The 57521-nt window shown below is 67.3% G+C and carries 51 protein-coding genes and 1 tRNA gene (1 of these 52 only partly in view); 24 read left to right on the forward strand and 28 right to left on the reverse strand.

Annotated elements, in window-relative coordinates; genetic code table 11:
* Positions 1-65: 65 nt before the first annotated feature.
* Complete coding sequence (locus H7F53_RS09945) at positions 66-521, reverse strand: universal stress protein (RefSeq protein ID WP_185679331.1); 456 nt, start codon at positions 519-521, stop codon at positions 66-68.
* Between the two features lie 133 nt (positions 522-654).
* On the opposite strand from H7F53_RS09945, the gene H7F53_RS09950 reads away from it, so the two are divergent.
* Both H7F53_RS09950 and lpdA read left to right on the forward strand, forming a co-directional pair.
* Positions 655-1971, forward strand: a complete 1317-nt coding sequence (locus H7F53_RS09950; RefSeq protein WP_185679332.1) for a pyruvate dehydrogenase complex dihydrolipoamide acetyltransferase — start codon at positions 655-657, stop codon at positions 1969-1971.
* A gap of 150 nt (positions 1972-2121) precedes the next feature.
* The gene (lpdA, locus tag H7F53_RS09955; protein ID WP_185679333.1) at positions 2122-3537 is read left to right on the forward strand and encodes a dihydrolipoyl dehydrogenase; all 1416 of its coding nucleotides are present in this window, start codon (positions 2122-2124) and stop codon (positions 3535-3537) included.
* 135 nt (positions 3538-3672) lie between these two features.
* Here lpdA and H7F53_RS09960 read toward each other — a convergent pair whose 3' ends face one another.
* A complete protein-coding gene (locus H7F53_RS09960; protein ID WP_185679334.1) occupies positions 3673-3981 on the reverse strand; it encodes a hypothetical protein in 309 nt (102 codons plus the stop codon).
* Positions 3954-4043, reverse strand: a tRNA-Ser gene (locus H7F53_RS09965). The genes H7F53_RS09960 and H7F53_RS09965 overlap by 28 nt, the downstream gene beginning before the upstream one ends.
* A 132-nt stretch (positions 4044-4175) precedes the next feature.
* Here H7F53_RS09965 and H7F53_RS09970 point away from each other — a divergent pair.
* The 10 genes from H7F53_RS09970 (at position 4176) to mazG (ending at position 13282) form a co-directional block, all read left to right on the forward strand.
* Entirely contained in the window at positions 4176-5264 is a 1089-nt protein-coding gene (locus tag H7F53_RS09970; RefSeq protein WP_379542878.1) for a lytic murein transglycosylase, read from the forward strand.
* 28 nt (positions 5265-5292) lie between these two features.
* On the forward strand, positions 5293-6255 hold the full coding sequence (locus H7F53_RS09975; RefSeq protein WP_185679380.1) for an SPOR domain-containing protein: 963 nt from the start codon (positions 5293-5295) through the stop codon (positions 6253-6255).
* 48 nt (positions 6256-6303) lie between these two features.
* Positions 6304-7509, forward strand: coding sequence for a D-alanyl-D-alanine carboxypeptidase family protein (locus H7F53_RS09980; protein WP_246438796.1), 1206 nt, complete (start codon positions 6304-6306; stop codon positions 7507-7509).
* On the forward strand, positions 7506-8135 hold the full coding sequence (tmk, locus tag H7F53_RS09985) for a dTMP kinase (RefSeq protein ID WP_185679335.1): 630 nt from the start codon (positions 7506-7508) through the stop codon (positions 8133-8135). The genes H7F53_RS09980 and tmk overlap by 4 nt, the downstream gene beginning before the upstream one ends.
* Positions 8132-9088, forward strand: coding sequence for a DNA polymerase III subunit delta' (locus H7F53_RS09990; RefSeq protein WP_185679336.1), 957 nt, complete (start codon positions 8132-8134; stop codon positions 9086-9088). Before tmk ends, H7F53_RS09990 begins: the two co-directional genes overlap by 4 nt.
* Before the next feature lie 20 nt (positions 9089-9108).
* Positions 9109-10674 (forward strand): methionine--tRNA ligase, encoded by a 1566-nt coding sequence (gene metG, locus H7F53_RS09995; RefSeq protein ID WP_185679337.1) that lies wholly within the window; start codon positions 9109-9111, stop codon positions 10672-10674.
* Positions 10674-11459 (forward strand): TatD family hydrolase, encoded by a 786-nt coding sequence (locus H7F53_RS10000; RefSeq protein WP_185679338.1) that lies wholly within the window; start codon positions 10674-10676, stop codon positions 11457-11459. Before metG ends, H7F53_RS10000 begins: the two co-directional genes overlap by 1 nt.
* On the forward strand, positions 11456-12238 hold the full coding sequence (locus H7F53_RS10005) for an MBL fold metallo-hydrolase (RefSeq protein ID WP_185679339.1): 783 nt from the start codon (positions 11456-11458) through the stop codon (positions 12236-12238). The genes H7F53_RS10000 and H7F53_RS10005 overlap by 4 nt, the downstream gene beginning before the upstream one ends.
* Positions 12235-12420, forward strand: coding sequence for a hypothetical protein (locus tag H7F53_RS10010; RefSeq protein ID WP_185679340.1), 186 nt, complete (start codon positions 12235-12237; stop codon positions 12418-12420). The genes H7F53_RS10005 and H7F53_RS10010 overlap by 4 nt, the downstream gene beginning before the upstream one ends.
* A 79-nt stretch (positions 12421-12499) precedes the next feature.
* Positions 12500-13282, forward strand: a complete 783-nt coding sequence (mazG, locus tag H7F53_RS10015) for a nucleoside triphosphate pyrophosphohydrolase (RefSeq protein WP_185679341.1) — start codon at positions 12500-12502, stop codon at positions 13280-13282.
* A gap of 21 nt (positions 13283-13303) precedes the next feature.
* Here mazG and hflX read toward each other — a convergent pair whose 3' ends face one another.
* From hflX to dusB, 7 genes are all read right to left on the reverse strand, one after another.
* Complete coding sequence (gene hflX / locus H7F53_RS10020; protein ID WP_185679342.1) at positions 13304-14560, reverse strand: GTPase HflX; 1257 nt, start codon at positions 14558-14560, stop codon at positions 13304-13306.
* Between the two features lie 65 nt (positions 14561-14625).
* Positions 14626-15195, reverse strand: coding sequence for an RNA chaperone Hfq (hfq, locus tag H7F53_RS10025; RefSeq protein WP_185679343.1), 570 nt, complete (start codon positions 15193-15195; stop codon positions 14626-14628).
* A 193-nt stretch (positions 15196-15388) separates the two neighbouring features.
* Positions 15389-16777: a nitrogen assimilation response regulator NtrX gene (gene ntrX / locus H7F53_RS10030; protein ID WP_185679344.1), complete on the reverse strand. Its 1389-nt coding sequence runs from the start codon at positions 16775-16777 to the stop codon at positions 15389-15391.
* Between the two features lie 49 nt (positions 16778-16826).
* Complete coding sequence (locus H7F53_RS10035) at positions 16827-19085, reverse strand: sensor histidine kinase (RefSeq protein WP_246438797.1); 2259 nt, start codon at positions 19083-19085, stop codon at positions 16827-16829.
* Positions 19086-19198: 113 nt separating this feature from the next.
* Positions 19199-20617, reverse strand: coding sequence for a sigma-54-dependent transcriptional regulator (locus H7F53_RS10040; protein ID WP_185679345.1), 1419 nt, complete (start codon positions 20615-20617; stop codon positions 19199-19201).
* Positions 20614-21732: a two-component system sensor histidine kinase NtrB gene (locus tag H7F53_RS10045; RefSeq protein WP_246438809.1), complete on the reverse strand. Its 1119-nt coding sequence runs from the start codon at positions 21730-21732 to the stop codon at positions 20614-20616. Before H7F53_RS10045 ends, H7F53_RS10040 begins: the two co-directional genes overlap by 4 nt.
* A complete protein-coding gene (gene dusB, locus H7F53_RS10050; protein ID WP_185679346.1) occupies positions 21729-22760 on the reverse strand; it encodes a tRNA dihydrouridine synthase DusB in 1032 nt (343 codons plus the stop codon). Before dusB ends, H7F53_RS10045 begins: the two co-directional genes overlap by 4 nt.
* Positions 22761-22847: 87 nt before the next feature.
* Here dusB and H7F53_RS10055 point away from each other — a divergent pair, with 87 nt between their 5' ends.
* From H7F53_RS10055 to H7F53_RS10065, 3 genes are read left to right on the forward strand one after another with little or no spacing between them, the layout of a single operon-like run.
* Positions 22848-24017, forward strand: a complete 1170-nt coding sequence (locus tag H7F53_RS10055) for a bifunctional 2-C-methyl-D-erythritol 4-phosphate cytidylyltransferase/2-C-methyl-D-erythritol 2,4-cyclodiphosphate synthase (RefSeq protein WP_185679347.1) — start codon at positions 22848-22850, stop codon at positions 24015-24017.
* Positions 24018-24037: 20 nt separating this feature from the next.
* Entirely contained in the window at positions 24038-24571 is a 534-nt protein-coding gene (locus tag H7F53_RS10060) for a hypothetical protein (protein WP_246438798.1), read from the forward strand.
* A 4-nt stretch (positions 24572-24575) separates the two neighbouring features.
* Positions 24576-25082: a CinA family protein gene (locus H7F53_RS10065; RefSeq protein ID WP_185679348.1), complete on the forward strand. Its 507-nt coding sequence runs from the start codon at positions 24576-24578 to the stop codon at positions 25080-25082.
* On the opposite strand, the gene H7F53_RS10070 is transcribed toward H7F53_RS10065, so the two are convergent.
* Both H7F53_RS10070 and lipA read right to left on the reverse strand, forming a co-directional pair.
* Positions 25043-25534, reverse strand: coding sequence for an SRPBCC family protein (locus tag H7F53_RS10070; RefSeq protein ID WP_185679349.1), 492 nt, complete (start codon positions 25532-25534; stop codon positions 25043-25045). The genes H7F53_RS10065 and H7F53_RS10070 overlap by 40 nt on opposite strands.
* A 4-nt stretch (positions 25535-25538) precedes the next feature.
* Positions 25539-26525 (reverse strand): lipoyl synthase, encoded by a 987-nt coding sequence (lipA, locus tag H7F53_RS10075; RefSeq protein WP_246438799.1) that lies wholly within the window; start codon positions 26523-26525, stop codon positions 25539-25541.
* Between the two features lie 65 nt (positions 26526-26590).
* Between lipA and H7F53_RS10080 the strand changes: the two genes are divergently transcribed.
* A complete protein-coding gene (locus H7F53_RS10080) occupies positions 26591-27244 on the forward strand; it encodes a carbonic anhydrase (protein ID WP_185679350.1) in 654 nt (217 codons plus the stop codon).
* 86 nt (positions 27245-27330) lie between these two features.
* Here H7F53_RS10080 and H7F53_RS10085 read toward each other — a convergent pair whose 3' ends face one another.
* Entirely contained in the window at positions 27331-28629 is a 1299-nt protein-coding gene (locus tag H7F53_RS10085) for a hypothetical protein (protein WP_185679351.1), read from the reverse strand.
* Between the two features lie 352 nt (positions 28630-28981).
* On the opposite strand from H7F53_RS10085, the gene gyrA reads away from it, so the two are divergent.
* The 4 genes from gyrA to trmFO all read left to right on the forward strand — a co-directional run bounded on the left by gyrA (position 28982) and on the right by trmFO (position 34138).
* Positions 28982-31714, forward strand: a complete 2733-nt coding sequence (gene gyrA, locus H7F53_RS10090) for a DNA gyrase subunit A (RefSeq protein WP_185679352.1) — start codon at positions 28982-28984, stop codon at positions 31712-31714.
* Entirely contained in the window at positions 31711-32082 is a 372-nt protein-coding gene (locus tag H7F53_RS10095; protein WP_185679353.1) for a DUF952 domain-containing protein, read from the forward strand. The genes gyrA and H7F53_RS10095 overlap by 4 nt, the downstream gene beginning before the upstream one ends.
* Positions 32083-32170: 88 nt before the next feature.
* The gene (locus H7F53_RS10100) at positions 32171-32701 is read left to right on the forward strand and encodes a P-loop nucleotide/nucleoside kinase family protein (RefSeq protein ID WP_185679354.1); all 531 of its coding nucleotides are present in this window, start codon (positions 32171-32173) and stop codon (positions 32699-32701) included.
* A gap of 66 nt (positions 32702-32767) precedes the next feature.
* Positions 32768-34138 (forward strand): methylenetetrahydrofolate--tRNA-(uracil(54)-C(5))-methyltransferase (FADH(2)-oxidizing) TrmFO, encoded by a 1371-nt coding sequence (gene trmFO / locus H7F53_RS10105; RefSeq protein WP_185679355.1) that lies wholly within the window; start codon positions 32768-32770, stop codon positions 34136-34138.
* On the opposite strand, the gene H7F53_RS10110 is transcribed toward trmFO, so the two are convergent.
* The 15 genes from H7F53_RS10110 to H7F53_RS10180 all read right to left on the reverse strand — a co-directional run bounded on the left by H7F53_RS10110 (position 34109) and on the right by H7F53_RS10180 (position 53031).
* Positions 34109-34654 (reverse strand): hypothetical protein, encoded by a 546-nt coding sequence (locus H7F53_RS10110; protein ID WP_185679356.1) that lies wholly within the window; start codon positions 34652-34654, stop codon positions 34109-34111. The genes trmFO and H7F53_RS10110 overlap by 30 nt on opposite strands.
* Positions 34655-34686: 32 nt before the next feature.
* Positions 34687-35340, reverse strand: coding sequence for a squalene/phytoene synthase family protein (locus H7F53_RS10115; protein ID WP_343062015.1), 654 nt, complete (start codon positions 35338-35340; stop codon positions 34687-34689).
* Positions 35333-36685 (reverse strand): pyruvate dehydrogenase complex E1 component subunit beta, encoded by a 1353-nt coding sequence (locus tag H7F53_RS10120; RefSeq protein WP_185679358.1) that lies wholly within the window; start codon positions 36683-36685, stop codon positions 35333-35335. Before H7F53_RS10120 ends, H7F53_RS10115 begins: the two co-directional genes overlap by 8 nt.
* The gene (pdhA, locus tag H7F53_RS10125) at positions 36685-37725 is read right to left on the reverse strand and encodes a pyruvate dehydrogenase (acetyl-transferring) E1 component subunit alpha (protein ID WP_379542885.1); all 1041 of its coding nucleotides are present in this window, start codon (positions 37723-37725) and stop codon (positions 36685-36687) included. Before pdhA ends, H7F53_RS10120 begins: the two co-directional genes overlap by 1 nt.
* Before the next feature lie 170 nt (positions 37726-37895).
* A complete protein-coding gene (locus tag H7F53_RS10130) occupies positions 37896-38210 on the reverse strand; it encodes an FtsB family cell division protein (RefSeq protein ID WP_185679360.1) in 315 nt (104 codons plus the stop codon).
* Between the two features lie 66 nt (positions 38211-38276).
* Positions 38277-39719 carry an efflux transporter outer membrane subunit gene (locus tag H7F53_RS10135; protein WP_185679361.1) on the reverse strand — a complete coding sequence of 481 codons (1443 nt, stop codon included), beginning with the start codon at positions 39717-39719 and terminating at the stop codon, positions 38277-38279.
* A complete protein-coding gene (locus tag H7F53_RS10140) occupies positions 39716-42898 on the reverse strand; it encodes a multidrug efflux RND transporter permease subunit (protein ID WP_185679362.1) in 3183 nt (1060 codons plus the stop codon). The genes H7F53_RS10135 and H7F53_RS10140 overlap by 4 nt, the downstream gene beginning before the upstream one ends.
* A 6-nt stretch (positions 42899-42904) precedes the next feature.
* On the reverse strand, positions 42905-44047 hold the full coding sequence (locus H7F53_RS10145) for an efflux RND transporter periplasmic adaptor subunit (RefSeq protein WP_221773674.1): 1143 nt from the start codon (positions 44045-44047) through the stop codon (positions 42905-42907).
* A gap of 285 nt (positions 44048-44332) precedes the next feature.
* A complete protein-coding gene (locus H7F53_RS10150; RefSeq protein WP_185679364.1) occupies positions 44333-45493 on the reverse strand; it encodes a glycosyltransferase in 1161 nt (386 codons plus the stop codon).
* Positions 45494-45525: 32 nt separating this feature from the next.
* Positions 45526-46056: a DUF2141 domain-containing protein gene (locus H7F53_RS10155; protein WP_379542879.1), complete on the reverse strand. Its 531-nt coding sequence runs from the start codon at positions 46054-46056 to the stop codon at positions 45526-45528.
* Positions 46053-47009 carry a hypothetical protein gene (locus H7F53_RS10160; protein ID WP_246438800.1) on the reverse strand — a complete coding sequence of 319 codons (957 nt, stop codon included), beginning with the start codon at positions 47007-47009 and terminating at the stop codon, positions 46053-46055. The genes H7F53_RS10155 and H7F53_RS10160 overlap by 4 nt, the downstream gene beginning before the upstream one ends.
* Before the next feature lie 163 nt (positions 47010-47172).
* The gene (locus H7F53_RS10165; RefSeq protein ID WP_343062013.1) at positions 47173-47910 is read right to left on the reverse strand and encodes a DUF2334 domain-containing protein; all 738 of its coding nucleotides are present in this window, start codon (positions 47908-47910) and stop codon (positions 47173-47175) included.
* A gap of 4 nt (positions 47911-47914) precedes the next feature.
* Positions 47915-48961, reverse strand: a complete 1047-nt coding sequence (pyrC, locus tag H7F53_RS10170) for a dihydroorotase (protein ID WP_185679366.1) — start codon at positions 48959-48961, stop codon at positions 47915-47917.
* A gap of 56 nt (positions 48962-49017) precedes the next feature.
* Positions 49018-51294 (reverse strand): EAL domain-containing protein, encoded by a 2277-nt coding sequence (locus H7F53_RS10175; protein WP_185679367.1) that lies wholly within the window; start codon positions 51292-51294, stop codon positions 49018-49020.
* 63 nt (positions 51295-51357) lie between these two features.
* Positions 51358-53031: a FecR domain-containing protein gene (locus H7F53_RS10180; RefSeq protein ID WP_185679368.1), complete on the reverse strand. Its 1674-nt coding sequence runs from the start codon at positions 53029-53031 to the stop codon at positions 51358-51360.
* Between the two features lie 251 nt (positions 53032-53282).
* Between H7F53_RS10180 and H7F53_RS10185 the strand changes: the two genes are divergently transcribed.
* The 4 genes from H7F53_RS10185 to H7F53_RS10200 form a co-directional block, all read left to right on the forward strand.
* Positions 53283-54944: a ShlB/FhaC/HecB family hemolysin secretion/activation protein gene (locus tag H7F53_RS10185; protein ID WP_185679369.1), complete on the forward strand. Its 1662-nt coding sequence runs from the start codon at positions 53283-53285 to the stop codon at positions 54942-54944.
* 89 nt (positions 54945-55033) lie between these two features.
* Positions 55034-55285 carry an HP1242/YdcH family protein gene (locus tag H7F53_RS10190; protein ID WP_185679370.1) on the forward strand — a complete coding sequence of 84 codons (252 nt, stop codon included), beginning with the start codon at positions 55034-55036 and terminating at the stop codon, positions 55283-55285.
* 487 nt (positions 55286-55772) lie between these two features.
* Positions 55773-57179 carry an integrase arm-type DNA-binding domain-containing protein gene (locus H7F53_RS17910; RefSeq protein WP_185679371.1) on the forward strand — a complete coding sequence of 469 codons (1407 nt, stop codon included), beginning with the start codon at positions 55773-55775 and terminating at the stop codon, positions 57177-57179.
* Positions 57180-57252: 73 nt separating this feature from the next.
* A protein-coding gene (locus H7F53_RS10200) for a hypothetical protein (protein WP_185679372.1) crosses the window boundary here: on the forward strand, positions 57253-57521 show its 5' portion. 4 nt of this gene lie beyond the right edge of the window; only the first 269 of its 273 coding nucleotides appear in the window; the start codon lies at positions 57253-57255; its stop codon lies beyond the right edge, outside the window.

Genomic DNA, 57521 nt, shown 5'->3' on the forward strand with positions numbered 1-57521 from the left:
GCGAAAACGCTGCACCGGCCCTGTGCCAGGGTCATTGATCCGGCGACCAACGCAGGGGGACAGTCTCAGCTGAGATCGTCTAGCCGGTCCTCGTCGAGCGAAGGCGGTACGATGTAGAGCGGGCAGGGCAGGGTGCCGATGCCATTCCCGGCGAACCAGGTGACCAGGGGGCCCGGCGCTCCGTCGGTGCCGGCCCCCAGCACCAGCGCCGCCACTTCGGGATGCTCCGCCAGATAGTCAGTCACGACCCGGATCGCCTCACCCCGGCGCACCGCGATCACCGGCATCCTGCCGCTTTCCGAAAAGACGTCGCCCGCCAGAGCCGTCACCAGGGTCTCGGCTCGGGCATGGGCCTCCTCGGCAATGGTCGCCTGGACGCCGCCGAAGGCTACGAACTCCTGGCGCGGGACAAGGGCCAGAAGATGCAGCGCACCACCGGTCTTGGCGGCGCGGCGCGAGGCAAAGCGCAAAGCGGCCCGAGCCTCCTCCGTTTCGTCAAGAACAACCAGATAGGTTCTCATTCGACCCTCTCAACGTATTCAAATCGCCAATTCGGTTATTTGCACGCAATATCGCTTGCGTTCCTGCCTCATCCGCTGGAACAATCAGCGGTAAGCCGAGACCACTTCAGCAACCGGGAGCCAGAGCGCCGCGATGCCTATCGAGATCAAGATGCCCGCCCTTTCGCCCACGATGGAGGAGGGTACGCTCGCCAAGTGGCTGGTCAAGGTCGGAGATAAGGTCGGACCCGGCGACATCCTGGCCGAGATCGAGACCGACAAGGCCACCATGGAGTACGAGGCCGTCGACGAGGGCACGATTGCCGCCATCTCCGTCGCCGCAGGGACCGCCGGGGTCAAGGTCGGTGCCGTGATCGCCACGCTGGCCGCCGAGGGCGAGGATGCGGCGGCCCCGTCCAAGCCTGCCTCGCCCGCTCCCCAGCCCGCTGCTGCTTCGGCACCGGCCGCCGCCAAGGCCCCGGCCGCGGCTGCCGCACCCGTTGCGGCGGCGCCAGCAGCCGGCGGCAAACGCAAGGCCGCCTCGCCGCTGGCGCGCCGGCTTGCCGCCGAGAAGGGCATCGATCTGGCGGGCGTAACCGGCACCGGCCCCAACGGCCGCATCGTCCGCGCCGATGTCGACGCGGCCAAGGCAGGCTCGGCTGCAGCGCCGACGGCCGCCGCTCCGGCCAAGGCCTCGGCATCCGCGCCGGTCGCTGCGCCAGCCCCGGCTGCGGTGGCACCGGCCGCCGCTTCGACCGCCGCCCTGCTTGACGACCGCATCCCGCACAGCATCCAGAAGCTGTCGAACATGCGCAAGACCATCGCCAAGCGGCTCACCCAGTCGATGCAGCAGGCGCCGCACATCTACCTCACGGTGGACGTCCAGCTCGACAAGCTGCTGGCGCTGCGAACCGAGCTCAATGCCGCGCTTGAGAAGGACGGGGTCAAGCTCTCGGTCAACGACATGCTGATCAAGGCACTGGGCCGCGCCCTGCTGCGTGTGCCCGAATGCAACGTGACCTTCGCCGGGGACGAGATGATCCGCTACGAGCGGGCCGACATCTCGGTAGCGGTAAGCATCCCCAACGGTCTCATCACCCCGATCGTCCAGGACGCCAGCGGGCGCAGCCTCAGCTCCATCGCAACGGCGATGAAGGACCTCGGCCAGCGCGCCAAGGAAGGCAAGCTGCAGCCTGGCGAGTATCAAGGCGGCACGGCCAGCATTTCGAATATGGGCATGATGGGGATCAAGCACTTCACCGCCGTGATCAATCCGCCCCAATCGACCATCCTGGCGGTCGGCGCGGGCGAGAAGCGGCCGTGGGTGATGGGCGATGGCTCGCTCGGCGTGGCCCAGGCCATGACGGTGACCGGCAGTTTCGATCACCGCGCGGTCGACGGGGCCGACGGGGCGCGGCTGATGGCGGCGTTCCGCGAACTTGTGGAAGCCCCGCTGGCGCTGCTGGCCTGACGCAAGTGAGGGTTGGTCGTCGCCAGCCTTCGTGGCACCCCGGGGGTGCGGGAGCCGGGATCGCGGGCCGCTGGCCCCCAAACCGGATAAGGCCGCCGCGGCCCCTTGAGGGCCGGCCGGCGGAATTGGGATTTCAGGAGAACAGACAAAGTGGCTGACCAGTATGATGTGATCGTCCTCGGTTCGGGCCCCGGCGGCTATGTCGCGGCGATCCGCTGTGCCCAGCTCGGGCTCAAGACCGCCATCGTCGAGCGCGAGAGCCTCGGCGGGATCTGTCTCAACTGGGGCTGCATCCCGACCAAGGCGCTGCTGCGCTCGGCGGAGGTGCTGCACCAGATGAAGCACGCCAAGGACTACGGCCTGGCTGCTGACAACATCACCGCCGATCTCCAGGCGATCGTCGCGCGTTCGCGCGGGGTGGCCAAGCAGCTCAACATGGGCGTGACCGGCCTGATGAAAAAGAACAAGATCACCGTCCACATGGGGGCCGGCAAGCTGGTCGGCCCGGGCAAGCTGGAGGTGACCGGCGACAAGGGCAGCGAAACGCTCAGCGCCAAGCACATCATCATTGCCACCGGCGCCCGCGCGCGCGAGCTGCCCAAGGCCCCGTCGGATGGCAAGCGGATCTGGACCTACCGCCACGCAATGACCCCGGGCGAACTGCCCGGCAAGCTGCTGGTCATCGGCTCGGGCGCGATCGGGATCGAGTTCGCCTCCTTCTACAACGACCTTGGCGCCGAGGTTACCGTGGTCGAGATGATGGACCGGATCGTTCCGGTGGAAGATGCCGACATCTCGGCCTTCCTCGAGAAGGCCCTGACCAAGCAGGGCATCCGCATCCTCACCCAGGCCAGCGTCGGCGACATCGCCAATGGCCCCGATGGCGTGAAGGTGGCGATCAAGGACAAGAGCGGCGCGACAACGACCGAAACGTTCAGTCACGTCATCGTCGCGGTGGGCATCGTCCCCAACGTCGAGAACATCGGCCTGGAAGAGCTGGGGATCGAGCCCGACAAGCGCTTCCACATCAAGGTCGACGGCTATGGCCGCACCAACGTCAAGAGCATCTGGGCGATCGGCGACGTGGTCGAGGGGCCCTGGCTGGCGCACAAGGCCAGCCATGAGGGTGTCACCACCGCCGAGGCCATCGCCCAGGAGCTGGGCAACACCGAGGTCCACCCCCATCCGCTTGACCGCCGCAACATCCCCGGCTGCACCTACTGCCATCCGCAGGTCGCCAGCGTCGGCCTCACCGAAGCCAAGGCCAAGGAAGCTGGCTACGAGCTGAAGGTTGGCAAATTCCCCTTCATCGGCAACGGCAAGGCAATCGCGCTGGGCGAGGCGGAGGGCCTGGTCAAGACCGTGTTCGACGCCAAGACCGGGGAACTGCTCGGCGCGCACATGATCGGCGCCGAGGTCACCGAGCTGATCCAGGGCTATGTCGTGGGCCGCACGCTGGAGACGACCGAGGCCGAGCTGATGCAAACCGTGTTCCCGCACCCGACGCTTTCGGAAATGATGCACGAAAGCGTCCTGCAGGCCTACGGCCGCGCGATCCATATCTGACCGCTCCGACCCGGCCGAATGGGGCGGCAGTGCCGCTTACGCGGCCGGGTCAGTGCTGTTCCTGTTGCAAACTCGGGTTTTTGCAGCCGTTCGGCCAGCGGGCTAGCCTGTGCGGGTGAGCGGTGTGGCAAAAGATCAACCCCACCGCACCCGCATCATTTCGTAGAACCGGATATCCTCCTGCAAGGTATCGCGGAGCCGGGACATGAGCTGGTGGTCCGCAACGATCTCGCCGCGCGTGACCGCGTGTCGGCCCGGCGTCCTGTTCAGATGGAGCTCGGCCGTGATGGGCTTCCCGATGATGGTCGAAAGCACCCGGGCCGTCCGCTCGCGCCGGTCGAAAAAGCCAGCATAGTCGAAGCGCCCCACGTCGTATCCACCGAAGTAGCTGTGCGACTGGCCGAAGGCTCGGATTTTGGCGGACAGGGTGGGATTCGAACCCACGGTGAGCTTGCACCCACGGCGGTTTTCAAGACCGCTGCCTTAAACCACTCGGCCACCTGTCCGCACGGTCAGTGGCGCTAGCGCGCAGCGGCGCGCTTGTCACCCCCGGCGCGGCGGGGACAACGCGATCATTGCGGCCGAATTTGCGCCGGCGCGCATTTGCAAGGCTGGCGGGCTGTGCAAAGACTGGCGCGATGACCCGGTCCTTCCCGTTTTTCCGCATGAGTGTGGTGAGTGCTGCTGCCCTGGCCCTGGGTCCGGCCATGGCGCAGCAGGGCACCGTCCCCGAACCGGAAGCCGCCATGGCCGATGCGCCGGGAACGGCCCTTCCGGCGCAGGCAGACAGTGCCTTCCGGGCCTATCTCCAGCTGCTGGCGGCGCGGGCGCGCGGCGAAGGCGTGAGCGAGCCGACGATCCAGGTGATGACCGCCGGGCTCACCCCAAACCCGCGGGTTATCGCGCTCGACCGCGCCCAGCCCGGTGCATCGCCCAGCACGATCCCGGCCTTCGCGCCCTATCGCCGCACTCATGTCGACGCAGCCCGGATCGGGGCAGGGCGGACGATGTACGCCAGCCTGGCAGGGCTCATCCCGCAGATCGAGGCGCGCTATGGCGTGCCCGCGCCGATCCTGCTGGCGATCTGGGGGCACGAGACCAATTACGGGCGCTACACCGGCGATTTCGACCTCGCCCGCTCGCTGGCCACGCTCGCCTACGAGGGGCGCCGCCGCGAGCTGTTCGCCGCGGAGTTCGTCGCGGTGCTCAAGATGGCGGACCAGGGTGTGCCGCGCAGCCGGCTGAAGGGCTCGTGGGCGGGGGCCTTCGGCAATCCGCAGTTCCTGCCCAGCATGTACCTGCGGCTCGCGGTCGATGGCGATGGCGACGGCCAGCGCGATATCTGGAGCAGCCGGGCCGACACGCTGGCCTCGATCGCCAACTATTTCCGCGATGCCGGGTGGCGTCCCGGGCAGCCGTGGGGGGTTGCCGCGAGCGTTCCGGCCGGGTTTGATCGCGCCGCGGTGGCGAGCCGGCTGACGGCGCCAGAGTGTCCGCGCGTCCATGCCCGCCACTCGCGCTGGCGCACAATCCGCGAATGGCGTGCCAGCGGGGTCACTCCGCTCGGCCCGATGGCCGACGACGTGCTTGCCAGCCTGATCGAACCTGATGGCCCGGGGCAGACCGCCTACCTGTTAACCGGGAATTATCGGGTCATCCTCGAATACAACTGCTCGAACTTCTACGCTTTGTCAGTGGGGTTGCTTGCAGATGAAATCGCGCGCTGACCGTTTTTCGCGGGGTCTGTTGACCACGATGGCCCTGCTGACCGGTGCGCTGCTGCCCGATGGCCCGGCGCTCGCCCGCGACAAGGCCCCGCCGCCGCCGGCAACCGGCCCTGCCGCCGACTACCCGATCGTGCTGGGCGCGCCCTTTGTAGTCGACGGGGTGACCTATACCCCGGTCGACGTGATGAACTACGACCAGGTCGGCTACGCCCTGATCGACCCGGCCGGCGGTGACCGGATCAGCCTGGCGCACCGCACGCTGCCGCTGCCGAGCTACGTCGAGGTGACTTCGCTGCGAACCGGCAAGACCATCCTGGTCCGGGCGGAACGGCGCGGGCCGATGACCGGGGCTGGGCTCGTCGCGCTTTCGCCCGCCGCGGCTGCACAGCTCGGCACCAGCGAGGCGCGCACGCCGATCCGCATCCGCCGGGTCAACCCGGCCGAGCCTGAGCGCGCCTTGCTGCGCGCCGGCCAGCGTGCTGCCGACCGGATGGACACGCCGATGTCGCTGGTCGGCGTATTGATGCGCAAGCTCGAACCGGCAGGGCAGCCTCCCGCACCGGCTGCGGCGCCAACCACTGCGGCGGTAGCCGCGCCAGCGCCAGCCTCAGCAGCCAAGCGGCCCGCGGTGATGCCGCCCAGCCTGAAGCCGGCGGCGGCGGCAGCGATCCCACCCGCTCCGAAGCCCGCCACCCAGCTTGCGCCGCAGCCTGTCGTCAAGCCGGTCGTGCCCATGGCTCCGCCCATCGCCCGTCCGGTCGCGTCGGCAGCACCGGTCAGCAGTGGGCCCTTCGTGGTCCAGGTCGGCGCCTATTCCAGCCGGACCAACGCGGCGGCCGTGGCGGCTCGCGTCGGCGGGGGGGTTAGCCCAGCCGGGCGCCTCTTCCGCGTGCGCATCAGCGGCCTCACCAGCCAGGCACAGGCCAGCGCCGCCCTCGCCAAGGTGCGGGCTGCGGGCTATACCCAAGCCCGAATCCAGCGCGCCGACTGATCGCCCCTCGGGCCCGGGCGGCGCGCCGCCGCATAGCCCGGAGCCACCTTGACCCGCACGCCTGCCGCCCTGCTGGCCACCACCCTGCTCGTTGCCGCGCTGCCGCTCGTTCCGGCTGACGGGCAGTTGCGGCCGCGGCCAGCCCCCGCGATGGCAACCCCCGCCGATCCGGCCATGGTCCCGCCCGAGGTCGCCGCCGTTCCGGTCGCCCTGCTGGTCGATCTTGGCTCGGGTCAGGTACTGTATGCCAAGGAACCCGACCGGCGCTTCGTTCCGGCCTCGATCACCAAGGTCATGACGCTCTACGTCGCCTTCGAGCTGCTTTCGCGGGGTCAGCTACGCCCAGATCAGGTCTTCCGGATGAGCGAGGGCGCCTACCGTCAGTGGCACGCGGTCGGCTCGACCATGTTCATCGACCGCGACCACCCCGTCACGGTCCATGACCTGCTGATGGGCATCGCCAACGTCTCGGCCAACGACGGCTGCGTGGTCCTGGCCGAAGGGGCGGCGGGATCGGTGCCCAACTGGCTCGCCCTGATGAACGCCGAAGCGCGCCGGCTGGGGATGAAGGACAGCCACTTCGGCACGCCCAACGGCTGGATGGATGAAGGGCAGACTTTCGTCTCGGCGCATGACCTGGCCGTGTTGGCCCAAGCCATGATTACCCGGCATCCCGATCTCTACCACGCCTATATCGGCCACCCGACGATGACGTGGAACGGCATCACCCAGCGCAACCACGATCCGATCCTGGGCAAGCTGGAAGGCGCGGACGGGATCAAGACCGGGTTCACCAATCAGGCCGGCTATGGCTTCCTCGGATCAGCCGAGCGGCAGAGCCGGAGGCTGGTCATGGTGATCGGCGGAGCCTACACCCCGAAGGATCGGGCGGGCGCCGCCGAGGCGCTGATGAACTGGGGCTTCGCGGCGTTCGACAGCCGTACCCTGTTCCCGGCAGGGGCCGTGGTGGGCACGGCGCAGGTGCAGGATGGCGAGGCACGCAGCCTCCCGCTGGTGGCCTCGGGCGCGATCTCGGCGGCCAGCCCCCGCGGCACGCGCGCACCGGTCCAGCTGCGGATCGTCTATGACGGGCCACTCGAGGCGCCTGTCCGCAAAGGTGATATCGTCGCCCAGCTTGAGATCACCGTCGGCGGTCAGGCGCCGCACCGGGTGCCGCTGGCCGCTGGCGCCGACGTGCCGCGTGCCGGTCTGCTGGCGCGGCTGCGGAACGGCGTGCTGGGCCTGTTCACGTGAGCGCTCCGGGGCGGTTCATCGCGCTCGAGGGCGGAGAGGGGGCCGGGAAGTCCACCCAGTGCCGCCTGCTGGCCGAGGCCCTGACGGCCCGTGGGATCGGCACGGTGGTCACGCGCGAGCCGGGCGGCACGGCGGGAGCCGAGACGATCCGCGGCCTGTTGCTCGGCACCGAGGGCGAGGGCTGGGGACCGCGCGCCGAGGCCCTGCTGTTCGCGGCCGCCCGCTCCGACCATGTCGAGCGCCTGATCCGCCCGGCCCTGGCCCGCGGCGAATGGGTCATCTGCGATCGCTTCGTGGATTCGAGCCGCGCCTATCAGGGCGGCGGAACGGCGCTCGGGGATGAAGATATCCTCGCGCTGCACCGTATTGGCAGCGGCGGGCTGCTGCCTGACACGACCCTGCTCATCGAGGTTATCCCCGAGGTAGCCGCTGTAAGGCTCGATGCCCGCGATCAGGGGCGAGCCGACCGCATCGGTGGCCGCCCTGCCGACTATCACGCCGGCGTTGCCGCGCGGTTTGCCCGGATGGCGGCGGCCGAGCCGGCGCGCTTTGTGCGGATCGACGGTAATGGATCCCCGGAGCAGACCCATGCCGCGGTCTTGCATGCGCTGGGGTTGGAGACATGACCGGGCTTATCGGCCACGCGGAACCGTGGCGCGAATGGCGCGCGGCACTGGCGTCCGGCCGCATGCACCACGCATGGATCCTGGCCGGGAGGCAGGGACTGGGCAAGGCAGGTTTCGCCCTGGCTGCCGCGCGCGAGCTGGTGGCCGAGCCCGGAGTGCCGCAGCCCGGGCTCCATCCCGACATCATCGTCCTCGAGCCCTTGCCCGCCAATGAGGATGAGGCGCGCAAGAGAGACGAGGGCAAGCCCTATGCCACCAAGCGCAACATCTCGGTCGATCAGGTGCGGCAGATCCAGCACCGCCTGACCACCCGGCCCACGCTCGGCACTCGCCGTGCGATCGTGATCGACCCGGCCGACGATCTTGAGAAGAGTGCGGTCAACGCCCTGCTGAAGAGCCTGGAGGAGCCGCCGGCCGGCTGCGTGTTCCTGCTGGTCACCCATCGTCCCGGCCGCCTGCTCCCCACCATCCGCTCACGCTGCCGGACCTTGCGCTTTCCCACCCTGACAGCCGCAGATCTGGGACCGCTGCTGGCGCGGCTGGCGCCGCGGGCCACCGAGGCGACCCGCGCTGCCGCGATCGCCGCTGCCGATGGCTCTCCCGGAGCTGCGCTAGGCTTTGTCGAACAGGAACTCGGAGCGCTCCACGCCATCATGCTGCGCCTGCTGCACGAAGGTGATGAGCACTTTGTGCTGCGCGGCGAACTGGCGGCCGAGATCGGCGCCCGCCCCGATCGCGAACGCCAGCTGGCCACGCTCGATCTGGCTCGGGCAGTGCTGGTGGAGTCGGTGTGCACCGCGCCGGGCCCACAGCAACCGCGGATCATCGAAGCCCACGCCGCGCTGGCGACACTCACCGCCCAGGCGCCGACCTACAATTACGATCCGGGGCTGCTCGCGATGGAAATCGGCGGGTTGCTCGTCTCGGCCGCGCTCCCTAGAGAAGCGGCCTGACACCTCCAGACAGGCCGGACATGGGCGAACCCTACTACATCACGACCGCGATCTCGTATCCCAACGGCAAGCCGCACATCGGCCACGCCTACGAGGCGATCGCCGCCGACGTCATCGCCCGCTTCCAACGGCTTTGCGGCCGTACCGTCCGGTTCCAGACGGGGACCGACGAGCACGGCCTCAAAATGGCCCAGAAGGCCCGCGACCTGGGGCAGACTCCGAAGCAGCTGGCCGATGAAATGTCACAACATTTCATTGATATGTGTGATGTTTTGAACGTCAGCTATGACGTTTTCATCCGCACCACCGAAGCGCGCCACCACCAGGCTTCGCAGGAGCTGTGGCGGCGTATGCAGGCGAATGGCGATCTCTACCTCGACCGCTACGAGGGGTGGTACTCGGTCCGCGACGAGGCCTATTACGACGAAAGCGAACTGACCGTCGGGGAAGGGGGGCAGAAGCTCTCGCCCCAGGGTACCCCTGTCGAATGGACAGTCGAGGAAAGCTGGTTTTTCCGTCTCTCGGCCTATGCTGAGCGGCTGCTCGGGCTCTATCGCGACAATCCCGGCTTCATCCAGCCCGAGAGCCGCCGCAACGAGGTGCTGCGCTTTGTCGAAGGCGGCCTGCGCGACCTGTCGGTCTCGCGCACCAGCTTCGACTGGGGGGTCAAGGTTCCCGGCAGCGAGAACCATGTCATGTATGTCTGGGTCGACGCCCTGACGAATTATCTCACCGGGCTGGGTTTCCCCGAGGAAACTTCGACGGTGGAGACCTGGTGGCCCGCCGATCTGCATCTGATCGGCAAGGACATCGTCCGGTTCCACGCGGTCTACTGGCCCGCTTTCCTGATGAGCGCGGGCCTGCCGGTGCCGCGCCAGGTGTTTGGCCACGGCTTCTTGCTCAACCGCGGGCAGAAGGAATCGAAATCTCTCGGCAATGTTACCGATCCGCTCGACCTGGCTGATCGGTTCGGGGTGGACACGCTGCGCTACTTCCTGTTGCGCGAGGTCGCCTTCGGGCAGGACGGGTCCTATTCGCCGGAGGCGATTGTCACCCGCGCCAATGCCGAGCTGGCCAACAGCTTCGGCAATCTGGTGCAGCGGGTCTGCTCCATGATCTTCAAGAACATGGACGGCGTGCTTCATGCCTTTGATGAAACTGAAGCCGATCGGACGCTGCGCCAGCTTGTGTCTGACGCCTGCCGCGTCGAACTGCCCCGCGAATTCGCCGCACTCAACTTCTCGGCCGGGATCGAGGCGTGGATGCGCGCCGTCTTCGCCTGCAACGCCTATATTGACGAGCAGGCCCCCTGGGCGCTGAAGAAGACCGATCCGGCGCGGATGGAAGCGGTGTTGCTCACCCTGTTCATGGCCATCCGCGACCTGACCATCGCGATCAGCCCGGTCGTTCCTGCTGCGGCTGGAAAGGTGCTGGACCAGTTGAGCATTCCGGCCAGTGAGCGCGATCTGGCGGCATTGGACGATCCGGCCTGGTTTGCCCGCCGCGTGGCCACAGGCGAGCCGCTGGGTCAGCCTGCCCCGGCCTTCCCACGGATCGAACTGCCCAGCGAGGACGCGGTGGCCTGATGCTGATCGATTCGCACTGCCACCTCAATTACAAAGGCCTGTGCGAGGATCAGTCGGGCGTACTGGCGCGCGCGCGGACGGCGGGGGTCTGCGGGTTCCTCAACATCTCCACCCGGCGCAGCGAATGGGCCGAGGTGATCGCCGTGGCCGAGCGTGAGCCGGATGTCTGGGCCAGCGTCGGCATCCACCCTCACGAGGCCGACCAGCACGCAGATCTCGGCGCCGAGGTGCTGCTCGGCGCGACCTGCCACCCGCGCGTGGTCGCGATCGGCGAGACCGGACTGGACTACTACTACGACCACTCGGATCGGCAGGTGCAGCAGGATCTGTTCCGGGTGCATATCGGCGTGGCGCGTGAGACCGGACTGCCGCTGATCATCCACACCCGCGACGCCGAGGAGGACACCGCCCGGATCCTGCGCGAGGAAATGGGGAAGGGGGCCTTCCCCGCCCTGATCCACTGCTTCACCGCCTCGGCCGAATTCGGTGCCGAGATGCTCGAACTGGGGCTGACCATCTCGCTTTCGGGGATCGTCACCTTCAAGAACGCGGTGGCGCTGCAGGACGTGGCCCGGACTGTTCCGGAAGATCGCCTGCTGGTCGAGACCGACGCCCCGTTCCTCGCTCCCGTCCCGCACCGGGGCAAGCCCTGCGAGCCCGCCTTCGTGGCCGATACCGCGCGCTTCGTCGCCGCCCTGCGCGGGACTACGCCAGAAGCCCTCGCGGCCACGACGACACGAAATTTTCACGCTTTGTTCTCCAAGGTCGGAGGGCAGGGCGCGTGAAGCTGATCATGTTGGGTTCGGGAACCTCGACCGGCGTGCCCCGGATCGGCGGTGCCGATGGCCGCGGCGACTGGGGCGATTGCGATCCGGCCGAGCCGCGAAACCGGCGCTCGAGGGTCTCGATCGTGGTCGAGAGCAAGGCCGGTGCACGCCTGCTGGTCGACACGTCACCCGATCTGCGCGCGCAGTTGCTGGCGAACGGGATCGACCGGATCGACGCAGTGTTCTGGACCCACGACCATGCCGATCACACCCACGGCATCGATGACCTGCGCCCGATGCGCTACGGCCGCGGGGCGCCATTGCCCGGTTATGGCCACGAAGAAACCGTCAGGCGATTGCGCAGCCGCTTCGGTTACGTTTTCGCTGGACAGCATGGCTACCACACCATCTGCACGATCGACACGCTCGACCGCCTGCGGCTGTGCGCCGGATTCGGCGTACGTTGGTGCCAGATGGACCATGGACCGGCGCAGAGCACTGCCTACCGGTTCGATGCCGACGGCCGCTCGATCGGCTATGCGACCGATTTCAGCGCGATCAACCGCGAGATGGTCGACCTGTTCGACGGTTGCGACCTTCTGGTAGTCGACTGCCTGCGCCGCGAGCCACATCCAACCCACGCGCATCTCGGCATGGCGCTCGAACTGGCCGCGGCGGCGCGGGTCGGCCGCGCGGTGCTGACTCACATGGATCGCTCGATGGACTATGCCGCGCTCGGCGCCGAGGTGCCCAGCCACGTGCTGGTCGGCTATGACGGGCTTGTGCTCGAGGCATGACCCCGCGGCTACCCGACGGCGATACGATCGTCGCGATGGCGGGCCTCGTCATGTCACTGTTCCTCGTCTCACGCAGCAGCGCGCTGCAGCAGTTGAGCGGCCAGCGGCGGGTTGTCTATGCGGTGGTGTGGGCCGTGCTGATCGGCGCGTTGGCGGCGCTGGCGGCCCGGTTCGGAGGCTAGGGCGCCCTATGCGCTCCCCCGTCCTTACCCCAGTCCAAATTAACATAATGTGCATTATCACAATAAAAGGTCCGCGACGATGACCCCACCCGCCGAGACACCCGCCCTGTCGCGTCTGCTAGCGATCATGGCGCGTCTGCGCGATCCGGAACGCGGCTGTGACTGGGACGTGGCGCAGACCTTCGCGACGATCGCGCCCTATACGATCGAGGAAGCCTATGAAGTGGCCGACGCGATCGAGCGCAACGACATGGCCGCGCTGCGGGACGAGCTGGGCGATCTGCTGCTGCAGGTCGTCTTCCACGCGAGAATGGCCGAGGAAGCCGGCCTGTTCGCTTTCGACGACGTCGCCGCCGCGATCGCCGACAAGCTCGAATACCGCCATCCGCACGTGTTCGGGACAGACACCACCGTGGAGCAGCCGCGTGAGGAGCGCTGGGAGCAGCTCAAGGCCGCGGAACGCGCCGCTCGGGGGGCGACATCGGCGCTCGCCGGGGTTGCCTTGGCACTGCCCGCGCTGATGCGCGCCGAGAAGCTGCAGAAGCGCGCAGCGCGGGTCGGGTTCGACTGGGAGGATCCGGCGGGACCAGCCGACAAGGTGCGCGAGGAGTTGGACGAACTGCGTGCTGCGGGATCGGATGCCGAACGCGTGGAGGAAGCCGGTGACCTCCTGTTCGCTGCGGTCAACGCTGTGCGGGTCTATGGCATCGCGCCCGAAGAAGCCCTGCGTGCGGCCAATGCCAAGTTCGAGCGCCGCTTCCAGGCCATGGAGGCGCTTGCCGGGCAGGACGGTGAGGATTTCGCCGCCCTGCCGATCGCCCGGCAGGAAGCACTCTGGCAGCGGGTCAAGGCAGCCGAGTAACCCGGCGCCGGTCGATGACCGCTAGAGCCGTGCAAAACGGCCAAGATCGCGCGGACTGAGCCGCACCGCGAGGCGGCGGCGCGGGCCGTCCTCCCCTTCCCCGGCGTCCTCGTCACCCACCACCTCGCCATGCGCATGGAGCCAGGCGATCCGCTGCCCTGCGCTGGCCGGCAGCACGAAGGTATGCAAGGCGGCGTCGGCTGTCAGCAGGTCCGACAGAAGAGCCAGCAAGCCTTCACAGTTTTCGCCAGTAAATGCAGATAAAGGAACGATTTTATCCTCAGGCCGGCGCGCCATTTCAGCGCGCAGCTCGATCGTCTGGTCGGGCGTCAGCAGGTCCCACTTGTTCCACACCTCGACCATCCGAACCGGCGCCTCCTCGCCCTCGGCCCCGATGATCCCAAGGTCGGTGAGCACCTCGAGCACCTGCTGCTTCTGCGCCACCGTATCGGGATTGGCGATATCGCGGACATGGACGATCACGTCGGCGGCCGTCACCTCTTCGAGCGTCGCGCGGAAGGCGGCGATCAGCTGGGTCGGCAGGTCCGAGATGAACCCGACCGTGTCCGACAGGATCGCCTTGTCGATCCCGGGGAGGCGGATCGCCCGCATGGTCGGGTCGAGCGTGGCGAACAGCAGGTCCTCGGCCATGACCGAGGCCCCGGTCAGCCGGTTGAACAGCGTCGACTTCCCGGCATTGGTATAGCCAACCAGTGCGATCACCGGCCAGGGCGCCCGGCCGCGGCGCTGGCGATGGAGGCCGCGGGTGCGGCGGACCTGCTCGAGCTCGCGGCGCAGCCGGGCCATGCGGTCGCGGATCATGCGGCGGTCAGCCTCGATCTGCGTCTCGCCCGGACCGCCGAGGAAGCCGAAGCCGCCTCGCTGGCGTTCGAGGTGGGTCCACGAGCGGACGAGCCGGCCGGCCTGGTAATCGAGATGGGCCAGCTCGACCTGCAGCCGGCCTTCTGCCGTCGCCGCGCGTTCACCGAAGATCTCCAGGATCAGCCCGGTGCGATCGATCACCTTGCGCTTGAGCTTTTCCTCGAGGTTGCGCTGCTGGATTGCCGTGAGAGAACCGTCGACGATCACCAGCTCGGCATCCTCGCGGTTGCAGGCCACCGCAATGTTTTCAATCTGGCCTTCGCCGAACAGGGTACCGGCCCGCGCCTCGCGGATCGGGATGGCAAAGGCTTCCACCACCACGATCCCGATCGCCAAGGCCAGGCCGCGCGCTTCTTCCAGCCGGGAATCGGTATCGACGGCCACCCGCTGGCGCATCGCCGGATAGACGATAACGGCCCGGGCTCCGCGCGAAACCTCTCCCTTGAGGTCGTCGTTATCGATCAGACGTCGTCCTCTTCCTCGTCCAGCTCTCCGCCGGTGAGATCGACCGGGGTGACCGGCTGGATCGTCGATACGGCATGCTTGTAGGCAAGCTGCACGTAGCCTTCGCGTTCCAGCAGCATGCAGAACAGGTCATAAGCGGCGACCCGGCCCTGCAGCATCACGCCGTTGACGAGGAACATCGTCACCTGCACGCCCGCCGTGCGGATCGAGGCCAGGAACACGTCCTGCAGCAGCCGGACCTTCTTGTTTGCCGTATCGGGGCCGCCACCAAACTGGCGCGCATCGATCGGCTGGCTCGGCATGATCGTGCTGACGGCGTGCTTGTAGACCAGCTGCGACTGGCCATCGCGCCGTAGCAGAATCGAGAAGTTGTCGAACCAGGTGACGATGCCCTGCAGCTTGACCCCCTTCACGAGGAACATGGTGACGGGCACCTTGTTCTTGCGGAGCAGGTTGAGGAACTGGTCTTGCAGGTTGGGGCTGCCCTTGCCGGAAGGGGGCGGCGGCGGGGCCTCGGGTTCGGCCTTGGGCGCGCGTGGGCGGGCGGTAAGAGTGCGTCCGGTCACCAAAATGCTCCTTCTTCTTGGCAGCCGCCTTCTGGCGGTCCGCGATCAGGCGGAAGCGCACCCAGCAGGGCGCGATTCAACCGAAACCAGCGTGAAACTATCGGTTTCCTTCCGCCACGTAAATTGGGAAAAGCCGCGTATTGCGGCAGGAGCGCATTTCGGCTTGGAACGGGTGGCTCCCGCGGCCGGGGCGTCACCCCTCCCCGTCTTCGCTCCCCCGCTCGACCATGCCGAGCAGCTTGAGCTTGCGGTGCAGGGCAGACCGTTCCATCCCGATGAAGCTGGCGGTCTTCGAGATATTGCCTGAGAACCGCCGGATCTGGACCCGCAGGTATTCGCGCTCGAAGCTCTCGCGAGCCTCGCGCAGCGGGACCCCCATCAGTGTCGACATACCGGAATCGCCGCCCAGCCGGCCGCTGCCGATTTCGGCGGGGAGCATGTCAGCCTCGATCCGCGCCAGCCGCTCGAGCGGGGTCAGGATCACCGTCCGCTCGACCACATTGCGCAGCTGGCGCACGTTGCCGGGCCATTCATAGGCCTGCAGCGCGGCCATCGCATCGGGCGCGATCTCCGGCGGGGCGACCCCTTGGTTGGCCGCGAAGCGCGCAAAGAAATGTTCGACCAGACCGGGAATGTCGTCGCGCCGCTCGGCCAGCGCCGGGACATGCACCGGGACCACGTTGAGTCGGTAAAACAGGTCCTCGCGGAACCGCCGTTCGGCGATCTCCTTCTCGAGATTGCGCGAAGTGGACGAGACCACGCGCACATCGACGCGGATCTGCCGGTGACCGCCAACCCGGACGAAGGCCTGCTCGGTCAGGACCCGCAGGATCCGCGCCTGGGTAGACAGGGGCATGTCGGCTACCTCGTCGAGGTAGAGGGTGCCGCCATCGGCCATCTCGAGCAGGCCGGGGCGGACGAGATGTCCGTCCTGCTCCTCGCCGAACAGCTCCTGCTCGAAGCGTTCGGGGGTGATCCGCGCCGAATTGACCGAGACGAAGGCGCTGTCGGCACGCGGGCTCCAGGCGTGGAGCATCCGCGCGGCCACCTCCTTGCCCACTCCCGCCGGGCCCGAGATGAGCAGCCGACTGCCGGTATTGGCGACGCGCTTGAGCGTAGCGCGGACCTGGTTGATCGCCGTGCTGCTGCCGGTGAACTCGTAGGCGGTGGTGTCGGCATGCTTCTTGAGCTGGGCATTCTCGCGCCGCAACCGTTCGGTCTCGGTGGCCCGGCCAACCAAATGGAGCAGCCGCTCGGCCTCGAACGGCTTCTCGATGAAGTCCATCGCCCCGCGCGAGATCGCCGAGACCGCCGTGTCGATGTTGCCGTGGCCGGAGAAGATGATCACCGGAAGTTCAGGCTCACGCACCTTGATCGCATCCAGCACCTCGAGCCCGTCCATCGGCGAGCCGTGAAGCCACACGTCGAGCAGCACCAGACTGGGGCGACGCTGATCGATGGCCTCCAGCGCAGCACGGCTGTCGCCCGCGGTGCGGCATTCGTAGCCCTCGTCGCTGAGCACCCCCGCAACCAGTTCGCGAATGTCGCGTTCGTCGTCGACGATCAGGATATCGAGCGCCATCAGAACTCCTCACGGGTGGCAGAACGGGGAACGGGGCGGCAGAGGCAGGTCATTCCGCCGCCTCGGGCCGGGCTGCTTCCTGGCGGCCCAGCGGATCACGGGCGAAGCCCATGCGCACGGTGGTGCCCCCACCGTCGGTGGTGGAGAAGGACATTTCGCCGCCATGTTCCTCGATGATCTTCTTGACGATCGCGAGACCGAGACCAGTGCCTTTCTCGCGGGTGGTCATGTAGGGTTCGGTGATCCGCTCTCGCTCGCTCGGCAGACCGATTCCGTTGTCGGCGATAGCCACGGCGATCATGGCCGCGTCGCCCTCCATGGTGACCGCGATCCGGCCGCGGTAGTCGGGCTCGCCGGCGCGGGCGCGGGCCTCGATCGCCTCAACCGCGTTCTTGAGCACGTTGGTCATGGCCTGGCCAAACTGGTGGCGGTCACACAACAGGTGGCCCAGCGGCGGCCCTTCCCCGGCGGGGTTCTCGGCGCGGAACGAGAAATCCAGATCGGGCCGCGCCACTTCCTGGAGAAAGACCGACTGGCGGGCCAGGTCAACCGGATCCTCGACGCGGAACACTGGCTTGGGCAGTCGCGCGAATGAGGAAAACTCGTCGACCATGTTACGCAGGTCCCCAACCTGGCGGATGATCGTGCTGGTCAGTTCCTCGAACAGCTGCGGGTCGTTCTCGATCTGGCGACCATAGCGCCGCCGCAGCCGCTCGGTGGCGAGCTGGATCGGGGTCAGCGGGTTCTTGATCTCGTGAGCGATCCTGCGCGCCACATCCGACCACGCCGCCTGTCGCTGATCGAGCAGCTGGCGCGTGATGTCCTCGAAGGTGATCACGTGTCCGGTGCGGTCGCGCGATATGCGCACGGCCAGGGTCAGCAGCTCGCCTGCCTTGCCATGCTGAATCACGGCGCTGTGCTGTCCGCGTTCGACCAGAGCGGCGATGCCCGGCGCGATCTCGGCCAGCGGCTCGCCAATCGGGTGTCGGTCAGCAAGACCGAACAGCAGTGCATTGGCGGGCGTGTTGATCAGCAGCACCTGTCCGTTGCCGTCGATCGAGATGATCCCGGCGCTGACCGATTCGAGGACGGCCTCGATGAAGGCCCGGCGCTCGTGCAGCTGCTGGTTCGCCTCGACCAGCGCGCTGGTCTGGCGCTCGATCTGCGCGGTCATGCGGTTGAACGCCCGGTTGAGCTGGCCGATCTCGTCCGGCCCGGTGCGCCCGTCCACGCGCAATGCATAGTTGCCGCTGCCGACGCGCCGGGCAGCCCCGACCAGATCGTAGAGCGGCTTGACCTGATTATCGGCAAACCGCAGCGCGAACCATACCGACAGCCCGACCAGCGCCAGGCTGGCCACGAACAACGCGACGTTGAAGCGCAATTGCAGTGTGCGGGCGCGGCGGGTCAGCACCTCGTAGGCGCGCACGATGTTCTGCGCTCGCTGCCCCTGGCTGAAGGCCAGCAGGTCCGAGCTGCGCGCAGCATAAAGGTATATCCCTGTCGCCCGATCGATCGCGGTCACCGCCTCGATGCGGTTGGCATTGGCGCTGACCACCATCGGTTCGCCGGCCTCGAGCCGGCCGAGCACTTCGCGCGTCACGCGTTCCCGGTTGGAGTTTTTCTCGGGGTCGACAATCGCCGCGGTGCGCAACTGCCCGTCGCGTCCCTTCTCGATGATCGCGCTCTCGTTCAGCTTGCGGCTGACGACCTGGTAGGAATAGCCCTCGACGAAGGCGGGACTGGCGATCGGCGCCTGACCCAGATAGTCGCGCAGATCGCTGGCCATGGCGACGGTCTCATTGCCGACGTCGCGCAGGTTCTGTTCGTAATAGCCGCGCGCGAGCTTGTTGGCATTTTCGAGCAGCCCGCGCGAGCTGTCCGAGAACCAGAATTCCACGCCCGACTGGAACAGGTAAGAGGCAAAGACCACGACGAGCAGGGTCGGAATCGCTGCCAGCAACGAAAAGAAGAAGACCAGCTGGGTGTGGAGCCGACCGGTCCCGCCCAACGTCTCGGCGGCCCGCCGCAAGGCCATGCGCCGACCGAGCAGCACCAGCAATGCCATCGCGGGCACCAGCGTTCCGACCAGGAGGGTGGCGGTGAGGTCGGACGGCATCAGTTCGCGGTCGGAGCGGGCCCGGATCGTCGCGAAGGTCACCACGGTCATGGTGATGAAGGCGATCGCTGCGACCACCTCGATCACGGCAAACAGATTGGCGCGCCGCGCAGACACCTGCAGCCGACGCCGCCATCGCGGCCAGCCGGTGCGCCGTGCCGGAACCTCTCCTACCGTTTCCACCGCCATCGTAACCCAACAACAACACCTGCTGTTGCAGATATGCAAGAGGGATTGTGGGACAGGTCCCGCCCCGCGCGACGAGCGGCGCGGAGCGCACGATCAGGTCAGGGGCGGCCAGGTCAGGAGCGGCGGGCGAACCCGTCGGGATCGAGTCCGAGCTCGGACAAGCGCTTGCGCAGGGTGTTGCGGTTGATCCCTAGAATCTGCGCCGACCGCAACTGGTTCCCCCCCGTGTTGCGGAGCACCTCGGCGAACAGCGGACGCTCGAAAGCGGCCAGCGCCAGGTCGTAGACCCTGCCCGGCGCCGGGGCTTCCCGCTCGATCCATTGCGCCACAGCCTGGTCCAGACCGGGTGGCTCAGGGGCCTGCTCGGCCTCGGCACGCTGGCTTTGCAGCAACAGTGGCTGGATCGTCTCGGCATCGACCACGTCCTCGCGCGCCAGCAGCGCAACGCGGTAGATGAAGTTCTTGAGCTCGCGCACGTTGCCGCGCCATGGTTGGCGCTCAAGCAGCGCCGCACCGTCGCGGGTCAGTTGGCGCCGAGGCAGGCCTTCGGCGGTCGCCAGCTTGAGAAAGTGGTTTGCCAGTGCCTCGATATCTCCGGCCCTTTCGCGCAGGGCCGGCATCGTGATCGGGACGACGTTCAGGCGATAGTAGAGGTCTTCGCGGAACTGCCCGGCAGCGATGAGCGGTTCAAGATCGCGATTGGTCGCCGCGACGATGCGCGTGTCGATCGCCACCTCCTCGCGCCCGCCAACCCGGCGGATCGAACCCGATTGCAGCGCCCGCAGCAGCCTTGTTTGTGCCTGCATCGGCATGTCGCCGATCTCGTCGAGAAACAGGGTGCCGCCCGCCGCCTGCTCGAACTTGCCGACATAGCGCGCCACCGCACCGGTAAAGGCCCCCTTCTCGTGCCCGAACAACTCACTTTCAATCAGCTCGGCCGGGATGGCGGCGGTGTTGACCGCCACGAAAGGTCCACCGCGACGATGGCCCAATTGGTGGATCGCTTCGGCCACCAGCTCCTTGCCCGTACCTGATTCGCCGAGGATCAACACGGTCAGATCGTTGCGCAGGACGCGCGTGATCATGCGGTAAACCGCCTGCATCGGTGCGCTTCGGCCCACCAGGGGCAGACCTGCGGGCTCCGCCTCTTCGCCCTCCTCCCCGCTCGCCTGACTCGTCGCGCCCACCGCCTGGCGCACAGTCCGCGCCAGCTCGTCGATGTCGAACGGCTTGGGAAAGTACTCGAAGGCCCCCGTATCGCTCGCCCGCACCGCCGTATCGAGCGTGTTCTGGGCGCTCAGGATGATCACCGGCATGTCCGGATGCCGTGCCCGCACCGCCGGCAAGGTCTCGATGCCATCGCCATCCGTGAGCTTGACGTCGGTGACCAGCGCCGCGAAGCCCGACTGCGCCAGCAACCGATCACGCTCGGCGACGGAATGGCAGTGGTGCACCACGAAACCCTCGGCCTCGAGCGCTGCCGTGATCACGATGGCGATGGATTCATCGTCCTCGACGAGCAGGACCGTCATGGCTGTTCCCTCTGCGTGGCGGGGCGCGGTCCCTTGGGTTCGGGCGCCAAAGGCAGATGGATCCGAAAATGGGTCCAGCCCCGCGCTTCGTCGCGTTCGTGCGTGATCCGCCCATTCATGTCGCGCACCAGTTTGCGGACCAGCGCCAGCCCCAGCCCCTGCCCACTCTTCTTCGAGGTCACGAACGGCTCGAAGATGTGGTCGCGCATGGCCGGATCGACCCCTGGGCCATTGTCGCTTACCCGCAGTTCGATTGGCAACCGCACGGGCTTTCCGTCGCTTACCGCATGCAGTTGCAGGCCGCTCGAGAAACGCGAACGCACCACGATCCGGGCCGCGGCCTGGACGGCGCAGGCTTCGGCCGCGTTGGAGAGCAGGTTGATCAGCACCTGAACCAGCGCATCGGCGCTGCCCAGCACCGGCGGCAGCGAGGGGTCGAACTCCTCTTCGATCCGCACGCCCTTACCTGCCGCATCAATCACCGCACGTGCGCGGCGGACCGCCTCGTGCAGGTTGCACGGCGCGACCGGCGCTGTGGTGCGCCGCGACAGCGTCTGCATCTCGTCGATCAACTTCGCGATGCGGTCGACCTCGTCGGCGATCAGCGTGGTCAGCGCGCGGTCCTTGTCCGCCACCTTGCGACCCAGCAGCTGTGCCGCGCCACGAATGCCCGCGAGCGGATTCTTGATTTCGTGCGCCAGGATCTCGGGCGCGCGCAGCACCGAATCCTCGGTAGTACCCGGGTCCTCACCGAGGGCCTCGGCGGCGCTGGCATCCTGCAACGTCACCACCTGCCAGCCCGGGGTCTCGGTCACCGGCGAGACCGTCACGTCGAGCCGGCGGGAACCGACGCCAAGGATCAGAGCTCCGGCATCACGCGCCGACAGCGGCGCATCGGTCTCATGGACCCGGGCCAGCATGCGCGGCTCATCGAAGCGCACAAGATCGAACAGCCGCTTGCCGGCGATGCGCCGGATGCTCTGTCCGAGGAACTGCTCTGCTGCGGGATTGGCGCCGGCGATGCGCAGGTCCGGGCCCAGCAGGACCACCGCCAGGGACATGCTGGCCAACTGCCGCCAGGCATCCGGTGCCACCTGGCTTGTCGCCACGGTCAGGCCGCCTCGCGCCGCGCCGGATCGAGGTCTAGCAGCGGCGCGTAGAACCCGCGCAGCTGACGTACCACTTCGTCGGCATCGTCAATGAAGTTGACCTTGTTCCGGAACTCGGCCGAACCGGGCAAACCCTTGGTGTACCAGCCCAGATGCTTGCGTGCCATGCGCACCCCGGTCATCGTGCCATAGTGCTCGAGCATCGCCTCGTAGTGCTCGAGGATCACGTCGAACTGCTCGGCCAGCGCAGGCTCAGCCAGCACCTCGCCCGTGCGCCACCAATGCATCACTTGGGCCAGCAGCCAGGGTTTGCCGTAGGCGCCGCGACCGATCATCACCCCGTCGGCCCCGGATTGTTCGAGCGCCTGGGCGGCATCGGCGATCCCGCAGATGTCACCGTTGACGATCACCGGGATCGACACGGCCTGCTTGACGCTCCGCACGAACCCCCAGTCGGCACTTCCCTTGTACATCTGGTTGCGGGTGCGACCGTGTACAGTGATCATCCTGGCGCCAAGATCCTCCGCGATGCGGGCCAATTCAGGGGCATTGAGGCTGTCGTGGCACCAGCCCATGCGCATCTTCACCGTCACCGGCACCTTCACCGCCTTGACCGTCGCGGCGATCAACTGGGTGGCGAGCGGCACGTCGCGCATCAGCGCCGATCCGGCATCGCCATTGACGACCTTGCGCACCGGGCAGCCCATGTTGATGTCGATGATCGCTGCGCCGCGATCCTCGTTGAGCCGGGCCGCCTCGGCCATTTCAGCCGGCTCGCAGCCAACCAGTTGCATCGACACCGGATCCTCCACCGGATCCCAGGCCGCCTTCTGAATCGACTGGCGGGTCTCGCGGATCGCCGCGGCGCTGGCGATCATCTCGGTCACATTCAGGCCCGAACCGTAGCGGCGCACGAACTTACGGAATGGCAGATCGCTGACGCCGGTCATCGGGGCAAGGATCACCGGGCATTCGATCGGCACCGTACCGATCCGGATCGGTGCAAGCGCTGGGGGAACGGGGGCTTTGGTCATGATCAACGCACGGTCGCCGGCTGCCTAAAAAACAGGCAGCGCATAGTGGATTGTCCTTTGCCCCGCAAGCGATTACCGGCGCGGACGATGGCCGCCGAAACTGCCTCTCCCCCCGCCGCGCCGGCAGCCCCGGCTGGCACGGCTGCGGTCGTCGTGGCTGCCGGTGCCGGGCTGCGCGCCGGTCAGCCGCTGCCCAAGCAGTTTGCGATGTGGCGCGGCAAGCCCGTGGTGCGCCATTCGGTCGAGCGTCTGCTCGCTGCCGGCTGTGCCCCGGTTGTCGTCTGCATACCCGCCGGTGCCGCGGCGATCGCGGGCGAAGCCCTGGCTGGGCTGCCAGTGATGCTGGTCACCGGCGGCGCCACGCGCCAGGGTTCGGTCCTGGCCGGGCTTGAGGCCCTTGCGCAGGATCCCCCCGCGAGGGTGTTAATCCACGACGCAGCCCGGCCAATCCTGCCCGAGGCCGTGATCGAGCGGCTCTGTACCGCGCTGGACGCCGCGCCCGGCGCGATCCCGGTGCTGCCGGTGGTCGACAGCCTGTGCCATGATGCCGCAGGCACGATGGGCGCCCCGGCAGACCGCGCGGCACTGCGCCGGGTGCAGACCCCCCAAGCTTTTGGCTATGCCGAGATTCTCGCCGCCCATCGCAGCTGGAATGGCGCGACCGAGGCGGGCGATGATGCCCAAGTTGCCCGCGCCGCCGGCCTGACGGTCGCCCTGGTTGCAGGAGACGAAGCCTTGCACAAGCTGACCTTCGCCAGCGACTTTGCCCCGGCCGCTCCCGCGGTCCGGATCGGAACCGGCTACGACGTCCATCGCCTCAGTGCGGGGGAAGCGCTGTGGCTGTGCGGGGTGCGGATCGAGCACAGCCACGGCCTGGCTGGGCACAGCGACGCCGACGTAGCGATCCATGCGCTGGTTGATGCCCTCCTGGGAGCGATCGGTGCCGGGGACATAGGCAGCCACTTTCCGCCCAGCGATCCGCAGTGGAAGGGGGCAGCCTCATCCCGGTTCCTTGCCCATGCCGCAGGGTTGGTCCGCGAGAGCGGCCATGCCGTCGGCAATGTCGATGTCACGATCATCTGCGAGGCCCCGAAGATCGGACCGCATCGCGAGGCCATGCGGGCAAGCCTGGCCGGGATCATCGGCGTTGACATTGCCGCCGTGAGCGTCAAGGCGACCACCACCGAGGGACTCGATGCCACCGGACGGCGCGAGGGCATTGCCGCGCAGGCAGTCGCCACCGTGCTCCGCGTCTGAGCCCAGCACAGGAAACCACCATGCGAACGCTTGCTCTGCTTTGCTCGTCGCTACTGCTTGCCGTGCCGCAGGTAGCCGCGGCCCAGTCCAGCACACCTTGCCTGACCCCGCGCGAGTTCACCGCACTATCGACCTATGCTTTGCCGAGCGTGATCAGCGGAACCAGCCGGGCCTGCGCCACGGCCTTGCCAGCCGGCGCATTCCTTCGCCAGGGCGGCACCGAACTGGCCCAGCGCTATGCGACCGGCAAGGCAAAGGCCTGGCCTGAGGCCAAGTCGGCCTTCCTCAAGATGGCCTCGGCAAAGGACGCCGGCTCCGCCAGACTGTTTGCGACGATGCCCGACGATGCCCTGCAGCAGATCGCCGATGCCGCCTTTGCCGGAATCGTGACCGGGCAGATCAAACCCGATTCCTGCACCACCATCGACCGGGTCGTCGCGCTGCTAGCGCCGCTTCCGCCGGAGAACACGGCTGAACTGATCGCCGTGGCAGTCGGACTCGGCAGCAAGGCCGGGACGTCGAAACTCGGCAACTTGCCGCTATGCAAGGCTTGATGGCATGACCGACAGCCTGCTTCCGGACGACGTACTCGCGCTGGCGCGCCGGGTGATTGAGGAGAACGCAGCGCTCGGCCGCACCGTGGCGCTGGCCGAGAGCTGCACCGGTGGACTGGTCGCCGCGGCGCTGACCGAGATAGCCGGCTCGTCGGCGGTTCTCGATCGCGGCTTCGTCACCTACTCCAACGCCTCGAAGCGCGAACTGTTGGGCGTCCCGGGGGACATCATCGACACCTTCGGCGCGGTCTCGATCGCCTGCGCCTGGGCCATGGCCGAAGGGGCCCTGAAGCGCAGCGGCGCCGATGTCGCGGTGGCGATCAGCGGAGTGGCGGGCCCGGCTGGCGGATCGGACACCAAGCCGGTCGGCACAGTGGTCTTCGCCCGCGCGCTGCGCAATCCGGCCGATCCCGAGGCCGGCGAGGCCGAGGAACGGCACTTCGCGGGGGAAAGCCGCGCCGCGGTGCGCCGTCAGGCGACGCTCTGCGCGCTTGAGTTGCTGCTGCCGTAAACCGCGGCGGCGCGCTGCTCGAAGGCCGTCACCATCTTGCGAAAGGCCTTGTCGAGATACTGGTTCGCCAGCTTCTGGAACAACGCATTGCGAAAGGCGAACTCGACGCAGAAGTCGATCTCGCAGGCATCGGGCCCGTCCGGACGGAACACCCAGCGGTTGTCGAGATCACGCAGCGGTCCGTCGATGTAGTGAACCTGGATCCGCCCCTCATCGGCCGCATCGCCTGTTCCCTCAGGCGGCGCCTGCTTCTCGACGCGCGAGGTGAACTTCTCGCGCAGAGCCGAGAAGCCCACGAGCATGTCGGCGACCATCTCGGTCTCGGAATCGGAGCGCACCCGCGTGGCCACGACCCAGGGCAGAAACTCGGCATAGCGGCCGACATCGGCCACCAGGTCGAACATCTGCCGGGCGCTCCAAGGCAGCCGGCGAACCTCGTGAATCCGCGCCACCGGCTCAGCGCCCCTGGCACTTCGCCAGCTGCGCCTCACGGGCGGCCCGCATCTGCGCGAAGTCCTCGCCGGCGTGATAGCTCGACCGCGTCAGCGGGCTTGCGGCAACCTGCAGGAAGCCCTTGGCCCGGGCGATGGCGCCATAGGCCGAAAAGGCCTGGGGGGTGACGAACTCCTTGACCTCGGCGTGCTTGGGGGTCGGCCGCAGGTACTGGCCCATCGTCAGGAAATCGATCTGCGCCGAGCGCATGTCATCCATCACCTGGTGCACCTCGAGCCGTTCCTCGCCGAGCCCGAGCATGATCCCGCTCTTGGTAAAGATCAGCGGGTTGTGGGCCTTGACCTCCTCGAGCAGGCGCAGCGACGCATAGTAGCGTGCGCCGGGGCGGATCGTCGGATAGAGCCGCGGTACGGTCTCAAGGTTGTGGTTGTAGACGTCGGGCCCGGCCGCGACGATCGCCTCGACCGCGGCCCTCATCTTGCCGCGGAAATCGGGGGTGAGGATCTCGATCGTGGTCTGCGGCGTGGTGCGGCGCAGCGCCTCGATCACCTTGACGAACTGGCCGGCGCCGCCATCGGGCAGATCATCGCGATCGACCGAGGTGATCACGATATGCTCGAGACCCAACTTGGCGGCAGCCTCGGCGACATGGGCAGGCTCGTCCACGTCGACCTTGCGCGGCATCCCGGTCTTGACGTTGCAGAACGCGCAGGCGCGCGTGCAGACGTCACCGAGGATCATCACCGTGGCATGCTTCTTGGACCAGCATTCCCCGATATTGGGGCAAGCAGCCTCTTCGCAGACCGTGTTCAGGCTGAGCTCGCGCATCAGGGCGCGGGTCTCGCCATAGGTCTTGCTGGTCGGCGCCTTGACGCGGATCCAGTCAGGCTTGCGCTGGCGGACGGGAGCCTCGGCGGGACCATCGACCGCGGACGGGGCCGGGTCGACAACCGGTTGTGAGGCGTGCAGATCGGGTGCAAGGTCGCTCATGCAGCGCAGATAGGCGCATTGCCGCCCCCTTGCCAGAGGCAATTGGGGAGGCCATGAGGCTCCCCATGTCCGATGCCCCCTCCCCGCAGCTGGCCCGCCTGCTTGCTGGCTACCGCCGGTTCCGCAAGACCGGGTGGACCCCCCACCGCGACCGGTGGACCGCGCTGCGCGAAGGGCAACAGCCTGAAATCATGGTCATCGCCTGCTCTGACAGCCGGGTCGATCCGGCCCAGATTTTCGACGTCGATCCCGGCGAGATCTTCGTGGTCCGCAATGTCGCCGCGATGGTCCCCCCGTTCGAAACCTCGCCGGGCCATCATGGGGTCTCCGCAGCGCTCGAGTTCGCTGTCCAGGTGCTCGGCGTGCGCGAGATCGTGGTGCTCGGGCATGGCTTGTGCGGCGGCTGCAAGGCCGCGCTGACCCGGGAGCTACAGGGCGCCGAACGCGGGGCGGGCGGATTCATCGCCGATTGGATCGCCCTGCTCGACGAGGCGCGCGAGCCGGTTGTCGCGGCGCACGGGACGCATGGCCATGCGGCCGAACGGGCGATGGAACTCGCCGGCGTCAAGGCAAGCCTCAAGAACCTGCGCAGCTTTCCCTGCATCCGCGACAAGGAACGCGACGCCGAGTTGCGCCTGACCGGAGCCTTCTTCGCCATCTCCGATGGCATTCTGCACGTGCTCGACGAGAGCGACGGAGAGTTCCGCCCCGCCGCCTGATCAGGTGATCGCGTCCGGTCGCCATGCGAAAAGGGCGGCAGTTGCCTGCCGCCCTTCCGATAGCCTGCGCAGCGACCGGCCCGAGCTCAGCCGCCCTTGGCCTTCTGCCCCGCATAGACGGCCCAGAGCTGAGCGATCGGCTTGCGAGTCCCGTTGACCTTGGCGAAGGTGGCTTGGGCCTCGGCGAACTTGCCCTGGCCGAACTGGGCAATGCCCAGGCGGGTCAGCGCGCGGTCGGCATCCACCCCGGCCTTGCCGAGCGCGGCCTGGTAGAAGCCCTCGGCCTTGGCCCACTGGTCATAGCTGAGGAATGCGTCGCCCGCCGCCATCACCGTTGCGACCGGCGCGCTGGCCACGCTGGCGTCCTTCTCGAGCGCGGGCAGCGAGGCCTTGTCGCCGGCGAGGCGCGCCTGGGCGATGTTGCGGTTCTCGCTTACGAACACGTCACTCGGCGCCAGCTTGCCGCTCTTGACCCCCTCGTCGAGGATCTTGAGCACTTCGGCCGGGGCGCGACGCGCGTCGGCGGCCTGAAGGTACTCGGCATAGTCGCTGGTGTCGCGGAAGCTGCCGGTGCGGTCCATCAGACGCATCAGATCGAGCGTCTCCTGGGCCTGAAAGCGTCCGGCGGTGCGGGCCAGCCCGATGGCATCGGCCCAGTTGTCGGCGGACGGGTAGCCCTCTACCAGCCCGGCACCGAAAGCGAAGGCCGAGCCATAGTCCTTGGCCTTGTAGGCCACGCTCAGCCCGCGGATGAACCATTCTTTCGGCGGCAAAGCGCCGGCTGCCTTGCGCGCGGCAATTGCCGTGCTCAGCAATTCCATGCCCTTGGGGTTCTCGTTGGTGGCGAAATAGGTTTCGGCCAGCAGGGCCTGGACGTCATTCTCGGTATAGCCGTTGGCGATCGCATTGGCGAAGGCCGTGCGGGCCGCCGCATAGTCCTTCGCGTCGAAGGCCATGCCGCCGAGGAAATAGTTGTACTTGCCAAGATCGGGGCCGGTCATCTTGCCGCTGCCGATCACTGTTTCCAGCCCCGTGCGCATCAGCGCCGAATCCTTCGCGGTCTGGCCGATCTGGATGGCGAACTGGCCGCCGAAGAACTTGTCGTCCGGCGTGGTTGCGGCAGCGAGCGCGGCCGTCACGCGGTCCTTCAGCGCCGCGGCCCCGGCCTGGTCCTTGACCTTGGCGATGTCGGCCTGGAGCGGACCGGCCAGCGCGGTGAAGGGCTTCGACAGCTTCGGCGGCTCAGGCTTGGCCTCCTTCGCGTCCTTGGCGAAGGCGACCGACCCGGACAGGGCCATGCCACCGGCCACACCCAGCGCCAGGGCTGCGCCCAGAGCCACCCGCGAAACGAATGTGCCGCCAGCGCGGCTGGAAATCGGGAACATGCTGCCTTCGTCTCCTTCTCTGTCCCGGCCCTCGCGTGAGCGATCGACCGGAACCCAATATCGCCGCCCGGACGCCTCAAGCATCCACCGCTGCCGCGCATGCAAATGACCGCAAATCACGGCAATGGCAACAGGCCGACGCGGTAAATTGCCGCGCTTGAACGGTGATTGAATGGCGCATGTGCCGGGAGTTCAGAATGGCCGCGCGAGAGACCATTCGGGAGTGTCACCGAGATGTGGAAAACGCCCCGTTTTCCGGCTTTTCGAGGCCCCTTGTCTGGCCTTGGCGGGATGGTTGCCCTAGGGCTTGGGCCATCCCATTTCCGGTAAAACAGAAAAGACAGTCCCAGCCGTGAGCGACGACACCGATACCCTGGCCTCGCCCTTCCCTGCCGGCGAATTTGCGCGCGTCGACATCGTCGACGAGATGAAGACGAGCTATCTCGATTACGCGATGAGCGTGATCGTCAGCCGCGCCCTGCCCGACGTGCGCGACGGGCTCAAGCCAGTCCACCGCCGCATCCTCTTTGCCAGCCAGGAAGGCGGTTTTGTCGCCGGGCGGCCCTACCGCAAGTCGGCAAAGATCGTCGGCGATACCATGGGTAACTACCACCCCCACGGCGATGCCTCGATCTACGACGCCCTCGCCCGCATGACCCAGCCCTGGTCGATGCGCGTGCCGCTGGTCGACGGCCAGGGCAACTTCGGCTCGATGGACCCGGATCCGCCAGCGTCGATGCGCTACACCGAAGCCCGGCTGGCGCGCGTCACCAATGTCCTGCTCGACGACCTCGACAAGGACACGGTCGATTTCGTCGACAACTACGACGGTTCGCGGCAGGAGCCGTCGGTCCTCCCGGCACGGTTCCCCAACCTGCTGGTCAACGGTGCCGGCGGCATCGCCGTCGGCATGGCGACCAACATCCCGCCGCACAATCTGGGCGAAGTGATCGACGGCTGCCTGGCCTTCATCGAGAACCCGGCCATCACCACCGACCAGCTGATCGAGATCATTCCCGGTCCCGATTTCCCCACCGCCCCGCTGATCCTTGGCACCGCCGGGGCGCGGAGCGCCTATCACACCGGGCGCGGCTCGATCATCATGCGCTGCCGGCACGAGATCGAGGAAGGCCGGGGTGACCGGCGCTCGATCGTGCTCACCTCGATCCCCTACCAGGTGGGCAAGTCCAACCTGGTCGAGAAGATTGCCGAGGCGGCAAAGGACAAGCGGATCGAGGGCATCTCGGACATCCGCGATGAATCGAACCGCGAAGGCATGCGGGTGGTGATCGACCTGAAGCGTGACGCCACGCCCGAGGTCGTGCTCAACCAGTTGTGGCGCAACACCCCGGCGCAGTCGAACTTCCCCGCCAACATGCTCGCGATCCGTGGTGGCCGGCCGGAAGTGCTGTCGCTGCGCGACATCATCCAGAGCTTCATCGCCTTCCGCGAGGAGGTGATCACCCGCCGCACCAAGTTCGAGCTGAACAAGGCGCGCGACCGGGCGCACATCTTGCTGGGCCTGGTCGTCGCGGTGACCAACCTCGACGAGGTCGTGCGGATCATTCGCGGCGCGCCCAATCCCGCCGCCGCGCGCGCCGCCCTGCTGACGCGCGACTGGCCGATCGGCGACATTGCGCCCTATATCCGCCTGGTCGAGGCGATCGAACCGAATGCCGAGCAGGAAGGCGGCACCTACCGCCTGTCCGAGGTCCAGGTGAAGGCGATCCTCGACCTGCGCCTCCATCGCCTGACCGCGCTGGGCCGCGACGAGATCGGCGACGAGCTCAAGCAGTTGGCCGCCGCGATCGAGGAGTTCCTGTCGATCCTTGCCGACCGCAAGAAGCTCTACGGCGTCATGCGCGACGAACTGGTGCTGGTGCGCGAGCAGTTCGCCACGCCGCGCACCACGCTGATCGCCCCCGCCTGGGACGGGATCGATGACGAGGACCTGATCGAGCGCGACGAGATGGTCGTGACCGTCACGATGGACGGCTACATCAAGCGCACCAGCCTTTCCGCCTTCCGCGCCCAGAACCGTGGTGGCAAGGGCCGCGCCGGGATGGCGACCAAGGACGAGGATGCCGTGGCGACGATGTTCGTCACCAGCACCCACACTCCGGTGCTGTTCTTCTCCACCGCCGGCAAGGTCTACCGCCTCAAGGTCTGGAAGCTGCCCGAAGGCGGCCCCGCCACCCGCGGCCGGCCGATCGTCAACCTGCTCCCCGCCCTCGACAAGGACGAAACCATCGCGGCCGTCCTGCCCTTGCCCGAGGACGAGACCGAGTGGGGCAAGCTCCACGTCGTCTTCGCGACCGCTCGCGGCAACGTGCGGCGCAACGCGATGGACCTCTTCGCCAACATCCCCAGCAACGGCAAGTTTGCCATGCGCTTCGAGGAGGGCTCGGACGACCGCCTGATCGGCGTGGCCCTGCTCGAGCCGGCTGACGACGTGCTGCTCGCCAGCAGGCAGGGCAAGGCGATCCGCTTCGCCGGCGACGACGTGCGCGAGTTCCAGAGCCGCACCTCCACGGGCGTGCGTGGCATGCTGCTGAAGGATGGCGACGAGGTGATCTCGCTCTCGATCCTCCACCGCGTTGGCGCCAGCAGCGATGAGCGTGAGGAGTATCTGAAATTCGCGCCGTGGAAGGGTGAGAAGGACGGCGAGACCACGATCGCGCCCGAGCGCATGGCGGAACTGGCCGCGCGCGAAGAGTTCATCCTTACGGTCTGCGCCAATGGCTACGGCAAGCTGTCCTCGGCCTATGAATACCGACGGACCGGGCGCGGCGGCCAGGGGATCACCAATATCGACAACATCGCCCGCAACGGACCGGTGGTGGCCAGCTTCCCGGCCACCCAGGCCGACCAGCTGATGCTGGTCACCGACCAGGCCAAGCTGATCCGCCTGCCGCTCGATACGCTGCGCGTGATCGGGCGCGGGTCGGCCGGGGTGCGGCTGTTCAATGTCTCAGACAATGAACACGTGGTCAGCGCGGTGCGGCTGGCCGAAAGCGAGGACGGCGGTGAGGAGCCGGACAGCGAGAGCCCTGCGGCGGAGCCGGCCGGCGACGCCGGAGAATGACCACCCCGGCGTTGGCCTACAAGGTGCTGACCGGCGCGCAGCGCGCCGCGCTGCTGGCCGATGGCCGCTTCGCTGGCGCGCCGATCGACCTGGCCGACGGCTACATCCATCTGTCCACCGCAGAGCAACTGGTCGAAACACTGCGCAAGCACTTCGCCGGGCAGGATGATCTGTGGATCGCGGCGATCGACCTCGATGCCCTGGCGCCGCAAGTGAAGTGGGAACCCTCGCGCGGGGGGCAGCTGTTCCCCCATGTCTATGCCGCTCTCCCGCTGAGCGCGGTGATCGCCGAAGGCCCGGTCGATTGGCTGGACGAAACCGCCGTGCGCCTGCCCGGCTCGGACACGCCCGGCACTGCCCCTGCATGAGCGGGCAGGAGCGTGCGGCCAGACCTGTCGCGGCCGACCAGCGGCGCGGTGAAGGTCCGTGCGCTCCGGCAGCGCTTGGTTTCCGGCGATGACGGGGCAATCGCCAATTCCGCTGATTCACCTGATCACCGGCGCGACCGGGGCCGGCAAGACCACCTATGCCCTTGCCCTGGCCGCGCGCTGTGATGGGCTGAGGTTCTCGATCGACGACTGGATGACCACCCTGTTCTGGATGGATAGTCCCAGTCCGATCCGACACGACTGGGCGCTCGAGCGGATTGCCCGGTGCGAAAGCCTGATCGGCGAGCAGGTCCGGCAGCTTGCCGCCTTGGGAATCCCCGCGATCCTCGATCTGGGCTTCACGACCGCCAATCACCGACGGGCTTTCGCCGACCTCGCCCGGCAGATGGGCCTCACCGCGCAACTGCACTGGCTCGACGTGCCAGCCGAAATCCGGTGGACGCGCGTACAGGCGCGCAATGCGCAGCGCGGCGAGACCTTCCGGATGACCGTGGACCGGGCGATGTTCGATTTCATGGAGGACCTTTGGGAGCCTCCCGGAGCGGACGAGATGGAGCGGCTCGCCGGGGTGCGGATCAGCTCGCCTTTGGCCGACTGACCCTTCGGGCCGTCGCGCGATCGGCGCGCTTGGCAAGTCCCGGCAAAAGCCGCTAACGCCCGCGCCATGACGCATGACATCCACATCATTGGCGGCGGTCTGGCCGGGACGGAAGCCGCATGGCAGCTGGCGCGGCGGGGCTGGCGGGTGCGGCTGTCGGAGATGCGCGGGACGGGGGAGCGCTCGCCCGCACACCAGACCGATGGCCTGGCCGAGTTGGTCTGCTCCAACTCGCTGCGTTCCGACGATCACGAGAAGAATGCCGTGGGCCTGCTGCACCACGAGATGCGCCTCTGCGGCTCGCTGATCATGGCTGCTGCGGAAAAGGCCCGCGTGCCCGCCGGATCGGCACTGGCGGTCGATCGCGAGGTGTTCTCGGCCGAAATCGAGGCGGCCCTGACCGCCCAGCCCAGCCTGACCCTGGCCCGAGAGCGGATCGATCGTCTGCCCGAAGCCGGACTCACCATCGTCGCCACCGGGCCGCTCACCGCCGAGGCCCTTGCCCAGTCGATCGGGGCCGCCACCGGCGCCGAAAGCCTGGCCTTCTTCGACGCGATCGCCCCGATAGTTTATCGCGATTCGATCAACATGGACATCGCGTGGATGGCGAGCCGCTGGGACAAGGGCGCCGAGGCCTCACTCGCGCTCGGCGGTGACGGGCGTGACTACATCAACTGCCCGATGACCCGGGACCAGTATCTGGCCTTCCGCGAGGAGATCCTCGCCGGCGAGAAGGCGGTGTTCAAGGAGTGGGAGGCCAATACCCCCTATTTCGACGGCTGCATGCCGATCGAGGTCATGGCCGAGCGCGGGGTGGAGACGCTGCGGTTCGGGCCGATGAAGCCGGTCGGGCTAGACAATCCGCACTGGGCCACGCCCGAGCATCCCAATGGCCGCTGGCCTTATGCCGTGGTCCAGCTGCGCCAGGACAATACCCTCGGGACGCTGTGGAACATGGTCGGCTTCCAGACCAAGCTCAAGTATGGCGAGCAGCAGCGCATCTTCCGCACCATTCCCGGACTGGAGAATGCGGAGTTCGCACGGTTCGGCGGGCTCCACCGCAACACCTTCCTCAATTCCCCAACCTTGCTCGACCGGCAGCTGCGTCTGAAGAGCGCGCCGCATGTGCGTTTCGCCGGGCAGATCACCGGCTGCGAAGGCTATGTCGAAAGCGCCGCGGTCGGCCTGCTCGCAGGGCTCATGGCGGCGCACGAACTGGGCGGACGGGACTGGCAGTCACCCCCGGCAACCACCGCGCTCGGCGCGCTGCTGGCACACATCACCGGGGATGCCGATGCTGCGAGCTACCAGCCGATGAACATCAACTTCGGCCTGTTCCCGCCGCCTCCGGAAGAGGTCAAGAAGAAGCAGCGCAAGGAGGCCTATACCCTGCGCGCCAAGGCCGCCCTAGCCGACTGGCTCCCTCTCCTCGGCTGACAGAAAATCCGGATCGTCGAGTGGGCCGGCCGGCCCGCGGGAGTCCGGCCTGGGCTGGCGGCGGCAGGCGCAAGAGGGCTCCACTGGCGGCTTGGGCCGGGTCGTGGCAAATTCGAGCCGGTCTAGCTTGAGGTCGCCGTTACGGTCGGCCCCGCGGAATCTTGTGGCGGTGACCACGGCCCATTCCTCGAAGGTCAGGAGGTTGTTGCCGTCGGCATCAAGCTTGCGGAACACCGCTGCACGCGGGACCAGCATTTCGGCACGGCTGATCCTCCCGTCACGGTCTCGGTCAATCCGGTCGAACCGGCGTTGCTCGCGGGTCTGTGCAGTGGCCTGGGGTAGGTCCGGCCCCCGCAAACCCCCGGGTGCAGCGCTAGGCAGGTCAGCTGGGCCGAGGCTTGTCGATACCTCAGGGGGGAGCGTCCCAGGGTCAATCATGGCCCGACCTTGCCACCAGAACAGGCCGGCTGCGGCCAGCAGCAAGGTGGCGAACGCGCCGAGCAGCGTACGGGTCATCTCAAGCTCCGGCGACCCGAAGCAAGTGTAACCTATCTGGAAACAAAACCAAGCCGGATCGCGGCCAGCAACGCGACCGGTCCGTCGAGTGGATCTCTCGCGCCACGCCGGAGGGCGCGCAGATTGAGCCCGGCCATCACGGCCAGAGGGCGCATGGCGCGAGGCAACCGCGTCACCTTGGATGAACCGATGAGAGCGCTGGCGCACGCCCGCTCGGCTGGATCGCCAAGATGCAGGGCCAGATCGGCCAAAGCCCAGTCTCGCGCAGCCGCGACAACTTCATCCGGTCCAACGCCGACCCGCGCCGCAAGTGCACCAATGGCGGCGCTACGGCCACAGACGAAGCCCTCGATCGCCGCATCTGTCAGGGGCGGTTCATCGAGCAGAGCCTCCCAGCCGTCGACCAGCGCCACGAGCCCGGCCGCCTGCTTGCCCCAATTGGCAAGCGCGGCCAAAACGGGTTCGCCGCGCGGCCAGACGGTCGGGTCTTCGCTCAGTCGATCTCGCCACCAAGCAAGGCGCAGCTGCGCCAGCATCGGCTCACGGGCCGCGCGGACCACGCCGGCCAACCGCGCATCGAGCGCCAGCACCACCAGCCAATCCGGCCGCGCCCGCGCCGGCGCATAGGCCAGCGCGAGCCGCGCCAGCGGCGACAGCAGTTCGCTCAGCGCGTCGGGATCAGCGATAGCAGACCTGCTTGACGGCCTTCACGATCCCTTCGGCATTGATCAGCGCCGCCTTCTCGAGATTGGCCGCATAGGGCAGCGGCACGTCCTCGTTGCAGACGCGCAGGACCGGAGCATCGAGGTGGTCGAAGCCTTCCTCCATGCAGATCGCGATGATTTCCGAGGCGATCGAGCAGACCGGGAAGCCCTCCTCGGCCACGACCACCCGGTTCGTCTTGGCCAGGCTGTCGAGCACGGCCTGCTTGTCGAGCGGACGCAATGTGCGCAGGTCCAGCACCTCGGCCTCGATCCCTTCGGCGGCAAGCTGCTCGGCGGCTTCCAGCGCGAAACCCACACCGATCGAGTAGGACACGATCGTCACGTCGCGGCCTTCGCGCATCACCCGGGCCTTGCCGATCGGCAGGACATGATCGTCCAACTCGGGCAGTTCGAAGCTGCGGCCGTAGACCAGTTCGTTCTCGAGGAACACCACCGGGTCCTCGCTGCGGATCGCCGCCTTAAGCAGACCCTTGGCGTCGGACGAATCATAGGGTGCGATCACCACCAGTCCGGGCACTGAGGCATACCAGGGCCCGTAGTTCTGACTGTGCTGCGCACCAACGCGAGCTGCCGCGCCGTTGGGACCGCGGAATACGATCGGACAGCGCATCTGCCCGCCTGACATGTAGTTCGTCTTGGCTGCCGAGTTGATGATGTGATCGATCGCCTGCATGGCGAAGTTGAAAGTCATGAACTCGACGATCGGCCGCAGTCCGCCCATCGCCGCGCCGGTGCCGATGCCGGCAAAGCCATACTCGGTAATCGGCGTGTCGATCACGCGTTTGGGGCCGAATTCGTCGAGCAGACCCTGGGTCACCTTGTAGGCACCCTGATACTGCGCAACCTCCTCGCCCATCACGAAGACCCGGCTGTCGCGGCGCATTTCCTCGGCCATGGCATCGCGCAGCGCCTCGCGCACGGTTACCGACTTCATGTTGGTGCCGACCGGAACCTCGGGATCCTTCTTCGCCGCGACCGGAACCGGAGCTGCCGCTGCGGGCGTATCGACCGGAACCGGAGACGGCGCCGCGGCAGAAGCCTCAACCGCAGCGGCCGGAGCCTCGCCCTCGCCGTCCAGCAGGGCGATCACCGAGCCGACCTTGACCCCGGCCGTACCCGCCGGAATCATGATCTTGCCAAGCGTGCCCTCATCGACCGCCTCGAACTCCATCGTGGCCTTGTCGGTCTCAATCTCGGCGATGATGTCGCCCGAGCGGATCGCATCGCCCTCGCTTTTCAGCCAGCGAGCCAGGGTGCCCTCTTCCATGGTCGGCGAGAGGGCGGGCATCTTCAGTTCAATCGCCATCAGTAGCGCTCCACCAGCACGTCGGTATGGAGTTCGGAGAGTTCGGGCTCGGGCGAGTTCTCGGCGAAGTCAGCCGCCTCGGAGACCTGCTGGCGGATCCGCTTGTCGATCTCCTTGAGCTTGTCCTCGGCCATGCCGCGAGCCAGCAGTTCGGCCTTGGCGGCCTCGATCGGATCATGCTTGTCACGCATCTCCTGCACCTCCTCGCGCGTCCGGTACTTGGCCGGATCCGACATCGAGTGGCCGCGATAGCGGTAGGTGTGGAGTTCCATCAGCACCGGGCCATTGCCGGCGCGAACATAGTCGAGCGCGACTTCGGCGGCCGCGCGCACCTCGAGCACGTCCATGCCGTTGACGTCGAGACCGGGTATCCGGAATGCCGTGCCACGGCGGTAGAAATGCGTCTCGGCCGAGCCGCGCTGCACGGCCGTACCCATGGCATAGCCGTTGTTCTCGACCACGAAGACGATCGGCAGCTGCCACAGGGCGGCCATGTTGAACGTTTCATAGACCTGGCCCTGGTTGGCCGCGCCATCGCCGAAATAGGCCATGCAGACGCCGCCATCCTCGCGGTATTTGTGCGCGAAGGCCAGCCCGGCGCCGAGTGGCACCTGCGCGCCGACGATGCCGTGACCGCCATAAAACTTATGCTCGGTGCTGAACATGTGCATCGAGCCGCCCTTGCCGCGACTGATGCCAGCCTCGCGCCCGGTCAGCTCGGCCATGATCACCTTGGGGTCGATGCCGTAGGCCAGCATGTGCCCATGATCGCGATAGCCGGTGATGACGCTGTCATGCCCTTCTTTGAGCGCCGACTGCAGGCCGACGGCCACCGCTTCCTGCCCGATGTAGAGGTGACAGAACCCGCCGATCAGTCCGAGCCCATAAAGCTGACCGGCACGCTCCTCAAAGCGGCGGATCAGCAGCATCTGCTCGTAGAAGGTCAGCAATTCCTGGTCGCTGGCAGGATACTTGCCCTTGGCGGCAAACGCATCCTGCAAGGAACGCAGGGCAGGCAGCTCATCGCCTTCGGTGGCCACAGCAGCCTTTGCCGCTGCGGTGTTCTTGCTGGCCGGCTTTGCCAAGTTCATCTCTCCTGAGGGGACATCCAGGGCCGTCTATAGGACAGCACACCGGACGAAGGAAACGCTCCATACGTATTTTGTTATCGGTGCGCGCAATTTCCAATCCGACACGCGCAGGGCGACCCCTAGCGCTTGAGCAGCATGACCATCTCGTCCGGATGGACGACGTTGAGGTTGCTGCGCAGCAGCTCCCCGGCCAAATCGGGATCGGCGTGACGAGGATCGAGCAGCGCGACACGGTTACGCAGATCATCCCGCTCGGCGGTCAGCTGCTGGACCTCCTTCTGCCGCTGCTCGAGCAGCCGGAGGTTCTCGCTCCAGGCCAGCAGACCGCTGGGCCCGGCCAGAACCAGCCCACCCATGATCAGGAGACAGCCCAAGGCCAGCAGATGGGTCACACCTTCGCGGGGCAGCCGGGGCTCGGTTCGGGTCCGTTTCATACCCCGTTACAGAATCACAGTTGAGTCAGCGACACAAGCGCTTTTTGCCGGGCAATTGCATAAGCATTACGGCCGCTTGGCTCCGGCATCGCGAGCGTCGGCGGCGGGATCTCCACCCAGCGCGCGGAACAGTTGCACCCGGTTGGTCACCAGCGCGAGCCGCGTGGCCACCAGCTGGCGCCGCGCCGCATACTGGTTGCGCTGCGCCACCAGATTGTCCAGCGCACTGGCGACTCCACCGCGATAACGCGCCTCGACCAGCTGGGCGGTATCGCTGCTGGCCTCTGACTGGCGGGTGACGGCAGTGAGCTGGTCGCTGATCGTGCCTTGGCGCGCAAGGGCGTCCGCCACCTCGCGGAAGGCAATCTGGATGGCCCCTTCATAGCTCGCCACGGCGGCCTGCAACTGCGCGCGGCTGACCCGCAGGTTGGCCCGCGCCCCCCCGCCGGCGAACAGCGGGTAATTGATGCTGCCCCCTGTGGTGGTCGTTTCGGCACTTTTGGCGAACAGCGAGGACAGGCTGGCGCTCGCAAAGCCGAACAGGCCGGTCAGCGAAATGCGCGGGAACAGGGCCCCGCGGGCCGCACCAACATCGGCATTGGCCGCGCGCAGGGCATATTCGGCCTGCATGACGTCGGGGCGAAGGAGCAAGACCTCAGAGCTCTGCCCGGCAGCCAGCGGGCGCACCCCGGCGATGACGCTGCCGAGATCATCTGGCAGCAAGCCCGAATCGACCGGGGCACCGACCAGCAGCTCGATCAGATTGCGGTCCTGGGCCAGCGCCGTGGTCTGGGCAGCCAGATCGGCCTCGGCTCCGGCGAGCAGTTCCTCGGCCTGGCGCAGGTCGCTGCGGGGCGCGACACCGGCCTGCAGCCGGGCGGAGGTCAGGGATACCGTGTGCCGGGCATTGGCGGCGGTCTCTTGCGCCAGACGGAGCAGTTCGGCGTCCGCGCCGTAAGCAGCCCAGGCCGTCGACAGGTTGGCCACGAGCGACAGGCGAACGACCTGCGCTGCCGAGGCGGAGGCCAGGGCAGCATTGCGCTGCGCTGCCGTGGCCGAGGCGAGGCGCCCGAACAGGTCCAGCTCAAAGGCGCTGATACCCGCCGTGGCGGTGTAATTGGTACGGGTGATGATAAAGCCCAGCCCGCTGGTGTCGCCGCTCCGGCGGGTCACCCCGGTTCCCACACCGAGCTGCGGCAATCGTGCCGCACCCTGGGCATCTGCCCGGGCCTGCGCCGCCAGGACATTGGCGGCGGCCACCCGCACGTCGCGGTTGGTAGCCAGCGCCTGGCTGACCAGCTGTTGCAGCCGCGCGTCGGTGAAGATGCTCGAGAACGGCAGAGCTGGCGCCGTGGCCGGCTGGTCCTGCGGATAGGCCGCGCCGGCCGGCCACGCGTCCGGCACTGGCGGTGCCGGCCGCTGATAGTGGGGCGCCATGGAGCAGGCGGACAGGGTGAACAGTCCGGCCAGCGCGACGCCGGCCGAACTCAGCCGAGACCCGCCAGTCATGCCGCCTGCTCCCGGCGATGCGCCATGTGTGCGCGGACCGCCTTCAGCCCATCGCGTACGCCGCGCCGCACCAGGACGAAGAACAGCGGGATGTAGAAGATCGCCAGCAGCGTGGCGGTCAGCATACCGCCGACGACCGAGGTACCGATGGCGATGCGGCTGTTTGCGCCGGCCCCGGTGGCGAGCGCCAGCGGCAGCACGCCGAAGATGAAGGCGAAGCTGGTCATCAGGATCGGGCGCAGGCGGATGCGCGCCGCTTCCAGCGCGGCGTCGATCACCCGCGCGCCCTTGCGCTCGGCCTGTTCCGCGAACTCGATCATCAGGATCGCGTTCTTGGCGGCGAGCCCCATGGTGGTGAGCAGGCCGATCTGGAGATAGACGTCGTTCTCAAGCCCGCGCAGCGTCACTGCGAACACTGCTCCGACCAGCCCAAGGGGGATGACCAGCAGGACGGCGACCGGGATCGACCAGCTCTCGTAGAGCGCTGCGAGGCACAGGAACACCACCAGCAGCGAAAGCGCGTAGAGCACCGGCGCCCGACCCGAGGCGAGGCGTTCCTCGTAAGACGAGCCCGACCATGCGACCGTTGTTCCGGGGACCTGCGCGGCCAGTTCCGCCATCACCTCCATGGCCTGTCCGGAACTGACCCCGGGTGCCGCCTGGCCTTGGATCTCGACCGAAGGCACGCCGTTGAACCGGCCGATAGTGGCGGGTGCGGTTGACCAGCCAACCTTGGAAAAGGCGGTGAACGGAGCCATCTGCCCGGTCGCGGTGCGGACGTACCATTGGCCAAGGTCCGAGGGATCGGCCCGATAGGCGGCATCGCCCTGGACGAACACGCGCTTGACGCGGCCCTGATCGACGAAGTCGTTCACGTACCGGCCGCCCCATGCCGTCGCCAGCGTGGCGTTCACATCGGCCTGCGAGAGGCCGTAAGCAGTCAACCGCTGCTGGTCGGTGTCGATCTTGATCGTCCCGGTGTCCGGCAGGTCCGAAGCTCGCACGCTGGCCAGGCGGCGATCGGCACTCGCCAGCTGGATCAGGCGATCGCGCGCTTCAACCAGCTGCTCGTGGGTCATTCCCGCAGCATCCTGCAGCTGCATCGAGAACCCGGCAGACTGACCGAGCCCTGCCACGGCCGGGGGCACCAGGATGAACACCTGCGCATCGCGCAGATTGCGGAAGGCTCCGCTGGCCCGCTGCGCGATCGCATCGGCGGAACGCTTCGCACCTGGGCGCTTCGACCAGTCAACAAGATTGATGAAGCCCGAGACCGTGTTTTGCCCTGAAGGACCCGCCGCCCCGCCGCCGCCTGCCGTCACGAACAGCACGCTCAGGTTCTTGCCCTCATCGCCCCGCAGATAGTTTTCGATCTGCCGCGCCACGACCTGGCTGCGCTCAAGCGTCGCGCCGGCCGGAAGGCGCGCCTGAAAACGCAGCGCGCCCTGGTCCTCGGTCGGCAGAAAGCCGCCGGGCAGCCGCACGAATAGCCCCCAGAGCAGCAGTCCAACCAACAGGTAGATCACCAGAAACAACCACTTGCGCTCAACCGTAACCACCACGGCCGCACGGTAGCGGTCGCTCAGACGGGTGAACCCGTCATTGAACCACTTCCCCGCCCCGGCCAGGCGCCGGGTCAGTGCGCCGCGCGGCGGCGATCCGTCGCCGGCCTGCTGCGGCATACGCAGCAATGTGCTGGTCAGGGCCGGGCTCAGCACCAGCGCGACCAGCACCGAGAGTACCATGGCCGAAATGATGGTCAGCGCGAACTGCCGATAGATCACCCCGGTTGAACCGCCGAAGAAGGCCATGGGCAGGAACACCGCGGACAGCACCAGCGCGATGGCGACCAGCGCCACCTGGATTTCGTCCATCGACCGGATCGTCGCCTCGCGCGGGGACATGCCCGGGTTCTCGTGCATCAGGCGCTCGACGTTCTCGACCACCACGATGGCATCGTCGACCAGCAGGCCGATCGCCAGAACCAGGCCGAACAGGGTCAGCGTGTTAATCGAGAAGCCGACCAGATAGAATACCGCGAAAGTGCCGAGCAACACCACCGGAACGGCGATCGCCGGGATCAGCGTGGCCCGCCAGTTCTGCAGGAACACGAACATCACGATCACCACCAGCACCACGGCCTCGAGCAGCGACCACACGACCTCCTCGACCGACAGGGTGATGAAGCGGGTGGTGTCGTAGGCGTATGCGAACCTGACCCCATCCGGAAAACTGGTCGACAGTCGCTCGACTTCGGCCTTGACCAGGGTTGCGGTCTTGAGCGCGTCGGCGCCGGGCGCGAGCGAGATCGACATGCCTGCGCCGGGATGCCCGTTGACGCGCCCGGCCGAGTTGTAGTTTTCCGAGCCGAGCTCAACCCGCGCCACGTCCTTCAGCCGCACGCTCGAGCCATCCGGCAGCATCTTGACCACGATCGCCTCGAACTGCTCGGGCGTCTGCAAGCGGGACTGGGCGGTCACTGTGGCGTTGAGCATCTGGCCGCGTGGCGCCGGCTGACCACCGAGCTCGCCGGCCGCCACTTCGGTGTTCGACGCGGTTATTGCACCGACCACGTCGGACGGCATCAGAGCAAAGGCAGCAAGACGTTGCGGATTGAGCCAGATCCGCATCGCGTGCTGGGCACCGAAGATATTGACGTCGCCCACGCCTGGCACGCGCGACAGCGGATCCTGCAGGTTGGAGCCAAGATAATCAGCGATATCCTGCTGAGTGCGCGTGTCCGATTCGTCGTACAGCGCCAGCGTCATCAACTGGTCCGTATTGGACTTGGTGACCCGCACGCCTTGCTGCTGGACCTGCGCCGGCAGGCGCGAGACCACCGAGGCGATCTGGTTCTGGACCTGGACCTGCGCCGTATCGGGATCAGTGCCCTTCGCGAAGATGATCGAGATGGTCGCCTGACCGCGCGAACTGGAACTGGACGAGAAATACAACATCCCGTCGAGCCCGCTCAGCGACTGCTCGAGCACCTGGGTAACGCTGGTCTCAAGCGCCGCGGCCGAGGCTCCGGGATAGGTCGCCCGGACGTTGACCTGGACCGGGGCAATATCGGGGTACTGCGCGATTGGCAGACCGAACAGGGCCCCGACCCCGGCCATCATCACGATGATCGCCAGTACCCAGGCGAATATCGGCCGATCAATGAAGATCCGCGACATGGCAGCTCAGCGCCCTGCGCCGGCCGGAGTTCCACCGCCGGGCGCAATCCGTTCCGGCGTGCTGGCCGGGACCGGCCGGATCGGCGCCCCCTGCTTGAGATTGGCCGTACCCTGGATAATCACCCGGTCACCCGGCTTGAGCCCGGCCGTCACGATCCAGTCAGCCCCGCGCGTGCGCGCCGTCTCGATCTTGCGGCGCACCGCCTTGTTGCCCGGACCGACCACGTAGACGAACGAGCTACCACCGAAATCACGCTGCACCGCCTGTTGCGGCACCAGATAGGCCGAGGGGTTGATCGATTCGTCGAAGGTGGCCTGCACGAACATGCCCGGCAGCAAGAACCCTTCTGGATTCGGAAAGCGGACCCGCAGGGTGACCGTGCCGGTCGCCTCGTTGACCAGCATTTCCGAGAACTGGACCGTCCCCGTCAGCGGATAGTCGCTGCCGTCCTCCAGCTTCAGCCGCACCCGCGTACTGCCCGCCTGGGCCCCGCCACTGGCGAGTGCGCGGCGCAGAGACAGCAGGTCCGCGCTCGACTCCTGAACGTCGACGAAGATCGGGTCCAACTGCTGGATAACCGCCAAGGGCTCAACCTGATTGGCGCTAACCAGCGCGCCCGACGTGAACAGAGCACGGCCGATCCGGCCCGTAATCGGCGCTGGAACAGTGGTGAAGCGCAGATTGATTCGCGCGGTTTCCAGTTGCGCCCGGGCTTGCGCAACAGCCGCAGCGGTTTGCCGAGCCTGTGCCGACGCGTCGGTGTATTCCTGCTGAGATACCGCCTCAAGCTTCGCCAGCGGTCGCAGCCGTTCAGCGCGCGTCGCGGCGGCTTCGGCGGTCGACTGCGCACTGAGCAGATTGGCCTCAGCCAAATTCACCGCGGCGCGATAGAGGCTCTGATCGATCTCAAACAGCGGCTGTCCCTGGCGGACCAGCCCGCCCTCGACAAAGCGCCGCGCGCGGATCACGCCGGTGACCTGCGGCCGAACCTCGGAACTGGCAAAGGCCACTGTACGCCCGCCCAGCGTCGTCGCCATGGGCACCGCTGTGGGGGTCACGATGATGAACCCCACCGCGGGAACCGGACGCTCTTTCTTCTTTTCGCCCCCCCCGCAACCGGAGAGAACGAACACGAGAGCCAGAATCAAGCCAGCGCGCACAACCACCTACAAATCTGTCTGTCCAAACCACGGGACCGCGAAGTCGAACGGGGCGCCGATGCGACCGGAACAAACCGTCCCGGATGTGCCAAGACGCCACAGCGGCAGTCAATTCCACTGTCAATGCAGCACTTTACCGGACCGTACGAGTGTTAAGTTGTAACCATTCGTCACAGATGGACACAACTAAGCCCATTGTGGGTGTGCTGTGCGCCCCCAGCCAAGATCTGGTGCACATTGGAGCCGGACGCGAGCGGGTGCGGCACACCCGCGTCAGGCGCGGACAAGCGCCTGACGCACGATCGTGTCGTATTCGTTGAACAGGCCCGCGAAATGGTCTTCCATGGTCACTGTCGCCGCCGGAACGCTGTTTGCACCCTCGGGACGGGAGAGCAGGGCAAGAATGGCCTCGGCGGCGGACTGGGCATTGCCCGCTTCATAGATCACGCCAGCCCCACCGCGGGCATGATCGGCGGCTCCCCCACGGTCAGGTACGATGACTGGAACCCCGCAGGCGCGCGCTTCAGCGGCGGCCATGCAGAACGTTTCGGCCTCGCACCCGTGGATCAACGCATCCGCGCTGGCCAGCAATGTTGCAAACCGCACCCGGTTGCGTTCGGGCGTAAGCAGCCGGATGTGCGGATTACCGGCGATCTGAGCGAGGATGCGGCGCTTCTGCCGCCCGCCTCCCAGAATGATCAGACCAATCGGCAAGGTCCGGCTGGCGGCGGCAACGGCATCGATCACCATCGGCCAGCGCTTTTCTGGCGAGAGGCGGCCAACCGCGATCAGCAGGTGCGCGGTCTCGGGCAGGTCGCAAACCTCGAGCAGTTGCCGGCGCACCTCGGCATTGCGCCGCTCGGGCAGGAACAGCCCGGGCTCGACGCCCATCGGGTGGAGGCTGGTATTGGCCACCCCGCCTTCAGCCAGGCGGGCTTGCAACTCGCCGCTGGCACAGACCACGCGGTCGAAAGACTGGCCCAGTTCACGCAGATGGTCCCAGAACATCTCGAAGCGGCGATCGATCGTCTCGCGGCTCAGCAGCGCCCCGAACCAGCGGTAGGCGTAGGCCGAAAGCGGATCTGCGTGCATCACCAGGGCGCGCGGCGCGGCACCGGGCCAGCGCCCGACCATGCTGGCGCTGCGCCACGGCGAGGAGGCTTCGACGAAGTCCGGTGCCTCGGCGTCAAGCGCCGCGTGCAGCCGTGCTTCGTCATCGAAATACCAATACTTGCGGTCGAGCGGAAACCGCGGGCTGGCCAGCTGCACCACCTTAGCACCGGGTCCGCGAACGATCACCTCATCACGGTCTCCGGGGGCAATAATGACGATCTCGTGTCCCAGCCGGGGCCCGATTGCCAGCTTCTGTTCGATGTAGGTCTTAACGCCTCCGCCGTGCGGCGAGAGAAAGGCGCAGACGTCGACGATTTTCATGGCGTCGGCTTACCGTTGCGCGCGCGCCCCGGTCAATTGCGCAGCGGACCGAAGCTGAACAGGCCGGTGCGGTAATTCATGATGATGTGCAGCCGGGTCAACCCTGCCCCGGCCATCACCCGGGTCTTGGCCGCCTTGGGCTTGCTCAACCCCAGCTTGGGGTTGGCCGAGAGCCCGACCCCGTCGACCGTCAGACCGAACTTCCGGTTACTGTCGCGGTCATGCAGAACGGTGATGCTGTAGGCGCCAGGCGCCGGAATGCGCACGCACAGTTCCGCCTCGCCAGCCGGGACGGGTATCTCGACCCGGCGAAACACCTTGCCGGCGTTGATCAGGATATTGTCGTCCTGCAGGAAGTCCTCGTCATTCGAGGGATAGACCTCGAGCTTGAGGTTGCCTTTGCGGTCCTTCAGGCCATCGATGCTGACCATGAAGGCCGGGCCGGTCTCGCCCGGACGGCAGCGGGCTTCCGCCTTGCCCAGATCGGGATGGCTTTCCACGGCCTCCGCCGCGGCGAGCGGGAGCAGGGCCAGGGCGGCGGCTCCGGTCAGCATCCACTTCATCGCAACGCGCTCCTCTGCGTGTCCACCAGTCCGGCGAGGCCCGAGATCACCCCGGCCACGACGTGGGCGCCCAGGGTAATCACCGCCATCATCGTCATCAGGGCGGCGATCTCCAGGTCGTGGCCCAGCAGGAACACGGCGATGCCGGCGAAGACGATATCCTTGTTCGGGATCAGTGGCAGGCGCGAGACAAGCATCCGCAAGGTCGCCAGCACCATCCACAGCCCGAGCCCCACCTCAGGCAGCACGAAATGCCAGAGCGTGGCTGACAGCACAATGAACAGGATCGTGCGTACCACATGGATCAGCGTGATGAACCACAGCTCGCGCCGGTCGAGTGAAAACAGCTTCTTGCGCAGCACCAGGATCAGACAGGACGTGGCCAGGACAACCGACAGCGAAAGGAAGACGTCGCGCATCGGCATGCCCAGGCTGCCGGAGGCGACGATCGGCCAGGCGAAGGCCAGCATGATCAGGGTAGCCGCATTGCCGGTCAGCGCCGACAGGATCGCGACATCCTTGATTGCCCCGAACGGGGCGGAGGTCAGATTGGCCCGTGCCCTCGTCCAGGCGTAAAACTGGGCCTCGCCGAGGTAGCCAAGCACCAGTTCGTTGCTGACCAGCTTGCGGGTCAGGGCCAGCACCCCCGAGATCAGGGGGATATGCCACAACCGCCGGAAGATAACCCATTCCAGCACCGGTCCCTGCATGTAGTAGAACACGAAGGCCGCCCAGAAGTACCAGGTGCGCGGCACCATCGCCTCGACCGTCTGCCACTTCAGGTCGCGGTAAGCGAAGGCCGCAGCAAGCACCACCGCGATCGACAACAAGAGCCCGAGAAAGGCGAAGATGCGGCGGGCATTGCCTCCGCCCTCCGCGCTGGCGGCGGCGGCCGAAGCGGCCAGTTCGCCCGGGGCGAAGCCATCCTGCTGCATCGTTTCGATTGCCTGCATACTCCGCCGGATCTGCCGCATCGGTCCCTAGCCGGTGCGGCGACGCGGTCTCATTTGCCTGACAGAATGCCGCAGGCCGCGTTGCCATCACTTGTGCCCAGCCGGTCTTTATCGCCACGCAACGATTGCGCAAGCGCCAAAGCTGCCCCGGCCGGGGGCGCGCTCAAGTGCCCATCAAAGCTGCATAGCGACCGGCAGGCCGCCGGGCAACAAACCGGGCGAGCGTCCGGCGGATCGAGTCCAGCAGGGCGGGGACGCTGGTATCCCCGGGATGCGTCGCCACTCTCACCACATCAAGCCCGTGGAAGGTGCTGCGTGCCAGCGCCGCCACCGCCAGCGAGCTAAGCTGACGCGGCCGGCTACGGCTGGCCCAGGTCACCACGGGCCCGCGCGCCAGCGTGGTTCCCGTGGCCGCATCCCACACGCGCAGATGGTCCTCGGCCAGAGCAAAGCCTCCTCCGCGCAGTGCAGCCAGCGCACCGGGACCATACAGCCAAGCCGGCGCGATAAACCCCGCCGCGGGTCGTCCGATCGCGTCCTCGACCAGCGCCTTGCCATCGGCCATACGCCGCGCCGCCTCGGCCTCCGACAGCCCGAGGAACTCACCCTCGCCTGCAGTCATGTGCCGGGCCTTGAACCCGGCCACCCCGGCATGTTCGGCCAGGTCCTTGTGGTACCAGCCGTGCACGAACATCTCGATGCCCTGATCGGCCCAAGCGCGCAGGCGGGCGCGGAACGCCGGAGCCGCGCCAAGCGGGGCAAGGCCCCAGTGATCCGGCACTACCAGCATGGCAAAGCGCGGCCCGCCCAGCACCGCGCCCATCAGCTCGGCCAGCCGGTCTACCTCGCTCTCGAAACGCGGCCCGACATCATGGATCGAGGCGAGCAGCAGCTTGCCCACGGGGTCAGTCGGCCGCCCCGGCGTAACGCCAGCCGATCGTTTCACCGGCCAACCAGGGGACGATCTCACCATCGCCGATGGTCACCCGGGCGGGTACCGCGATTTCGGTCCGCTCCAGCACGATCCGCCCCTCGTTAAGGGGCAGGCCGTAAAAGCGCGGGCCGTTCTCGGAGGCGAAAGCCTCGAACCGGTCGAGCGCGCCCTCCTCGTCAAAGACAGTTGCGTAGCTTTCCAGCGCGTGAGGCGCGTTGAAGATCCCGGCACAGCCGCAGGCGCTTTCCTTGGCGGCCACCAGGTGGGGAGCCGTATCGGTGCCGAGGAAGAAACGCGGATGCCCGGAGGTGACCGCCTGGCGCAAGGCCAGCCGGTGAACCTCGCGCTTGGCGACCGGGAGGCAATAGGCATGCGGCCGGATACCGCCGGCGAACATGGCATTGCGGTTGATCATGAGGTGGTGCGGAGTCACCGTGGCCGCGACCCGGTCCCCTGCATCGCGCACGAACTCGGCGGCATCCTGCGTCGTGATGTGCTCGAACACCACGCGCAGCGCCGGAAAATCGCGCAGGGTGGGCATCAGCACCTGATCGATGAACACAGCTTCCCGGTCGAAGATATCGATCGCCGGGTCGGTCACCTCGCCATGGATCAACAGCGGCATGTCGATGGCCTGCATGCGCTCGAGCACGCCATAGATGTTGCGGATATCGGTGACCCCATGGGCGGAGTTGGTCGTCGCATGGGCGGGGTAAAGCTTGCAGGCGGTGGCGATGCCGAGCGCAAAGGCGCGCTCGACGTCGGCCGGGTCGGTCTCGTTGGTCAGATAGAGCACCATCAGCGGTTCGAAGTCGCTTCCGGCCGGGCGCGCCGCCAGGATCCTGTCGCGGTAGGCCGCGGCGGCCGCTGCTGTGGTCACCGGCGGCGAGAGGTTGGGCATCACGATCGCACGGGCGAACTGGCGCGCGGTATAGGCGAGGATGTCGGGCATCAGCGCGCCGTCGCGCAGGTGCGTGTGCCAATCGTCGGGGCGGCGGAGGGTCAGCGTCTCGGTCATCGCGGGCGCCATACCGCAAGCAGGCGCTCAGGCCAATCGCGCCGATCGCGCGGGTTTCAGGCTGCGCTGGCGATCCGCTCTTGCTGGAAACCAACAATCGACGCTGCAGGCACGGGGCGGCTAATCGCGTAGCCCTGCGCCATGTCGCAGCCGACGGCACGCAGGAACGCGAGGCATTCCGCTTCCTCGACCCCCTCGGCCACAACCTTGATGCCGAGCTCGTGGGCGAGGCTCACCGTGGACTGGACCAGGATGGCGTCGTCGCGGTTGCGATGGGCGTTCTGCACAAAACGGCGATCGAGCTTGAGCTCGTCGACCGGCAGCTGGCGCAGGTAGCTGAGCGTCGACTGACCGGTGCCGTAGTCGTCGATCGAAATCGCGATACCGAGCCGGCGAAACGATTCGAGTGCCGCCGCCGCAGCAGCCACGTCCGTCATCGCGGCTGATTCGGTCACCTCGAAGATCAGCCGGCCGGGCGGGACCGCACTCGCTTGCACCAGCCCCTGCACCACCGCGCAGAAATCCGGGGCATCGACCAGCTTGGCTGAAATGTTGACCGCCACGCTGAGCTCCAGACCCTGGGCCTGCCAGGCCGCGAGATCGGCAATGGCGCGACCGAGGACATGCAGCGTCAGGCCGGCGATGCGGTCGCTGCGCTCGGCCAGCGGCACGAAGACATCAGGCCCCAGTCGCCCGCGGGTGCGATGGTTCCACCGCACCAAGGCCTCGACGCTGGCAATGCGATCGGTGGCAAGCGCAAGCTTGGGCTGATAGACGAGCTCGATCTCGCCCGCGGCAATCGCTTCGTCCAGTTCACCGAGCAGCGAAAGCTCCTGCGCCAGCACCTCGTCCGCGAGCGTGTCATCGCCATGCCATGGAGCGCCCCGCGCGAGCGCCTGATCGGCGGCCAGCAGGCTGCGCCCAAGCAGATGATTGGTGCTTTCCGCAATCCGTCGCCACGCGAAACCATAAGACAACGACACATCGATGCGGCGCCCGGACACTTCGACCGGGGGCAGCATGATGGTCCGCAGGGTCCTCAGGGTGGCAAGCAGGGCGGGCTCGTCGGTCGCTGTCCACGCCAAGGTGCGATCTTCAACCCGATAAACCGGTACCGAGCCCACCACCAGGGCGATCCGTTCCTGTACCCGGCAGACCAGGTCAGCGGTGGCCCGGTCGCCCAGGGCGGCAACCAGCTTGTCGTAAGCTGCGAAGCGCGCCACCACAACGCCCGCGCTGTCGGCGGGGCCGGTCCGGCCACACAGGGCAAAGCGATTCGGCAAGCCGGTTGCGGCATCCTGCGTGCGCCGCTGCTGCCGCGCCGCCCAGCCCCGCGCGGCGACGGCCAGCGTCGAGACCGTCACCAGAACGACCAGGCCAGGAACGATCTGGAGGGACCAGTTCAGCAGGGCCTTCACGAGCACCGCTGCGCCGAAAAGGCCCAGCGGCAAGATCGCCGCCGCGGCTGCCAGCCAGCGGCCGTCGCGGAGCCGCAGGATCACGGCTGCGCCAAGTAAGCCAACCACCAATGGCACGGGCCAGCCACTTTCACGCGGCAGCCCGTCGCGCAGCGTCTCGGCGGCCAGGGCCTGGATCACCACCCCGGGAATCACGCCATAACCGGGCACGGCATAACGATCCCCCATCTCGATCGCGGTCGCGCCAATCACCACGTGTCGTCCCGCCACGCGTCGCGGGTCGAACCGACCGTTGCGCAGGTCGATGAAGCTGATCCGCGGTATCGTCTCGGGCTCGATCGCGTAGTCGATGGCGAAGTCGACATTGGCCGAGCCTGCAGCCAGCCCGGCGAGCGCGGCCGAAAGCGAGGGACGCGGTACCCCGGCCGTAACCGTTCCGACCGGAGCGCGGCGGACCATACCGTCAACATCGGGCAGGATGCTGACAGCTGCGAGGCTGGCGTGCTCGCGCAGACCGGCAATCGGCAGAGAATCAGTCCAGCCCGCTCGCCCCGCACCCGATTGCTGAGCAAACGTGGGCAAGACCACCGGGATGCGCGTCCGCGCCAAAGCCGCCGCCAAGGCGGCGTCGTCCACCGGATTCGAACGGGCCGAAAGATCAACATCCAAGGCCACGCTGGCCGCACCAGCCTGCTCCAGACGGTTGATCGCCACTGCATAATTGCGCCGTGGCCAAGGCCACCGATCGATCGCGGCGATGCTGTGCGCATCGATCTCGACGATCACGAACTTGCCGCTGGCGGAGTGTCGCCGCAGGCCCGCGCTGGCTTGGGCCAGGCTCTGTTCGAGGCTGACCCCTGGCGCGCTCAGGCCGACCAGCAGCGCCACGCCAAGCGACAACAGCAGCGCTGCCACGCGCCAGTAGCGCGGCAAACCGTAAGCAGTGGCCAGGTCCGCTCGCACCTGCGCCATGACAGCCTAGCGGTTGCCGCCGCGGCCAAGGCCGGAAAGCAACCCACTCCCTGCCGGGCCGGGGGCAGTGCTGCCAACTAGGCCACCAACCGCACCCAACACAGTGCCGACGACGCTGTTCCCGGTTCCGGTGTTGCTGCCGCTGTTGCCACCATTACCATTGCCACCTCCGCTCGAACCGGACGTGCTGCCCGTGCTGAGGCCCGCGCTTAACTCGAGCGCCGCACTTCCGCCGACGCCGAGCCCGACACCAACATCGACCGGCGTAGGACTGGTGGTGCCGCTACCCAGGCTTACCCCGACATCGACCGACACAAGGGCGTTGTCTGCCGCTGGATTGCCATTGCCTGTCCCGAGAGCGGCGCCGACCTCGATGGCGGCAGGGCTACCGGCAGCACCGGCATTGCTGCCGGGGTTGCTTCCCAGGGCGGCGCCGACTTCCGCAGCAGCGAGTGCACCGGCGTCATTCGCGCTGCCGGCGCTGCCAGTACCGACCTCAACGGCCGCCAGCGCTCCGGCGGCGGCGGAGCTATCTCCTCCGTTGCCGCTGCCGCTGCTTCCGACGTCAAGCGAGGCCAGAACGCCGGCCGCCGCGGCAGTGCTGCCAGTGGCGTTGCTGTCAGGACCGGAGGGTAGGTTGTCCCCGCTGGCGAGCGCCTGCGGCGGCAAAGCGCTGATGGCGTTCTCGCTGGGATTTGCAGCGGCCAGTGCCGGGATACCACCCGACGAGCCGGGTACCGGTTGGTTCTCGCCAGCGGCCGTGTTGCCAGCCAACTGGGTTTCGCTGGACCCGCCGGCCAGCGGGGCTTCGCCCGGCCCACTCTCACTCGCCGCAGCCGCCATTGCCGGCAAATCAGGCGCGCTGCCGTTGTCCGCATCCGGAGCGGGCTCCGCACCGCTCGGGCGACTGGCGTTGACATCATTGGCGGCCTGCCGGTTCGCGACGACTGCCGCATTGATCGCGATCAGCTCCGAGCCATTGCTGATCAGGCCAGCGGTGGCCCGCGCCAAGTCGACCGGTTGCGCCACAACGGTGGCAGCGATGACCTGCCCACCCGCCGCATTGGCTGCGCTATCGCCCGCCTGACTCTCTGCGGCTGAGCCGGGCGGCTCGGTGAGAACGCTTTGAGCCACGATTGTAGCAACCGATGGCGAGGACGGCGCAGCGCCGGCAGCGGGGACAGCCGCCCGGGGATCGCGGCGCCGGGGCGAATCGATCGCCTGGGCCTCGGCACCCTGCACCGACAATCGGTAGGGGTCCTCGCTGCGCACGATGGCGACGGCACCGGGCCGGATCAGATCGCGCGCACCGCCGTCGATCGTCGAGGTCTCGACCAGGCCCTCGACCACCTGCAGCGAGGCCCCTTCCGCCCCCACCGTGATCGAGAAGGTGGTGCCCTTGACCACGGCCGCGAGGTAGGGCGTGCGGACCCCGAAATGCGGCTTGGCCTGCTTCTCGACCTGGAAGATGGCATTGCCCCATTCCTGCACCAGCTGCAGGAAGCCGCGCTTGTCTTGATGCGAGGGGAGCGCCAGCCGGCTGCCCGGTGCCAGCGTCACGAAATCGCGGCCGCGCACGACGATCGCGCGCGATCCGGCGCCGGTGGACAGGGTCGCCCCGGCGGGCACCACCATTCCTGGCGTCGCCGCCACAGTTCGCCCGGCCTGGCTGACCAGCACGGTGCCGGCCGCCTCGCTGATCGTCCAGCGCTGGGCGCGGTCCTCGGCATGGCCGACCGCTGTCGTCGCCAACAGGACCGCCCCCGCCAGTATTCGCCGCGAAAATGTCATGAGCAGACCCTTTCCATCCCGCCCCGCGCTAGCACGCGCAAACTTGCGGTCCCGTTTGAAGGCGTGGTTAACCCGGCCTGAGTTTGAGAGATTCGTAAGATATTTCCGTCATTTCGTTCCCCACCTGCAGGCGAGAGGGAATGCGGACGGTTCAGGGATCATGGCTGGCCATGCTGCTGATGGTGCTGTTCGGCGCCACCCCGGCGCGTGCCCAGCTCGGTCCGGACGGAATCGATCCCGGGCTCATCACCGGAGAGCGACAATTCCAGCGCGAGCGTGCGCCCGAGCGACCGAGACCTCCCGCAATCTCGGTTGCCCCCAGCGCAGCGCTGCCAGCGAGCCCGAAGGGAGCCGTGCTCATCGGCGCGATCACCATTACCGGTCTGCAACGCCTGAGCCCGGCCGACTTTGCCGATATCGTCGCAACGCACCTCGGCCAGGCGCTAGGCCCGCGCGACCTCGCCGGACTTGCCGATGCCGTCGCGCAGCGCATGCGCGCGCGCGGCTATCTGTTCGCTACGGCCACGATCGCGGTCCAGCGCGTTGAAGCCGGCGTACTGCAGGTGGTCGCTGATGAGGGCGCGATCGACGAAATCCGGTTCGACGGGCCGGTCAGCGAGGCGGTGCGGGCCGATCTGGCACCACTGGTGGCGACGGGTCCGGTGACCGCACGCCAGGTCGAGCGCCGGTTGCTGATCGCCGGCGACAACAGCGGCGCCCGCATCCGCTCCAGCCGCTTCCTGCGCGAGCGGGGCAGAGGCGTCCTGCTGGTGAGCGTCGCGCACGATCCGGCGGCCGTCAGGCTGACCCTGAGTAACCAGGGCACGCGCACGGTCGGGCCGGTCCAGGTGCGCATCGATGCCGATCTCAACGGCCTGATCGACAGCCGCGACCGCTTGTCCCTGACCGCCTCGACCACCCCGCTGCAACCCGCGGAGCTGCAGTTCGCCCGGATCCGCTATGCCCGCGACCTGGGCTCGGAAGGGACCGAGGTGGCGCTCTCGGCAACTGCTTCAGCGACCCGTCCGGGCTCCTATCTGGCCCCCTTCGCCTTCCGCACCAGGTCCTGGGCGGTTGCCGCAGGGCTGAACCACCCCCTGGTGCGGCGGCGCAGCGCCAGCCTGTGGGTAGAGGGCGAATTTGGGCTGCGAACCTTCCAGCAATGGCGCGAAGACAACCTGCTTCGCCGCGACCGGCTTACCACCGCCCGACTGACCCTTTACGGCAATGCCCGCGTCGCTGGCGGCCAGTTGCGGATGAGCGCATCCCTGACCCAGGGGCTCGGCTGGCTGGGCGCCACCCAGCTGGGCGATCCGCTGGCCCCACGGAGCGATGCGGACGGCACCTATACCGCCCTGTCCGGCTGGGGCGACTGGACCACCGAACTCGGCCATGGGCTATCGCTGCGGCTGGCCGCGCAGGGACAGCTCGCGGCGCAGCCTCTGCCGTTGTTCGAGGAACTGACCCTTGGGGGCAGCGCGTTCCTGCGCGGCTATGACTGGGGCGAGCGCAGCGGCGACGAAGGCGCCGTGGGCCTCGCCGAACTGCGCTACCTCGTCGATCGTCCGCTGGGCCTGGTGCAGCGTGCCCAGCTTTACGCCTTTGCCGATGGCGGAGTTGTGTCGAACCGGCAGGATGGCCCCGGTGGCGGGGCGCTTGCTTCGGCCGGCGGCGGCCTGCGGGTCGATCTCTCCGGAAGGATGGGTGCGACCATGGAGGTGGCGGTGCCGCTCAGCGGCCCGCGCTACGACACCGGGACCGAGAGCCCGCGGGTCAATCTCGGGCTGATCCAGAGCTTCTGATCCCGGGTTCAACTGCGGGGATTTGACCCACCGCAATGCGCCGGCATCCACCGGGTCCATGCTGCCAGTGGACCTGAGAAGGAGCCGACATGAGCCACGTTCCCAACGATCTGCACGACAGTTTCCCGGGTGACCGGCCGCTGCTGCACAGCCTCAAGCTGAGCGATCCCCATTTCCAGCGTCTCGCCACGCGCTACTACGAAGTCAACCGCGCCATCCACCGCATCGAGACCGAGGTTGAGCCGGCGTCGGACAGCTATCTTGAAACGCTGAAGAAGGAACGGCTGGGGCTGCTGGACGAAATCGCGCAGATCCTCGCCCGCGCCCGGATCCGCGGATGAGCTTGGCGCGCAGAATGGCGGTCGCTGCGAACAGGCACCGGTGGAAGCCCGGTCACCCCAGGCGGTTCATCCGCTCGACCCGGCATGACAGTCTGGAGCGGCTGGGCCTGCCGATCCCGCGTGTTCCAGATCCCGGCACGCCCAACAGCTGTCGGCTGTTGGTAGCGACGGGTTCAAGGCGCCGCCGCCCTTCCCTCACTGGCCTTGAGTAGGGCCAGCCGTCGTCCGGTTGCCACCATAAGGCCCATCATGACGTTTGATTGACTGGTTGTGGTGCGCCCGGCGGGATTCGAACCCACGGCCCCAAGATTAGGAATGAAAGGCCGAGGGGCGGGAACGCGAGGCTTCAGTTTCCGAAATCCCAGATTTCCTCGCTTTTCTGTAGCGGGAGATAACCGCGCATTGCAGCCAATCACGGTTTCGTGCATGTAGCGTGATTGTAGGAACGGGGGTGCACGTGGCACGCGGGACCATATCAAAGAGCGTCGTGGATGCTTTCAACCCGACCAAGCAGGAGATGCTTTGGGACGATCGGGAGGTTGGCTTTGGGCTCCTGGCCATGCCTTCGGGCACGAAGAGCTATGTGTTTCAGTATCGCCTTGGCGGCCGTGCTGGGAAGACCAAGCGCTACACCATCGGGCGCCATGGTGAGTGGACCCCGGACCGCGCTCGAAAGCGGGCCCGGGAACTGCGGGCAGAGGTGACGCGCGGCGTCGATCCGATGGAAGCAGAGCGCGAACGTCTGGCCGCGGCAGAGAGTGCCAAGGCCGCGAGGTTGGCGAAGGAGCGGCTCCACCGTGAATTGGCATTCGAGAAGGTCGCCGAGCGATGGCTGTCCGAGTATGAACTCGACCACAGGCCACAGACCCACGCACAGGCCAAGCACGTGGTCGACGTACATCTGACCCCGGCCCTTCGTGGCAAGCCCCTGCCCCATATCACCCGCGCCGACCTTCAGCCGATCCTCGACAAGATCCCGGCGCGGCGGAAGGCCAGCCGGTTGGCCGTCTATGCCTATGCGTCCGTTCTATTCAGGTGGGCCATGGAGCGCGGCGAGATAGCCGACAACCCGGTACGCATGATGGCCAAGCCGGAGGGGCCGCCGGCTCGCGACCGGGTGCTTACGGACGATGAGCTTGCGGCGGTGTGGAGCGCTGCAGTCGACCTCCGTGATCCCTACGGGGCGTTCTATCGCTTGCTGATCCTGACCGGGCAGAGGCGGGAAGAGGTGAGCGGCATGACTTGGGCCGAGCTCGATCGTGCCACCTCGACATGGACGATCCCGGGCCCTCGGGCCAAGAACGGCAAAGCCCATATCGTCCCCCTCGCCCCGGCCGTGGTGGCCGAGTTCGATCGGCTCGCACTGGCCGTACAGGTGGCCGCGAAGGAGAAGGAACCCGACGCCCGGAGGTGGCCGAAGTCTGGCCCAGTCCTGCAGACCTACAAGCGGGTTGCGATCCGTTCCTACTCCAAGGCGAAGGCGGAGCTTGACGCGGCAATTACCAAAGCCCGCGGCGAAGCTGGCCCTCTCTCGCCTTGGCGGGTTCATGATCTCCGCCGGACGCTCGCCACGGGCCTGCAACGCCTCGGGGTCCGGTTCGAGGTTACCGAGGCGACGCTCAACCACGTTTCAGGATCCCGCGCCGGCATTGCTGGGGTGTATCAGCGACACGATTGGCGCGAGGAGAAGCGGGACGCTCTGCGCAGTTGGGCCGCGACCGTTGCGGCCATCGCGGCCGGGCACCGTCCCGCCCAGTTTGCGAACGCGGCGGGCGAGGCCGACCCCGAGGCATGGCGGGCGTTCATCCGGGCGTGTGTCGAGAACGGCGGGCAGCCGGTGGAGCGCGAACCCAACAACGTGGTCGACATCACGACCGCCAAGAAATCCGGGTGACCGGAGAAGCGGCCCGACCGGAAGCTGGTACCTTCCCGGCCGGGCCTAACCAGACCGACGACAGGAGTCGAACATGGCTAAAGAGACCGTATCCGAGAACTTCCCTTCCTACAGCCCCGAAGCCGAAGCGCGCGACCGTGAGGCCTCGATCATTATCTTCCTTGGCACCTTGCTACGGAACGCATGGGACGACATTGAAACCGCCATGGAGGGCCTGCCCAACGACACTGAACACGGACGGGCAGCCCTGGACGCGTTCAATGGGATCGAGGTCTCGCTCGAGTACCTGAAACAACTCGACCAACTCAGGTTTCGGCCGATTGCAGGCTCACCCTCTGCGCG

It is taken from the genome of Novosphingobium piscinae, from assembly GCF_014230355.1.
Lineage (GTDB): Bacteria > Pseudomonadota > Alphaproteobacteria > Sphingomonadales > Sphingomonadaceae > Novosphingobium > Novosphingobium piscinae.

What these genes read in the sequence shown, in the direction of transcription:
- metG (WP_185679337.1), top strand. Translation starts at nt 9,109, where the DNA reads ATGGGCGAACCCTACTACATCACGACCGCGATCTCGTATCCCAACGGC.
- trmFO (WP_185679355.1), top strand. Translation starts at nt 32,768, where the DNA reads ATGACGCATGACATCCACATCATTGGCGGCGGTCTGGCCGGGACGGAA.
- H7F53_RS10155 (WP_379542879.1), bottom strand. Translation starts at nt 46,056, where the DNA reads ATGAAGTGGATGCTGACCGGAGCCGCCGCCCTGGCCCTGCTCCCGCTC.
- H7F53_RS10055 (WP_185679347.1), top strand. Translation starts at nt 22,848, where the DNA reads ATGGCCGCCGAAACTGCCTCTCCCCCCGCCGCGCCGGCAGCCCCGGCT.
- mazG (WP_185679341.1), top strand. Translation starts at nt 12,500, where the DNA reads ATGACCCCACCCGCCGAGACACCCGCCCTGTCGCGTCTGCTAGCGATC.
- lipA (WP_246438799.1), bottom strand. Translation starts at nt 26,525, where the DNA reads ATGAGCGACCTTGCACCCGATCTGCACGCCTCACAACCGGTTGTCGAC.
- H7F53_RS10185 (WP_185679369.1), top strand. Translation starts at nt 53,283, where the DNA reads ATGCGGACGGTTCAGGGATCATGGCTGGCCATGCTGCTGATGGTGCTG.
- pyrC (WP_185679366.1), bottom strand. Translation starts at nt 48,961, where the DNA reads ATGACCGAGACGCTGACCCTCCGCCGCCCCGACGATTGGCACACGCAC.
- H7F53_RS10135 (WP_185679361.1), bottom strand. Translation starts at nt 39,719, where the DNA reads ATGACTGGCGGGTCTCGGCTGAGTTCGGCCGGCGTCGCGCTGGCCGGA.
- dusB (WP_185679346.1), bottom strand. Translation starts at nt 22,760, where the DNA reads ATGACCAAAGCCCCCGTTCCCCCAGCGCTTGCACCGATCCGGATCGGT.
- H7F53_RS10000 (WP_185679338.1), top strand. Translation starts at nt 10,674, where the DNA reads ATGCTGATCGATTCGCACTGCCACCTCAATTACAAAGGCCTGTGCGAG.
- H7F53_RS10110 (WP_185679356.1), bottom strand. Translation starts at nt 34,654, where the DNA reads ATGACCCGTACGCTGCTCGGCGCGTTCGCCACCTTGCTGCTGGCCGCA.
- H7F53_RS10095 (WP_185679353.1), top strand. Translation starts at nt 31,711, where the DNA reads ATGACCACCCCGGCGTTGGCCTACAAGGTGCTGACCGGCGCGCAGCGC.
- ntrX (WP_185679344.1), bottom strand. Translation starts at nt 16,777, where the DNA reads ATGGCGCTCGATATCCTGATCGTCGACGACGAACGCGACATTCGCGAA.
- H7F53_RS10190 (WP_185679370.1), top strand. Translation starts at nt 55,034, where the DNA reads ATGAGCCACGTTCCCAACGATCTGCACGACAGTTTCCCGGGTGACCGG.
- H7F53_RS10085 (WP_185679351.1), bottom strand. Translation starts at nt 28,629, where the DNA reads ATGTTCCCGATTTCCAGCCGCGCTGGCGGCACATTCGTTTCGCGGGTG.
- hflX (WP_185679342.1), bottom strand. Translation starts at nt 14,560, where the DNA reads ATGCGCCAGCGGGTGGCCGTCGATACCGATTCCCGGCTGGAAGAAGCG.
- H7F53_RS10120 (WP_185679358.1), bottom strand. Translation starts at nt 36,685, where the DNA reads ATGGCGATTGAACTGAAGATGCCCGCCCTCTCGCCGACCATGGAAGAG.
- H7F53_RS10140 (WP_185679362.1), bottom strand. Translation starts at nt 42,898, where the DNA reads ATGTCGCGGATCTTCATTGATCGGCCGATATTCGCCTGGGTACTGGCG.
- H7F53_RS10010 (WP_185679340.1), top strand. Translation starts at nt 12,235, where the DNA reads ATGACCCCGCGGCTACCCGACGGCGATACGATCGTCGCGATGGCGGGC.
- H7F53_RS09975 (WP_185679380.1), top strand. Translation starts at nt 5,293, where the DNA reads ATGGCCCTGCTGACCGGTGCGCTGCTGCCCGATGGCCCGGCGCTCGCC.
- H7F53_RS09945 (WP_185679331.1), bottom strand. Translation starts at nt 521, where the DNA reads ATGAGAACCTATCTGGTTGTTCTTGACGAAACGGAGGAGGCTCGGGCC.
- H7F53_RS10080 (WP_185679350.1), top strand. Translation starts at nt 26,591, where the DNA reads ATGTCCGATGCCCCCTCCCCGCAGCTGGCCCGCCTGCTTGCTGGCTAC.
- H7F53_RS10160 (WP_246438800.1), bottom strand. Translation starts at nt 47,009, where the DNA reads ATGCAGGCAATCGAAACGATGCAGCAGGATGGCTTCGCCCCGGGCGAA.
- H7F53_RS10060 (WP_246438798.1), top strand. Translation starts at nt 24,038, where the DNA reads ATGCGAACGCTTGCTCTGCTTTGCTCGTCGCTACTGCTTGCCGTGCCG.
- H7F53_RS10035 (WP_246438797.1), bottom strand. Translation starts at nt 19,085, where the DNA reads ATGGCGGTGGAAACGGTAGGAGAGGTTCCGGCACGGCGCACCGGCTGG.
- H7F53_RS10150 (WP_185679364.1), bottom strand. Translation starts at nt 45,493, where the DNA reads ATGAAAATCGTCGACGTCTGCGCCTTTCTCTCGCCGCACGGCGGAGGC.
- H7F53_RS09970 (WP_379542878.1), top strand. Translation starts at nt 4,176, where the DNA reads ATGACCCGGTCCTTCCCGTTTTTCCGCATGAGTGTGGTGAGTGCTGCT.
- H7F53_RS10040 (WP_185679345.1), bottom strand. Translation starts at nt 20,617, where the DNA reads ATGACGGTCCTGCTCGTCGAGGACGATGAATCCATCGCCATCGTGATC.
- H7F53_RS09990 (WP_185679336.1), top strand. Translation starts at nt 8,132, where the DNA reads ATGACCGGGCTTATCGGCCACGCGGAACCGTGGCGCGAATGGCGCGCG.
- H7F53_RS09950 (WP_185679332.1), top strand. Translation starts at nt 655, where the DNA reads ATGCCTATCGAGATCAAGATGCCCGCCCTTTCGCCCACGATGGAGGAG.
- H7F53_RS10100 (WP_185679354.1), top strand. Translation starts at nt 32,171, where the DNA reads ATGACGGGGCAATCGCCAATTCCGCTGATTCACCTGATCACCGGCGCG.
- H7F53_RS10130 (WP_185679360.1), bottom strand. Translation starts at nt 38,210, where the DNA reads ATGAAACGGACCCGAACCGAGCCCCGGCTGCCCCGCGAAGGTGTGACC.
- H7F53_RS10065 (WP_185679348.1), top strand. Translation starts at nt 24,576, where the DNA reads ATGACCGACAGCCTGCTTCCGGACGACGTACTCGCGCTGGCGCGCCGG.